The 57,205-nt window shown below is 69.5% G+C and carries 52 protein-coding genes and 1 pseudogene; 16 read left to right on the top strand and 37 right to left on the bottom strand.

What is annotated here, in order from left to right; translation table 11 throughout:
* Window positions 1–100: 100 nt before the first annotated feature.
* The 5 genes from serA to E1181_RS19375 all read right to left on the bottom strand — a co-directional run bounded on the left by serA (window position 101) and on the right by E1181_RS19375 (window position 6,119).
* Complete coding sequence (serA, locus tag E1181_RS19395; RefSeq protein WP_132676786.1) at window positions 101–1,696, bottom strand: phosphoglycerate dehydrogenase; 1,596 nt, start codon at window positions 1,694–1,696, stop codon at window positions 101–103.
* Between the two features lie 265 nt (window positions 1,697–1,961).
* Entirely contained in the window at window positions 1,962–2,207 is a 246-nt protein-coding gene (locus E1181_RS19390; RefSeq protein WP_132627456.1) for a DUF397 domain-containing protein, read from the bottom strand.
* A 173-nt stretch (window positions 2,208–2,380) separates the two neighbouring features.
* Window positions 2,381–3,376 (bottom strand): ketol-acid reductoisomerase, encoded by a 996-nt coding sequence (gene ilvC / locus E1181_RS19385; RefSeq protein WP_132676784.1) that lies wholly within the window; start codon window positions 3,374–3,376, stop codon window positions 2,381–2,383.
* Window positions 3,377–3,640: 264 nt separating this feature from the next.
* Window positions 3,641–4,147 carry an acetolactate synthase small subunit gene (gene ilvN, locus E1181_RS19380; protein WP_093413489.1) on the bottom strand — a complete coding sequence of 169 codons (507 nt, stop codon included), beginning with the start codon at window positions 4,145–4,147 and terminating at the stop codon, window positions 3,641–3,643.
* A gap of 139 nt (window positions 4,148–4,286) precedes the next feature.
* On the bottom strand, window positions 4,287–6,119 hold the full coding sequence (locus tag E1181_RS19375; RefSeq protein WP_132676782.1) for an acetolactate synthase large subunit: 1,833 nt from the start codon (window positions 6,117–6,119) through the stop codon (window positions 4,287–4,289).
* Window positions 6,120–6,506: 387 nt separating this feature from the next.
* Between E1181_RS19375 and E1181_RS19370 the strand changes: the two genes are divergently transcribed.
* Together E1181_RS19370 and ilvD are read left to right on the top strand one after the other, a co-directional pair.
* Window positions 6,507–6,980, top strand: coding sequence for a PH domain-containing protein (locus tag E1181_RS19370; RefSeq protein WP_132676780.1), 474 nt, complete (start codon window positions 6,507–6,509; stop codon window positions 6,978–6,980).
* Window positions 6,981–7,173: 193 nt separating this feature from the next.
* On the top strand, window positions 7,174–9,018 hold the full coding sequence (ilvD, locus tag E1181_RS19365; RefSeq protein WP_132676778.1) for a dihydroxy-acid dehydratase: 1,845 nt from the start codon (window positions 7,174–7,176) through the stop codon (window positions 9,016–9,018).
* Window positions 9,019–9,286: 268 nt separating this feature from the next.
* Here the strand turns inward: ilvD and E1181_RS19360 are convergent, their stop codons facing one another.
* Window positions 9,287–10,033, bottom strand: a complete 747-nt coding sequence (locus E1181_RS19360) for a DoxX family protein (RefSeq protein ID WP_132676776.1) — start codon at window positions 10,031–10,033, stop codon at window positions 9,287–9,289.
* 113 nt (window positions 10,034–10,146) lie between these two features.
* Here E1181_RS19360 and E1181_RS19355 point away from each other — a divergent pair, with 113 nt between their 5' ends.
* A complete protein-coding gene (locus tag E1181_RS19355; protein ID WP_132676774.1) occupies window positions 10,147–11,127 on the top strand; it encodes an alpha/beta fold hydrolase in 981 nt (326 codons plus the stop codon).
* Between the two features lie 74 nt (window positions 11,128–11,201).
* Window positions 11,202–12,353: a PQQ-dependent sugar dehydrogenase gene (locus tag E1181_RS19350; RefSeq protein WP_207922215.1), complete on the top strand. Its 1,152-nt coding sequence runs from the start codon at window positions 11,202–11,204 to the stop codon at window positions 12,351–12,353.
* A 90-nt stretch (window positions 12,354–12,443) separates the two neighbouring features.
* On the opposite strand, the gene E1181_RS19345 is transcribed toward E1181_RS19350, so the two are convergent.
* Complete coding sequence (locus E1181_RS19345) at window positions 12,444–13,031, bottom strand: TetR/AcrR family transcriptional regulator (protein ID WP_132676772.1); 588 nt, start codon at window positions 13,029–13,031, stop codon at window positions 12,444–12,446.
* A gap of 90 nt (window positions 13,032–13,121) precedes the next feature.
* Between E1181_RS19345 and E1181_RS19340 the strand changes: the two genes are divergently transcribed.
* On the top strand, window positions 13,122–14,537 hold the full coding sequence (locus E1181_RS19340; protein WP_132676770.1) for an FAD-dependent monooxygenase: 1,416 nt from the start codon (window positions 13,122–13,124) through the stop codon (window positions 14,535–14,537).
* A gap of 64 nt (window positions 14,538–14,601) precedes the next feature.
* Here E1181_RS19340 and gatB read toward each other — a convergent pair whose 3' ends face one another.
* From gatB to gatC, 4 genes are read right to left on the bottom strand one after another with little or no spacing between them, the layout of a single operon-like run.
* On the bottom strand, window positions 14,602–16,107 hold the full coding sequence (gatB, locus tag E1181_RS19335) for an Asp-tRNA(Asn)/Glu-tRNA(Gln) amidotransferase subunit GatB (protein WP_132676768.1): 1,506 nt from the start codon (window positions 16,105–16,107) through the stop codon (window positions 14,602–14,604).
* Window positions 16,104–16,301, bottom strand: coding sequence for a hypothetical protein (locus E1181_RS19330; protein WP_132676766.1), 198 nt, complete (start codon window positions 16,299–16,301; stop codon window positions 16,104–16,106). The genes gatB and E1181_RS19330 overlap by 4 nt, the downstream gene beginning before the upstream one ends.
* Before the next feature lie 35 nt (window positions 16,302–16,336).
* Window positions 16,337–17,848 carry an Asp-tRNA(Asn)/Glu-tRNA(Gln) amidotransferase subunit GatA gene (gene gatA, locus E1181_RS19325; protein WP_132676764.1) on the bottom strand — a complete coding sequence of 504 codons (1,512 nt, stop codon included), beginning with the start codon at window positions 17,846–17,848 and terminating at the stop codon, window positions 16,337–16,339.
* Window positions 17,848–18,147, bottom strand: coding sequence for an Asp-tRNA(Asn)/Glu-tRNA(Gln) amidotransferase subunit GatC (gatC, locus tag E1181_RS19320; RefSeq protein WP_093413507.1), 300 nt, complete (start codon window positions 18,145–18,147; stop codon window positions 17,848–17,850). Before gatC ends, gatA begins: the two co-directional genes overlap by 1 nt.
* Window positions 18,148–18,432: 285 nt before the next feature.
* On the opposite strand from gatC, the gene E1181_RS19315 reads away from it, so the two are divergent.
* The gene (locus E1181_RS19315) at window positions 18,433–19,086 is read left to right on the top strand and encodes an ACT domain-containing protein (protein WP_165943697.1); all 654 of its coding nucleotides are present in this window, start codon (window positions 18,433–18,435) and stop codon (window positions 19,084–19,086) included.
* A gap of 180 nt (window positions 19,087–19,266) precedes the next feature.
* Here the strand turns inward: E1181_RS19315 and E1181_RS19310 are convergent, their stop codons facing one another.
* From E1181_RS19310 to E1181_RS19280, 7 genes are all read right to left on the bottom strand, one after another.
* Window positions 19,267–19,752: a GNAT family N-acetyltransferase gene (locus E1181_RS19310; RefSeq protein WP_132676760.1), complete on the bottom strand. Its 486-nt coding sequence runs from the start codon at window positions 19,750–19,752 to the stop codon at window positions 19,267–19,269.
* A gap of 35 nt (window positions 19,753–19,787) precedes the next feature.
* Entirely contained in the window at window positions 19,788–21,959 is a 2,172-nt protein-coding gene (gene ligA / locus E1181_RS19305; RefSeq protein ID WP_132676758.1) for an NAD-dependent DNA ligase LigA, read from the bottom strand.
* 43 nt (window positions 21,960–22,002) lie between these two features.
* Window positions 22,003–22,668 carry a hypothetical protein gene (locus tag E1181_RS19300; protein ID WP_132676756.1) on the bottom strand — a complete coding sequence of 222 codons (666 nt, stop codon included), beginning with the start codon at window positions 22,666–22,668 and terminating at the stop codon, window positions 22,003–22,005.
* Window positions 22,669–22,718: 50 nt separating this feature from the next.
* Entirely contained in the window at window positions 22,719–23,708 is a 990-nt protein-coding gene (locus E1181_RS19295) for a DUF6461 domain-containing protein (protein WP_132676754.1), read from the bottom strand.
* 122 nt (window positions 23,709–23,830) lie between these two features.
* Window positions 23,831–27,682 carry a caspase, EACC1-associated type gene (locus tag E1181_RS19290; protein WP_132676752.1) on the bottom strand — a complete coding sequence of 1,284 codons (3,852 nt, stop codon included), beginning with the start codon at window positions 27,680–27,682 and terminating at the stop codon, window positions 23,831–23,833.
* A 2-nt stretch (window positions 27,683–27,684) separates the two neighbouring features.
* Entirely contained in the window at window positions 27,685–28,083 is a 399-nt protein-coding gene (locus tag E1181_RS19285; protein WP_132676750.1) for a hypothetical protein, read from the bottom strand.
* Between the two features lie 72 nt (window positions 28,084–28,155).
* Entirely contained in the window at window positions 28,156–29,187 is a 1,032-nt protein-coding gene (locus tag E1181_RS19280; RefSeq protein ID WP_132676748.1) for a uroporphyrinogen decarboxylase/cobalamine-independent methonine synthase family protein, read from the bottom strand.
* Between the two features lie 198 nt (window positions 29,188–29,385).
* Between E1181_RS19280 and E1181_RS19275 the strand changes: the two genes are divergently transcribed.
* On the top strand, window positions 29,386–29,736 hold the full coding sequence (locus tag E1181_RS19275) for a VOC family protein (RefSeq protein WP_132676746.1): 351 nt from the start codon (window positions 29,386–29,388) through the stop codon (window positions 29,734–29,736).
* Between the two features lie 6 nt (window positions 29,737–29,742).
* Here E1181_RS19275 and E1181_RS19270 read toward each other — a convergent pair whose 3' ends face one another.
* The 3 genes from E1181_RS19270 to E1181_RS19260 all read right to left on the bottom strand — a co-directional run bounded on the left by E1181_RS19270 (window position 29,743) and on the right by E1181_RS19260 (window position 32,517).
* Window positions 29,743–31,272 carry a fatty acyl-CoA synthetase gene (locus E1181_RS19270; RefSeq protein ID WP_132676744.1) on the bottom strand — a complete coding sequence of 510 codons (1,530 nt, stop codon included), beginning with the start codon at window positions 31,270–31,272 and terminating at the stop codon, window positions 29,743–29,745.
* Window positions 31,273–31,462: 190 nt separating this feature from the next.
* Window positions 31,463–31,663, bottom strand: coding sequence for a DUF397 domain-containing protein (locus E1181_RS19265; protein WP_207922214.1), 201 nt, complete (start codon window positions 31,661–31,663; stop codon window positions 31,463–31,465).
* Entirely contained in the window at window positions 31,660–32,517 is an 858-nt protein-coding gene (locus tag E1181_RS19260) for a helix-turn-helix domain-containing protein (protein ID WP_235876880.1), read from the bottom strand. Before E1181_RS19260 ends, E1181_RS19265 begins: the two co-directional genes overlap by 4 nt.
* A gap of 98 nt (window positions 32,518–32,615) precedes the next feature.
* Between E1181_RS19260 and E1181_RS19255 the strand changes: the two genes are divergently transcribed.
* Both E1181_RS19255 and E1181_RS19250 read left to right on the top strand, forming a co-directional pair.
* Entirely contained in the window at window positions 32,616–32,828 is a 213-nt protein-coding gene (locus E1181_RS19255; protein ID WP_132676742.1) for a zinc finger protein, read from the top strand.
* Window positions 32,825–33,070, top strand: coding sequence for a hypothetical protein (locus tag E1181_RS19250; RefSeq protein ID WP_132676740.1), 246 nt, complete (start codon window positions 32,825–32,827; stop codon window positions 33,068–33,070). Before E1181_RS19255 ends, E1181_RS19250 begins: the two co-directional genes overlap by 4 nt.
* On the opposite strand, the gene mnmA is transcribed toward E1181_RS19250, so the two are convergent.
* From mnmA to E1181_RS32195, 7 genes are all read right to left on the bottom strand, one after another.
* Complete coding sequence (gene mnmA / locus E1181_RS19245) at window positions 33,051–34,139, bottom strand: tRNA 2-thiouridine(34) synthase MnmA (RefSeq protein ID WP_132676738.1); 1,089 nt, start codon at window positions 34,137–34,139, stop codon at window positions 33,051–33,053. The two genes, E1181_RS19250 and mnmA, sit on opposite strands and share 20 nt — an antisense overlap.
* Before the next feature lie 3 nt (window positions 34,140–34,142).
* Window positions 34,143–35,369, bottom strand: coding sequence for a cysteine desulfurase family protein (locus E1181_RS19240; RefSeq protein ID WP_132676736.1), 1,227 nt, complete (start codon window positions 35,367–35,369; stop codon window positions 34,143–34,145).
* Window positions 35,370–35,431: 62 nt separating this feature from the next.
* Window positions 35,432–36,808 (bottom strand): MFS transporter, encoded by a 1,377-nt coding sequence (locus E1181_RS19235; protein ID WP_235876879.1) that lies wholly within the window; start codon window positions 36,806–36,808, stop codon window positions 35,432–35,434.
* A gap of 130 nt (window positions 36,809–36,938) precedes the next feature.
* Complete coding sequence (locus tag E1181_RS19230; protein WP_235876878.1) at window positions 36,939–37,763, bottom strand: lysophospholipid acyltransferase family protein; 825 nt, start codon at window positions 37,761–37,763, stop codon at window positions 36,939–36,941.
* A complete protein-coding gene (locus E1181_RS19225) occupies window positions 37,760–38,524 on the bottom strand; it encodes a GNAT family N-acetyltransferase (RefSeq protein ID WP_132676734.1) in 765 nt (254 codons plus the stop codon). Before E1181_RS19225 ends, E1181_RS19230 begins: the two co-directional genes overlap by 4 nt.
* An 86-nt stretch (window positions 38,525–38,610) precedes the next feature.
* Window positions 38,611–38,997 (bottom strand): glycosyltransferase, encoded by a 387-nt coding sequence (locus tag E1181_RS32205; protein WP_235876877.1) that lies wholly within the window; start codon window positions 38,995–38,997, stop codon window positions 38,611–38,613.
* Window positions 38,998–39,130: 133 nt separating this feature from the next.
* Window positions 39,131–39,322, bottom strand: a complete 192-nt coding sequence (locus E1181_RS32195) for a hypothetical protein (RefSeq protein ID WP_235876876.1) — start codon at window positions 39,320–39,322, stop codon at window positions 39,131–39,133.
* Between the two features lie 268 nt (window positions 39,323–39,590).
* Between E1181_RS32195 and rnhA the strand changes: the two genes are divergently transcribed.
* Complete coding sequence (gene rnhA, locus E1181_RS19215; RefSeq protein WP_132676732.1) at window positions 39,591–40,037, top strand: ribonuclease HI; 447 nt, start codon at window positions 39,591–39,593, stop codon at window positions 40,035–40,037.
* A gap of 61 nt (window positions 40,038–40,098) precedes the next feature.
* On the opposite strand, the gene E1181_RS19210 is transcribed toward rnhA, so the two are convergent.
* Both E1181_RS19210 and E1181_RS19205 read right to left on the bottom strand, forming a co-directional pair.
* Entirely contained in the window at window positions 40,099–41,049 is a 951-nt protein-coding gene (locus E1181_RS19210; protein WP_132676730.1) for an electron transfer flavoprotein subunit alpha/FixB family protein, read from the bottom strand.
* A gap of 32 nt (window positions 41,050–41,081) precedes the next feature.
* Entirely contained in the window at window positions 41,082–41,864 is a 783-nt protein-coding gene (locus E1181_RS19205) for an electron transfer flavoprotein subunit beta/FixA family protein (protein ID WP_132676728.1), read from the bottom strand.
* Between the two features lie 296 nt (window positions 41,865–42,160).
* Between E1181_RS19205 and E1181_RS19200 the strand changes: the two genes are divergently transcribed.
* On the top strand, window positions 42,161–43,009 hold the full coding sequence (locus E1181_RS19200; RefSeq protein WP_132676726.1) for a DegV family protein: 849 nt from the start codon (window positions 42,161–42,163) through the stop codon (window positions 43,007–43,009).
* A 280-nt stretch (window positions 43,010–43,289) separates the two neighbouring features.
* On the opposite strand, the gene hrpA is transcribed toward E1181_RS19200, so the two are convergent.
* The 4 genes from hrpA to E1181_RS19180 form a co-directional block, all read right to left on the bottom strand.
* Entirely contained in the window at window positions 43,290–47,198 is a 3,909-nt protein-coding gene (gene hrpA / locus E1181_RS19195; protein ID WP_235876875.1) for an ATP-dependent RNA helicase HrpA, read from the bottom strand.
* A 163-nt stretch (window positions 47,199–47,361) separates the two neighbouring features.
* Complete coding sequence (locus E1181_RS19190; RefSeq protein WP_132676722.1) at window positions 47,362–48,540, bottom strand: THUMP-like domain-containing protein; 1,179 nt, start codon at window positions 48,538–48,540, stop codon at window positions 47,362–47,364.
* 101 nt (window positions 48,541–48,641) lie between these two features.
* Complete coding sequence (locus E1181_RS19185) at window positions 48,642–49,424, bottom strand: enoyl-CoA hydratase/isomerase family protein (RefSeq protein ID WP_132676720.1); 783 nt, start codon at window positions 49,422–49,424, stop codon at window positions 48,642–48,644.
* Between the two features lie 119 nt (window positions 49,425–49,543).
* Complete coding sequence (locus E1181_RS19180; RefSeq protein ID WP_165944679.1) at window positions 49,544–50,311, bottom strand: ABC transporter ATP-binding protein; 768 nt, start codon at window positions 50,309–50,311, stop codon at window positions 49,544–49,546.
* A 481-nt stretch (window positions 50,312–50,792) separates the two neighbouring features.
* Here E1181_RS19180 and E1181_RS19175 point away from each other — a divergent pair, with 481 nt between their 5' ends.
* From E1181_RS19175 to E1181_RS19165, 3 genes are all read left to right on the top strand, one after another.
* Window positions 50,793–51,386 (top strand): cysteine dioxygenase, encoded by a 594-nt coding sequence (locus E1181_RS19175; protein WP_132676716.1) that lies wholly within the window; start codon window positions 50,793–50,795, stop codon window positions 51,384–51,386.
* Window positions 51,386–51,814: a rhodanese-like domain-containing protein gene (locus E1181_RS19170; protein WP_132676714.1), complete on the top strand. Its 429-nt coding sequence runs from the start codon at window positions 51,386–51,388 to the stop codon at window positions 51,812–51,814. The genes E1181_RS19175 and E1181_RS19170 overlap by 1 nt, the downstream gene beginning before the upstream one ends.
* A gap of 174 nt (window positions 51,815–51,988) precedes the next feature.
* Complete coding sequence (locus E1181_RS19165; RefSeq protein WP_132676712.1) at window positions 51,989–53,113, top strand: hypothetical protein; 1,125 nt, start codon at window positions 51,989–51,991, stop codon at window positions 53,111–53,113.
* Between the two features lie 68 nt (window positions 53,114–53,181).
* On the opposite strand, the gene E1181_RS19160 is transcribed toward E1181_RS19165, so the two are convergent.
* Window positions 53,182–54,126 (bottom strand): NADP-dependent oxidoreductase, encoded by a 945-nt coding sequence (locus E1181_RS19160; RefSeq protein ID WP_132676710.1) that lies wholly within the window; start codon window positions 54,124–54,126, stop codon window positions 53,182–53,184.
* 70 nt (window positions 54,127–54,196) lie between these two features.
* Here E1181_RS19160 and E1181_RS19155 point away from each other — a divergent pair, with 70 nt between their 5' ends.
* On the top strand, window positions 54,197–55,144 hold the full coding sequence (locus E1181_RS19155; protein WP_132676708.1) for a GlxA family transcriptional regulator: 948 nt from the start codon (window positions 54,197–54,199) through the stop codon (window positions 55,142–55,144).
* A 75-nt stretch (window positions 55,145–55,219) separates the two neighbouring features.
* Here E1181_RS19155 and E1181_RS19150 read toward each other — a convergent pair whose 3' ends face one another.
* On the bottom strand, window positions 55,220–55,792 hold the full coding sequence (locus E1181_RS19150) for a TetR family transcriptional regulator (RefSeq protein WP_132676706.1): 573 nt from the start codon (window positions 55,790–55,792) through the stop codon (window positions 55,220–55,222).
* 105 nt (window positions 55,793–55,897) lie between these two features.
* Between E1181_RS19150 and E1181_RS19145 the strand changes: the two genes are divergently transcribed.
* Window positions 55,898–57,070: an MFS transporter gene (locus E1181_RS19145; protein WP_132676704.1), complete on the top strand. Its 1,173-nt coding sequence runs from the start codon at window positions 55,898–55,900 to the stop codon at window positions 57,068–57,070.
* A 3-nt stretch (window positions 57,071–57,073) separates the two neighbouring features.
* Here E1181_RS19145 and E1181_RS19140 read toward each other — a convergent pair.
* A pseudogene (locus E1181_RS19140) lies at window positions 57,074–57,205 on the bottom strand (IS481 family transposase); the annotation flags it as partial.

Genomic DNA, 57,205 nt, shown 5'->3' with positions numbered 1-57,205 from the left:
GGCCGTCCCATTGAATGGAACGACCCCTTCTCACGCTTTCGAGCTATTCAGCGTGCGAGCCCGTCGTTGAGCACCTACTCAGCGACACCTCGTTGCGGAATCACTCAAAGCTGACGGTGCGCACGATGCGCGCGCCCACGGCAGCGCCGATCGGCTCCAGCACGCCCTGCTCGACCGGACGGTCCACGCGCAGCAGCATGATCGCCTCGGAGCGCTCGGTGGTCTGGCTGACCGTCGCGGCCTCGATGTTCACGCCGACCTCGCCCAGCAGCGTGCCGACCTTGCCCATCACGCCCGGGCGGTCCGGGTACTCCAGCAGCAGCACGTTGCCCTCGGCCCGCAGGTCGAAGTGCCGGCCGTTGACCTCGACCAGCTTCTCCACCTGGTTCGGGCCCGACAGCGCACCGGAGACCACCGAGGTGCTGCCGTCGGCCATGTGCGCGCGCAGCGACACGACGCTGCGGTGGTTCGGGCTCTCCGAGGTCGTCTTGACCTCGACCTGGACACCCAGCTCCTCGGCCAGCTGCGGGGCGTTGACGAAGGTCACCTGGCTCTCGACCGCACCGGCGAACACGCCGCGCAGCGCCGCGAGCTGCAGCACCGAGACGTCCTCGTCGGCCAGCTCGCCGCGGGCCTCGATGGTCACCGAGCTCGGGGTGCCGCCCTGCAGCGCGGCCAGCAGCTGGCCCAGCTTCTGGGTCAGCGACAGGTACGGGCGGACCTCCTCGCCGACCGCACCGCCCTGGACGTTGACCGCGTCCGGGACGAAGTCGCCGCGCAGCGCCAGCCGGACGGACTTGGCCACGTCGGTGCCGGCGCGGTCCTGGGCCTCGGTGGTGGAGGCGCCCAGGTGCGGGGTCACCACGACGTTGTCCAGGGAGAACAGCGGGCTGTCGGTGATCGGCTCGGACTTGAACACGTCGATGCCGGCGCCGGCGATGGTGCCGTTGCGCAGCGCGTCCGCCAGCGCGTCCTCGTCGACCAGACCACCACGAGCGGCGTTGATGATGACCAGGTTCGGCTTGGCCTTCTTGAGCTCCTCGGCACCGATCAGGCCCAGGGTCTCAGCGGTCTTGGGGAGGTGGATCGACAGCGCGTCAGCGCGGCTGAGCAGCTCCTCCAGCGAGACCAGCTCGATGCCCAGCTGCGCGGCGCGGGCCGGCGACACGTAGGGGTCGTAGGCGATGAGCTTGGTGCCGAAGGCGGCGACGCGGGCGGCGAACAGCTGCCCGATCTTGCCCAGGCCGACGACACCGACGGTCTTGCCGTTGAGCTCGACACCGCCGTAGGAGCTGCGCTTCCAGGCGCCGCCCTTCAGGCTCGCGTCGGCCTGCGGCACGTTGCGGACGACCGAGAGCAGCAGCGCCATGGCGTGCTCGGCGGCGGAGACGATGTTGGAGGTGGGGGCGTTGACCACCATCACGCCGCGCTCGGTGGCGGCGGGCACCTCGACGTTGTCGAGACCGACGCCCGCGCGGGCGACGACCTTGAGGTTCTTGGCCGCCGACAGGACTTCGGCATCGACCTTGGTGGCGGAACGGACCAGCAGCGCATCGGCGTCGGCGACAGCGTCGAGCAGCGCCGGACGGTCGGTGCCGTCCACGTTGCGGATCTCGACCTCTTCGCCGAGGGCGTCGATCACGGACGGGGCCAACTTCTCGGCGAGAAGAACGACAGGACGGCTTGCGTTGGTCACGGGCGAACTCCAAGCTGGAAGATCACGATCGGCACGACGATGTGCCCGGACGGGGGAAGTTTAACGGGAGATTGAGAAAGCATTCACAAGGGTGTAGCTCGGATCACCGCTGGATCGAACACGTCCACGAGACCCGCTCTTTCAGCATTATCGCAGATCACACCCCGTGCAAGGGGCATCCGTTCCAGAGTGCGGGAGAGATCGCCACCCGAACGGGCCCACGCCGCCCACGCCGACGACATCAGGCCCGAACGGCGGCCGGGCTTCACGGTTCGTCGAATTCGCCGTCCTTGGCGCCCGCGACGAACGCGTCCCATTCCTCGGGGGTGAAAACGAGAACGGGGCCTTCCGGATCCGCCCCGTTTCGCATCCCCACATAACCGTCGACGAACGCGATCTCGACGCCCGGTTCGTCCGGATCATCCGTGCTCGTGATCCACTCCGCGACGGAGAAGTCCAGTTTGTCGCGGACGTGCGCTTTGTCGTCGACGATCTCGTTCTCTGCACTCACGATGCGTACCGTATCCCTCACTCATAGCGATATCCCGTTGTGGGAGACCCGCCCGGCGGAAACCTACCCACCACCGCCGAAACACGCGAGGCCCGGTGAAACCTCGTTCGAGAGGTTCCACCGGGCCAGGCGGATCAACGCTGCCGAGGGCTCCGGAGAGCTCCGGGATCAGCTCACTTGTTGGTCCAGGACATCAGCGAGCGCAGCTTCTTGCCGACCTCTTCGATCTGGTGGGCGTTGCCCTCGGCCTGCAGCTTGGTGAAGTTCGGGCGACCGGCCTCGTCCTCGGCCACCCACTCCTTGGCGAAGGTGCCGTCCTGGATCTCACCGAGCACCTTGCGCATCGAGTCCTTGACGTGCGAGTCGATGACGCGCGGGCCACGGGTGAGGTCGCCGTACTCGGCGGTGTCCGAGCAGGAGTAGCGCTGACCGGCGATGCCGCCCTCCCACATCAGGTCCACGATCAGCTTGAGCTCGTGCAGGACCTCGAAGTAGGCGATCTCCGGCTGGTAACCGGCCTCGACCAGCACCTCGAAACCGTTCTGCACCAGCGCGGAGGCACCACCGCAGAGGACGGCCTGCTCACCGAACAGGTCGGTCTCGGTCTCCTCCTTGAAGGTGGTCTTGATGACGCCGGCGCGGGCACCGCCGATGGCGGCGGCGTAGGACAACGCCAGGGCCTGGCCGTTGCCCGAGGCGTCCTGCTCGATGGCGATCAGGCACGGCACGCCCTTGCCGTCGACGAACTGGCGGCGGACCAGGTGGCCCGGGCCCTTCGGGGCGACCATGGCGACGTCGACGTCGGCCGGCGGCTGGATCAGGCCGTAGCGGATGTTGAAGCCGTGGCCGAAGAACAGCGCGTCACCCTGCTTGAGGTTCGGGGCGACGTCGTTGGCGTAGATCTCGCGCTGCTTGGTGTCGGGCGCCAGGATCATGATCAGGTCGGCCTCGGCGGACGCCTCGGACGGGGTGAGGACCTTCAGGCCCTCCTCCTCGGCCTTGGCGCGGGACTTGGAACCCTCCGGCAGACCGATGCGCACGTCCACGCCCGAGTCCCGCAGGCTCAGCGCGTGGGCGTGGCCCTGGCTGCCGTAGCCGATGACGGCGACCTTGCGACCCTGCACGATGCCGAGGTCCGCGTCCGCGTCGTAGAAGATTTCAACTGCCATGGTGATTCAGCGTTTCCTTTCGGGACTTCATCGGTTGTCGGCCGTGGCTGGCAACCGCTAGGAGATGTTGGGTGCGGTGGTAGCCGCTGTTTCAGGTGTGGGACTCAACCGGCACCGCCGCGGGTTCTCAGCGGTTCTCCGGGGAGGACGCCGCGACGCCGTGTATTGGCATACATCAGGAGTGGCGCCCGGACCCGGAGGGCCGCTGAGGTTCCGCTACTCGCACCGCTAAGCACAGTGACCCGAAACCATTCCTTTAAGTTGTCAGCGGACTGCGGTGGCCGTGATGGAGCGGGGGCCTCGGCCGATCGCGATCGTTCCCGACTGCACCATCTCGCGGACGCCGTAGGGTTCCAGCATTCGCAGCAACGCGTCGAGCTTATCGGCGGTGCCGGTGGCCTCGATGGTCAGCGCCTCCGGCGAGACGTCCACCACCTTGGCGCGGAACAGCTGCACGGTCTCCAGGACCTGGCTGCGCACCGAGGAGTCGGCGCGGACCTTGACCAGCAGCAGCTCGCGCTGCACCGCGGCGTCGTCCTCCAGCTCCACGATCTTGATCACGTTCACCAGCTTGTTGAGCTGCTTGGTGACCTGCTCCAGCGGCTGGTCGCTGACGGCGACCACGATCGTCATCCGGGAGATCTCCGGGTGCTCGGTCGGGCCGACCGCGAGCGATTCGATGTTGAAGCTGCGGCGCGAGAACAGGCCGGAAACCCGGGCGAGAACACCAGGGACGTTCTCCACCAGAACGCTCAGCGTATGCCTGGTCATGCTTCCAGCACCGCCTCTCCGCGATTCATGGGACTGGTCGCGTTGCGCCCAATCGCTCGTTCCGAGGTTGATTGTGGCTGGTCTGCATCACGTTCCCCTGAGGTGCGGTTGAGCAGAACTGCTGTAGGCACAAAGCTGGTCACGCTTCGTCCTCCTCAAACAACGGGCGGATGCCGCGTGCCGCCATGATCTCGTCGTTGCCGGTGCCCGCCGCCACCATCGGCCACACCTGGGCGTCCTTGCCCACCACGAAGTCGATCACGACCGGTCGGTCGTTGATCTCCATAGCCCGCTGGATGACGCTGTCGACGTCCTCTTTGGACTCACACCGCAGGCCGGCGCACCCGTAGGCGTCGGCGAGCAGCTTGAAGTCCGGGATGCGGTGCTTGTGGGTGCCGAGGTCGCTGTGTGAGTAACGCTCGGCGTAAAACAGGTTCTGCCACTGCCGGACCATACCCAGGTTGCCGTTGTTGATGACGGCCACCTTGATGGGGATGTCCTCGATCGCGCAGGTCGCGAGCTCCTGGTTGGTCATCTGGAAGCAGCCGTCGCCGTCGATGGCCCACACGACCTTGTCCGGCACACCGGCCTTGGCGCCCATGGCCGCGGGAACCGCGTAGCCCATGGTCCCCAGGCCACCGGAGTTCAGCCAGGTGCGCGGGTTGTCGTAGCCGACGAACTGCGCGGCCCACATCTGGTGCTGACCCACGCCCGCCGCGTAGACCGCGTCGGTGCCGGCGATCTTGCCCAGCCGCTCGATGACGTACTCCGGCGACAGGCTGCCGTCGCTGGGCTCGGCGTAACCGAGCGGGAACCGGCCGCGGATGTCGTCCAGCATCGCCCACCAGGCCGTCAGGTCGGCGGTGCCGTCCTCGGCCTCGGTGGCCTCGAACGCCTCGGTCAGCTCGGCGATGACGTCCTTGCAGTCACCGACGATCGGGACGTCGGCGTGGCGGTTCTTGGAGATCTCGGCCGGGTCGATGTCGGCGTGCACGACCTTGGCGTCGGGCGCGAACGACGAGAGCTGGCCGGTGACCCGGTCGTCGAACCGGGTGCCCAGGGCGATCAGCAGGTCGGAGCGCTGCATCGCGGCGACCGCGGCGACCGTGCCGTGCATGCCCGGCATGCCGAGGTGCTGCGGGTGCGAGTCCGGGAACGCGCCGCGCGCCATCAGCGTGGTGACCACCGGGATGCCCGTGCGCTCGGCCAGCTGCCGCAGCTCGGCGTGCGCCTCGGCCTTGATGACACCGCCACCGACGTAGAGCACCGGCTGCTTGGCCTCGACCATGAGCTTCGCGGCCTCGCGGACCTGCTTGCCGTGCGGCTTGCTGGTCGGCTTGTAACCCGGCAGCTTCATCTCCGGCGGCCAGGAGAAGGACATGGTGGCCTGCTGGACGTCCTTGGGGATGTCGACCAGCACCGGGCCCGGGCGACCGCTGGCGGCGATGTAGAACGCCTCGGCGATGATCCGCGGGATGTCCTCGGCGTCGGTGACCAGGAAGTTGTGCTTGGTGATCGGCAGCGTGATGCCGCAGATGTCGGCTTCCTGGAAGGCGTCGGTGCCGATCAGGCCGGTGGACTGCTGGCCGGTGATCGCCACGACCGGGACGGAGTCCATGTGCGCGTCGGCGAGCGGGGTGACCAGGTTCGTCGCACCCGGGCCGGAGGTGGCCATGCACACCCCGACCTTGCCGGTGGCCTGCGCGTATCCGGTCGCCGCGTGCCCGCCGCCCTGCTCGTGGCGGACCAGCACGTGCCGGACCTTCTCGGAGTCGAGCAAGGGGTCGTAGGACGGGAGGATGGTGCCACCCGGAATCCCGAAGACGACCTCGCAACCCACGGACTCCAGCGAGCGGACGAGTGCCTGCGCACCCGTCATCTTCACCGGAGCACCGCTGGGCGGCGCGGGCTTGGGTCGGCGTCCTGGCGGGGGCGCCGGGACCGGATTCTGCCTGGTATTGGCGCTGGTCATCGGGTCAACCTCGGTGGTTGGGAGTGGGACCGGACACGAAAAAACCCCCGCAGGCCACAAAGAGGCCCCACGAGGGTTGGCGCGTCGACGCTGCGAACTTCCTTAGGCGTCGACGCGCCAGGGAAGTACGAGAATGTCGTGCAGTCGCAGCATGGCCAGGACGTTAATGGGACCGGTCACGCCACGTCAAACGATCCGGGACGATCGTCTCGCATGGTGGGCGCCCGTCCAGGCTGGCACGATCCGCCCGTTCGCGCTTTTCCCAGTTCAGCGATGCTGTCGCGGCGGGATTCGAGCCAGGTGTGATGCGCGCCGCTCCCCGGCTCCCGACCGGTGGGAGGTTCGGGCCCCGATCGGGCGAAGCCGACCAGGTGAGAACATCGAGGGGTGAGCGAGACACCCGAGGACGACGCCGCCGAACCGCAGAGCACCGAATCCGCGCCCGACGCGGAGCCGCGGAGCACCGAGATCCCGGAGTCGCTGAACTTCCGGGTCCCCCGCGTGTCGCTGCTGGCCGTGCTCGCCGTCGCCGCCTGCGCGGTACCGCTGGCCACCACCTCCGGTCCGGTGGGGCTGCTGGTCTTCCTGATCCCGCTCGCGCTGCTGTGGGCCGTGCTGCGGCCGGGCACCACCGTCGACGCCGAGCGGATCAAGACCCGCACCCTCGTCGGCGGGCGCACCCTGCGCTGGGAGTCGCTGAAGGGCCTGGCCATCACCAAGCAGTCCAAGGTCCGCGCCAGCACCACCGACGGCGCCGAGGTCACGCTGCCCACCGTGCGCCCGCGCGACCTCCCCGCCATCGCCCTGGTCAGCCGCGGACACCTCCCGGACCCCACCGCGCGGTCCACCGACGAGGACTGACACCGAAGATCCCGACCCGTAATCTGGCCGACATGCGTGCTCAAGCACGGTGTTCGCAGGGGTAGGGTCGTAGTCACCGCCACGCTTAGCGCCCACAAGGCGACGTCAGCGGTACGGGCCGTTCGCGTTGAAGCTCGCTGGCTCCGCACCCGGCCCCCTCCGCACAGAGCCTGGAATCGAAGAAGGTCCCCCAATGCCTCAGCTGCGTTCCCGAACCACGACTCACGGCCGGAATGCCGCCGGCGCCCGTTCGCTGTGGCGCGCCACCGGCATGACCGACGACGACTTCGGCAAGCCGATCGTCGCGATCGCCAACTCCTACACCCAGTTCGTGCCCGGTCACGTGCACCTGCGCGACCTCGGTGACGTCGTGGCCGAGACGGTCCGCGAGGCGGGCGGCGTGCCGCGCGAGTTCCACACCATCGCCGTCGACGACGGAATCGCCATGGGCCACAGCGGCATGCTCTACTCGCTGCCCTCGCGGGAGATCATCGCCGACTCGGTGGAGTACATGGTCAACGCGCACCAGGCCGACGCGCTGGTGTGCATCTCCAACTGCGACAAGATCACCCCGGGCATGCTCAACGCCGCGATGCGGCTGAACATCCCCGCGGTGTTCGTCTCCGGTGGCCCGATGGAGGCCGGCAAGGCCGTCGTGGTCGAGGGCGTCGCGCACGCGCCGACCGACCTGATCACCACCATCTCGGCCTCGGCGAACTCGGCGATCGACGACGAGGGCCTGTCCGAGGTGGAGCGCTCCGCGTGCCCGACCTGCGGTTCGTGCTCGGGCATGTTCACCGCGAACTCGATGAACTGCCTGACCGAGGCGCTGGGACTGGCGCTGCCGGGCAACGGTTCGACGCTGGCCACCCACGCCGCGCGCCGCGAGCTCTTCCAGGAGGCCGGCCGCACGGTCGTCAACATCGCCAAGCGCTACTACCAGTCCGACGACGAGAGCGTCCTGCCCCGCTCGATCGCCAACAAGCAGGCGTTCGAGAACGCGATGGCGCTGGACATGGCGATGGGCGGATCCACCAACACGGTGCTGCACACCCTCGCCGCCGCGCAGGAGGGCGAGATCGACTTCACCCTCGACGACATCGCCGAGATCAGCCGCAAGGTGCCGTGCCTGTCGAAGGTCGCGCCGAACTCCGACTACCACATGGAGGACGTGCACCGGGCCGGCGGCATCAGCGCGATCATGGGCGAGCTCGACCGCGCCGGTCTGCTGCACCGCGACGTCGCCTCGGTCCACAGCGAGAGCCTGACCGCGTGGCTGTCCACGTGGGACGTCCGCGGCGAATCGCCGTCGGAGAAGGCGCTGGAGATCTTCCACGCCGCGCCCGGCGGGGTGCGCACCACCAAGGCGTTCTCCACCGACAACCGCTGGTCGTCGCTGGACACCGACGCCGCCAACGGCTGCATCCGCGACGTCGAGCACGCCTACACCGTCGACGGCGGCCTGGCCGTGCTCAAAGGCAACCTCGCCGAGGAGGGCGCGGTCATCAAGGCGGCCGGCGTCGAGGAGGAGCTCTGGCACTTCCAGGGTCCGGCGCGGGTGCTGGAGAGCCAGGAGCAGGCGGTGTCGGCGATCCTGAACAAGGAGATCCAGCCCGGTGAGGTGCTGGTGATCCGCTACGAGGGCCCCGCAGGCGGCCCCGGCATGCAGGAGATGCTGCACCCGACCGCGTTCCTGAAGGGCTCCGGTCTGGGCAAGAAGTGCGCGCTGATCACCGACGGCCGGTTCTCCGGTGGCTCGTCGGGCCTGTCGGTCGGGCACATCTCGCCGGAGGCCGCGGGCGGTGGGCTCATCGGTCTGGTGGAGAACGGCGACCAGATCCTCATCGACGTCCACGAGCGCAAGCTGGAGCTGCTGGTCGACGAGCAGGTCCTCGCCGAGCGCCGCGCCAAGATGGAGGCCAGCGAGAACCCCTGGCAGCCCATCGGCCGCGAGCGCAAGGTCACCACAGCCCTCCGCGCCTACGCCAAGCTCGCGACGTCCGCCTCCTACGGAGCAGTGCGCGACGTGAACAAGTGAGGCTGATGTTCTGCGGGGCAAGCGGCGAAGCCGCTTTCTCGTTGCCCCACCTGAGCAACCGGCACCGCCGCGGGTTCTGAGCGGCTCTCTGGCGAGGACGGCCACTCCGCCGTGTATTGGACATACATCAGGAGTGGCACCCGCAGTCCAGAGAGCCGGTCAAGTTCCGCCACCCGCACCGCTCAGCAGAACGCCCACCTCCCCGAACACCAAAAAATCGGGCCCCGCTCCTGGGGTGGAGCGGGGCCCGATTTCGTCGGTGCACGTCTCAGGGGCGGTGGAAGAGGATCAGGATCGCCGCAGCCGCGCCAGCCGCGACGATCAGGCCGAAGAAGCCGAATCCCAACGGACGGCGGAACCACACTCGCCCGTAGTCCAAGGCCACCCGGCCGGGACCGGTGAACATCACGCCGAGACCGAGGGCACCGAGGATGGCATCCATCTCGAACCCGCCGTCGGCGTTGAAGAAACCGGCGCCCAGCTTGACGAACACCGCGCTGGCCATCAGGCCCACCACACCGGCCGCGGCGGCCGGCGTGAACAGGCCCAGGACCAGCAGCGCACCCGCACCGAGCTCGGTACCGCCGGTGACCAGCGAGAGCGCGGCGCTCTGCTGGAAGCCCATGCCGGAGAGCACCTCCGCGAAGCCCTCCGGGCCCGGGCCGCCGAACGCGCCGAACAGCTTCTGCGCACCGTGCAGGAGGAAGACCCCTCCCAGCGCCAGACGCAGGATCAGCAGGCCGAGGTCGGTTCCCGCGTTCCAGGCGAAGGGCTTGCGCTTCTTGCCGAGTTCCTCGGCGTAGCCGGAGTCCTCGCCGACGCCGCTCACCAGCGAGGTCGCTTCACCGTCGCTGTAGCCGTCGTCCTCGTCGTAGTAGTTGTGCTGGCGTGCGCCGAGGCTCTGCGTGCTCTTGGCCGAACCCTTCGCGCCGCGGGGCCGCTGGGCGTGCGCGCCGTAGCTGCGATCGTCGGGGGAGCCGCCCGCACCGCCGGGGCGATCGTCTTGGATGCTCACGCCGCAGGAGGCTAGGGCATCTTCACCTGAAAGTGCGACCCTTTGCGATAAAACCTTCCCCACACGTGACAGGTTCGATACCACAGGACTCGTTCCGGGTGGAAAATGTCCTGATGGAGGACCCAGAATTCCGCGCGCCGAGGTCGCACAAATCCGATGTCTCCGCAGGTGGTGCGCATTTCCTGGACATCGGCGAGTGCTGGTCGTCGCCTTCGTTCGCACCGAGAGCGGTGCTTATGCTCCCCGAACTCGTTTCGGCGGCGGAATTGCTTCCTCTCGATTGCGCGGCCCAGGTGCTGAATTGGTCACCGGAGCGCATTTCCTCCGGCACCACCGGTGAGCACGTGGCCGACGCCCTCGCGGTCCTCGACGACGCCGACGCGCCCGACTGCGTCGTCCTCGCCTGGTCGGGTGGCACTTCTCTGGCCGTGGAGCTCGCCGCCCGCCACCCCGACCGGGTACGCGGGCTCCTGCTGCTGGCGGGGCCGCCCACGGCGGGCGCGGAGATGCTGCTGTCCAACGTCGGCGTGCCCGACGCGATGCGCAGGCTCCTGGCCGCGGGCGGCTCTGCTTCGCTGCGCCTGACCGGTGACCTGCTGGAATCCATCACCGCCCAGCTGCCGGTCGGGGACTGGCCCGTTCGCCTGCTGCGCCGAGCCGGTCTGCTGCCCGACGACGGCGACCACGCCGGCATCACGGCCACGTTGCGCAACCTGGTGCAGCACGACTGGCGCAGGCACGTCGAACTGGCGCTGGCCTGGAGCGCGTCGGTCCGCGACGACCTGCCGCGCATCAGCTGCCCGGTCACACTGCTGGCCGGGCGCCTCGATCCCCTCGGCGAACCGCTGACCACGGCCCGGCAGGTCGGTTCCCTCCCGCAGGCCAGGGTGCGGCTGCTCGACGCGTCCCACTTCATCCCGCTGGAGGATCCGGACACCGTGCGGGAGGAGTTGGCGCTGCTGCTGCGCCGGGTCGAGGCCGTCGAATGCGCCCGACTCGGCATCGACCCGCCACCGCCGCCGGTCCGCCGGATCCGCCTCTCGCTCCCGGAACGCCGGCGACCCCGCCGCCGCGCCCTGCACCCCCCGTTCTGACCCGCCCCGGGGGAACGGCTGATCGCGGTGGCTCACCACGCGTTCACCCGGCGGCGGATAGGGTCGGAGGCGTGATGGGTCGGACTCGTGCGCTGGTGGGCGCCTTCGCGGTGCTCGGAATCGTGCTGAGCGGATGCGCCGAGTTCCCCGACGAGCACAACCGGCCGTTCGCCGAGCAGCCCTCGCTGGCGCCGCAGGCCGGTCCGCAACCCTCGTTCGAGAGCGAAGCACCGCCCTCGGAGGCACCGGGCGAGGCGAAACCGCAGCCGCCCGCGCAGCCGGTCGGCTGCGAGGACCCGGACCCGGCGGTGATCACCACGTGCCTGGACCCGGTCGGGGCGATCGCGGTGCTGCCGGACGGGCAGAGCGCGCTGGTCGGCGAGCGCTCCACGGGTCGCGTGCTGCGCGTGAAGAAGGGCGCGAAACCCGTTGAGCTGGCGCAGATCTCCGTCGACGCGAGCAACGGCGGCGGACTCACGGGCCTGGCCCTGTCGCCCACGTACCACGAGGACGAGCTCTTCTACGCCTACGTCACCACCGGATCCGACAACCGGGTCGTGCGGGTCGCCAGCGGCGACAGCCCGAAGCCGGTGCTGACGGGGATTCCCAAGGGCGCCACCGGCAACTCGGGTGCGCTGCTCGACGACGGCAAGGGCGCGTTGCTGGTGGCCACCGGCAACGCCGGCGACCCGGCCAGCGCCACCAACCCGTCGACGCTGTCCGGGAAGCTGCTGCGCGTCGACGGTTTCGGCAAGCCCGCCGAGGGGAACCCGCAGCGCGATTCGCCGGTGGTGACCTCCGGGCTGAACGAGCCGACCGGCATCTGCGGCACGGCCGCGCTGAGCATGTTCTGGGTGACCGACCGCAACGGCGGCAAGGACTCCCTCCACCAGGTGAAGTTCGGTGAGCCGCTGGGCAATCCGGCCTGGACCTGGTCGGACCGGCCCGGGGTGTCGGGGTGCGCGGCGGACCCGTCCACCGTGATCGTGGCGCTGCGCGACGCCTCGGCGCTCTACACGTTGCACCCGGCGCCGGACGGCAGCTTCACCGGGCAGCCCGCCAAGGTCCTGGAGAACCGCTACGGCCGCTTCGCCACGGCCGCGCTGGCTCCGGACGGCATGGTGTGGCTGGGCACCACCAACCGCGACGGCGGGCGCCCCGTCCCCAGCGACGACCGGGTCCTGCGCCTGGAGCCGCCGACCGGCGGCACGGCGGGCAAGGACTGAGGGCTGCACCAGGAACTGCTTGCTCGGCGGTGCGGGTAGCGGGTTCTGAGGCGGCCCTCCTGCTCCGGGCGCGCCGCGCCGGACGGGCTCTCAGCCGTTGATGCCGCGGTCGATCAGACCGGTGAGCATGTCGATCACGTCCTCGTCGGTGAGGGCGGCGAGCATCGGCTGCTCCTCGACGAGCTTGGCGTAGGCGAACTGCTGGCAGAGCCCGGTGATGGCGATCGCGGTCGCTTCCGGCCGTTCGGTGTGGACCAGGTGGCCCGCGAGGTGGTGCACGTCCGGTTCAAGGATTTCGGCGACGCGGTCGGCGAAGCGCTGGTCGACCAGCGCCGCTTGACGCAGCGCGATGAGCACGACCCGGTTGGCGCGGAAGAAGTCCCAGAACCGGGCGACGTGCCAGCGGATGGCGTCGCGTTCGCCGAAGTCCGATGAGTGCCGCTCGTCGGAGAGCACTGCCGCATCACCGGCCTCCAGCAGGTCCGCGAGCAGCGCTTCGAGGAGTTCTTCCTTGCTCTTGAAGTGGTTGTAGAAGGACCCCGCCGATCGGCCCGCTTCGGCGGTGATGTCGGTGATCTTGGTGTTGAGGTACCCGTGCCTGCCGAAGACCCGCACCGCGGCGGCCTTGAGTGCGGCCTCGGTCTCGGCCGCCTGCGCCTTGCGGGTGGTTCCCGGCATCGTCGCTCCTCCCTCGCCCTTGACGGGGAACCTATCAACCTGTTCACTGAATTAATATTCACTGAATCTGAATTCACTCAAGGAGGCGCGATGGACACCCGAGTGCTGATCGTCGGAGCAGGCCCCGCCGGACTGACGCTGGGCATCGAGCTGGCCAGGCGGGACGTTCCGTGCCGGATCGTCGACGCGAGCGAGCAGCCGCTGCCCGGCTCCCGAGGTGATGGGCTCCAACCGCGCACCCTGGAGGTCTTCGACGACCTCGGCGTCCTCGACGAGGTGCTGGCGGCAGGAATGTTCCCGCCCGCGTTCCGCACCTACTCCGGTGGTGAGCTCACCGGCGAACGCCGCATGGCGGAGCGGGCAGAACCGACCCCTCAGGTGCCGCATCCCAACGGGTGGATGGTTCCCCAGTGGCGCACCGAGGAGATCCTCCGCGACCGCCTCGCCGCACTCGGCGTGAAGGTCGAACGCGGCACGGCCCTGCTCCGGCTGCGCCAGGACGACGACGGCGTCACGGCCACGCTGACCAGCGGAGACATCCGCGCCGACTACGTGGTCGGCACCGACGGTGGCCGCAGCACGGTCCGCCGCGAACTCGGCGTCGACTTCCTCGGCGACACCGACGAGGACACGAAGCTGGTCCTCTTCGACGCCCGCGTCACCGGCCTCGACCACCCCGAGCTCGCCCACTGGTTCGCCTCGGCCACCGACCCCGGATGCGGCGTCAGCCTCACCCCGCTCGCGGGAACCGATGTGCTGCAGTGCGCGGCGAGGCCGCCCTCCACCCACGACATCCGGGCCGACGCCGACTACGTGCAAGGCCTGCTGGACGACTTCGGCGCACCGCACGTCAAGATCCGGGAGCTGACGTGGGCGACGGTGTGGCGGCCGAACTCCCGGCTGGCCGAGACCTTCCGCTCAGGCCGGGTGTTCCTGGCCGGCGACGCCGCGCACGTGCACCCGCCGACCGGCGGCCAAGGGCTGAACACGAGCGTGCAGGACGCCTACAACCTCGGCTGGAAGCTCGCCGACGGCTCACCCGAACTGCTCGACAGCTACGACGCCGAGCGCCGCCCCGTCGCGGCTGGCGTGCTCGGCATCAGCACCGACCTGCTCGGCAAGACCCTCCGGGGAAGCCCCGACGCGCTGCGCCGCGGCCCGGAGACCACCCAGCTCGGCGTCGGCTACCGCAACGGTCCCCTCACCACCGACCACCGCGCCCATCCCGGCCGCGTCCGGGCGGGAGACCGAGCGCCGGGTTCCCTCGTGCGCACCCCCGAAGGCGACGAGGTGAACCTCTTCGACCTGCTCCGGGACACCCGTTGGACGCTGCTGGCCTTCGACGCGGACGTTCCCGCCACCGAAGCGCACATCCGCCCCCTTCGCATCACCCGGGGATGCGAGGAAGGTTCCCTCACCGACGTCGACGCCTACGAGACCTACGACGTCACCCCGGGAACCGCGGTCCTCATCCGCCCGGACGGCTACATCGCCTCCATCCGCTGACACCGCCCGAGCAACGAAGAACGCCCCCGACCGCGCGGGTCGGGGGCGTTCTCGGTGTGCGTGATTACTGGCCGCAGGCCTTGAGGACGAGTTCGCGGACCCGCTTGGCGTCGGCCTGGCCCTTGGTGGCCTTCATGACCGAACCGACCACGGCTCCGGCAGCCTGGACCTTGCCGCCGCGGATCTTCTCCGCGATGTCCGGCTGCGCCGCCAGCGCTTCGTCGACCGCCTTCTGCAGCTCGGAGTCGTCGGAGACGACCTCCAGGCCGCGAGCCGCGACGACCTCGTCCGGCTCGCCCTCGCCGTCGAGCACGCCGTCGACGACCTGGCGGGCCAGCTTGTTGGTCAGCTTGCCCTCGCCGACCAGCGCCGCGACCCGCGCGACCTGCTTCGGCGTGATGTCCAGGTCGGCCAGCTCGACGCCGCGCGCGTTGGCCTGCTGCGACAGGTAGGCGACCCACCAGGAGCGGGCGTCGCCCGGAGCCGCACCGGCCTCGACCGTCTCGGCGATGAGCTCCAGGGCACCGGCGTTGACGAGGTCGCGGAGCTCCTCGTCGGACAGACCCCACTCCTCCTTGGCGCGCCGACGGCGCTCCCACGGGAGCTCCGGCAGGGTCTTGGACAGCTCCTCGACCCACTCGCGCGACGGCGCGATCGGCACCAGGTCGGGCTCCGGGAAGTACCGGTAGTCCTCCTGCGTCTCCTTCGGCCGGCCCGCCGAGGTGGACCCGGTGGACTCGTCGAAGTGCCGGGTCTCCTGCCGGATCGACCCGCCGGAGGTCAGCACCGCCGCGTGCCGCTGCATCTCGAAGCGCACCGCGCGCTCGACGCTCCGCAGCGAGTTGACGTTCTTGGTCTCGGTGCGCGTGCCGAACTCGTCGGCGCCCTTGGGCATCAGCGACACGTTCGCGTCGCAGCGCAGCGAACCCTGGTCCATCCGCACGTCGGAGACGTTCAGCGCGCGCAGCAGATCCCGCAGCGCGGTCACGTAGGCGCGGGCGACCTCGGGGGCGCGCTCACCGGCACCGGTGATCGGCTTGGTGACGATCTCGATCAGCGGCACGCCGGCCCGGTTGTAGTCCAGCAGCGAGTAGTCGGCGCCGTGGATGCGACCGGTGGCACCGCCCATGTGCAGCGACTTGCCGGTGTCCTCCTCCATGTGCGCCCGCTCGATGTCGACGCGGAACGTCTCGCCGTCGTCGAGCACCACGTCGAGGTGACCGTCGAAGACGATCGGCTCGTCGTACTGCGAGGTCTGGAAGTTCTTCGGCATGTCCGGGTAGAAGTAGTTCTTCCGGGCGAACCGGCACCACTCCGCGACCTGGCAGTTGAGCGCCAGGCCGATCCGGATCGCGGCCTCGACGGCCTTGCCGTTGACCGCGGGCAGCGCCCCCGGCAGGCCCAGGCACACCGGGCAGACCTGGGTGTTGGGCTCGGCGCCGAACGCGTTGGCGCAGCCGCAGAACATCTTGGTCTTGGTGGAGAGCTCGACGTGGACTTCCAGGCCCAGCACCGGGTCGAACCGGGCCAGCACCTCGTCGTAGTCCATGATCTCGGCGACCGCGGTCACTCCTCGTCACTCCCCTTGCGCAGCGCGCGCACCGCCAGCGCGGTACCGGTGATCAGGCCGAGCGTGGTGATGATGACGTCGGCCAGTTCGAGCTTGTCGTTCTTCTCGCGGGCGGCCTTGTAGCTCGCCTTCAGCCCGAAGGCCGCCGAGAGCACGGAAGCGAGCTGGAACGCTGCCTTCAACTTCGGGTTCACTTTGCGACCTCCTGCATCGGTGGCGTGGGAGCGGCTCATACGGCCGCCTCCAGCTTCGGGGCACGGTTAATCAGCGGACCGCCCTGCTCGGCGTCCCGGGCGGCCTCGTAGGCCGCGCCGACCCGGTAGAGCCGGTCGTCGGCCATGGCCGGAGCCATGATCTGCAGACCCACCGGGAGACCGTCCTCATCGGACAGTCCGCACGGGAGGCTCATGGCGGCGTTGCCCGCCAGGTTGGACGGGATCGTGCACAGGTCGGCGAGGTACATCGCCATCGGGTCGTCGACCCGCTCACCGATCTTGAACGCCGTGGTCGGGGTGGTCGGCGAGACCAGCACGTCGACCTGCTCGAACGCGGCGGTGAAGTCGCGGGTGATCAGCGTCCGCACCTTCTGCGCCTGGCCGTAGTAAGCGTCGTAGTAGCCCGAGGACAGCGCGTAGGTGCCGAGCATGATGCGCCGCTTGACCTCGGGGCCGAAACCGGCCTCGCGGGTCATCGACATGACCTGCTCGGCGCTGTTCTCGCCGTCGTCGCCGACGCGCAGGCCGTAGCGCATCGAGTCGAAGCGGGCCAGGTTCGACGAGCACTCGCTCGGCGCGATCAGGTAGTAGGCGCCCAGCGCGTAGTCGAAGTGCGGGCACGAGATCTCGACGACCTCGGCGCCCAGCTTCGACAGCTGCGCGACCGCGGCGTCGAAGGCGCGCTGCACGCCCGGCTGGTAGCCGTCACCGGAGAACTCGCGGACCACGCCGACCTTCACACCGGTCAGGTCACCGTTGGCACCCTGCTTGGCGGCCTCGACGACCTGCGGAACCGGCTGGTCGATCGAGGTGGAGTCCATCGGGTCGTGCCCGGCGATGACCTCGTGCAGCAGGGCCGCGTCCAGCACGGTCCGCGCGCACGGGCCCGGCTGGTCCAGCGACGAGGAGAACGCCACCAGGCCGTAGCGGGACACGCCGCCGTAGGTGGGCTTCACGCCGACGGTGCCGGTCACAGCGCCCGGCTGGCGGATGGAACCGCCGGTGTCGGTGCCGATGGCCAGCGGCGCCTCGAACGCGGCCAGCGCTGCCGAGGAGCCACCGCCGGAGCCGCCCGGGATGCGGTCGGTGTCCCACGGGTTGCGGGTCGGGCCGTAGGCGGAGTTCTCGGTGGAGGAGCCCATCGCGAACTCGTCCATGTTGGTCTTGCCCAGCACGACCACACCGGCCTCGCGCAGCTTGCGCGTCACCGTCGCGTCGTAGGGCGCCATCCACCCTTCGAGCATCTTCGACCCGACGGTGGTGGGCATGTCGGTGGTGGTCAGCACGTCCTTGAGCGCCAGCGGCACGCCGGCCAGCGGCGAGGCTGCCTTGCCGGCGGCCCGGTCCTCGTCGGCCTTGCGGGCCGCGGCGAGCGCGCCCTCGGCGTCGACGTGCAGGAACGCGTGCACCAGCGGGTCCACGGCGGCGATGCGGTCCAGGTGCGCCTGGGTCACCTCGACCGACGTGACCTCCCCTGCCGCCAGCTTGGCGGCCAGCTCGGACGCGGTCAGCCCGGTCAGGCTCATCAGGCCTCCTCAGTCAGAATGCGCGGAACGCGGAAGCGGTCCTCTTCAGCCGCGGGCGCCGCTGCGAGCGCCTGCTCGCGCGTCAGGCCCGGGCGGACCTCGTCCTCGCGGAAAACGTTGGTCACCGGCACGGCGTGCGACGTGGGTGGGATGTCGTCCGCAGCGACCTGCCCCACCTTCGCCACCGCATCGAGGATCTGGTCGAGCTGGCCTGCGAAGGTGTCGAGCTCGGCCTCGGTGACGGCCAGCCGCGCCAGGCCGGCGAGGTGTGCGACCTCGTCGCGGGAGATCTTGGACACTGCGAAGGCTCCCTGGTCATGTCCGGTTTACGAGTGCATCCCAGTCTATGGCGACCACGCTGCCAGACCTGGCAGGGGTCGTGCCTGGCGAGGCGCGCCCGGGAACTTTCGCGAATGGCCTGGTCGTTCTACTCCGTGGACGGCTGTAGCAAGATGACTACGCCGCGTCTGACACAATTTCCCCGCGGTGTTCCTCGCACGAGCGGCCGCGCAAGCGGACGAGCAGGCGGAGGAAAACGCGCGGCCGGCGAGGTGTCGTGCATGAAACTGGAGGCGTTGAGTCCGGTGTCCTTCCTCATCCGGGTGCAGATACCGGATCGACCCGGCAACCTCGGGTCGGTGGCGAGCGCGCTCGGCGAGATCGGTGCCGACATCCTCAGCGTCGACGTCGTCGAACGCATCGGCGGCGTGGCCATCGACGACCTCGTGGTGGAGCTGCCCTCCGGGCGCCCGCCGGACGTGCTGATCACCGCCGCCGAGTCCATCGACGGCGTCGAGGTCGACGCCGTCCGCCCCTACGCGGGCGTGCTGGACACCCACCGCGAGCTGGAGCTGGTCGAGGAGATCGCGGCCGAGCCGGCACGCGGACTGCAGATCTTCGCCGAAGGCGTCCCGAAGATCATCCGATCGGGTTGGGCGATCGTGTTCGGGCACCGCTCCGGCGGCGCCGAGCAACTGGCCGCCAGCACCTCCGCGCCGCAGGAGGGCTACCTGGAGCTGCCGTGGCTGCCGCTGCCGCGCGCCACGATCCTCGACGGCGACGAGACGTGGGTGCCGGAGACCTGGCAGGAGCTGGGCACCGAGCTGGCCGCCACCCCCATCGGCAAGCCCGACCGCGTCCTGCTGGCCGGGCGACCCGGCGGCCCGATGTTCCGCGCAGCGGAACTCGCCCGCCTCGCCCACCTCGCGGGCATCGTCTCGGTCGTCCTGGACGGCTGAAGATCCCCGTCGAACTCCGCGCGAAATTCAAAACTCCCAGGTCAGAGGAGCCGAAGGCTACGTCAAGCCCACCCCTCCGTCATACCTACGGGTGACGGCCTCGAATTTCGCGCGAGATTCGAGGCCGAACTTGGGGGGTCGAATTTCGCGCGAAGTTCGACGGCTGAAGGAACGTGCCCCTCACAGCTCCAGGAAGTACCCGAGCAACCGGATGTCACCGGTGGGGCTCCAGTCCCGCTCGGGCAACCGCCGGAACCCCATCCGCTCGTACAGTTCCCGGGGCCGCAGCGCCGTCTCCGACACGCACAGCACCACCCGCCCGGCACCCTCCGAGCGGGCCCGCTCCAGCACGGCCTCGACGAGCTCCCGGCCCACACCCCGCCCAGCGACGTCCGGCGAGACCGCGAGCATCCGGAACTCGACCTCCCCGGGCCGCGCGATCTCCGAATAGGAGTCCCCGGGACGCACCACGGTCACGGTGCCGACGGGACGATCCTCGTCGAGCGCCACCAGCAGTTCGGCGTTGACCGCCCGGTCCGCCGCGTCCCGCAGCACCGAGACGTAAGAACCGTCGGCCGGGAGGTTGCCCGCATCGGCGTAGGCCTTGGCCGCGATCTCCCCCACGACCTCGTACTCCGCCGGCAGGGCGGCTCGAATCGTTGCCATGCGGGCGATCCTGCCACCCCGCACCGACGGCTCCCTCACTCCTCGGGCGGCAACGCCCGCTCGGCAGCGGCCTCCGGGCCTTCCTGGAGCAGCACGGTGAAACCGTCCTCGTCGAGCACCGGCACCTTCAGCTGCATGGCCTTGTCGTACTTCGAACCCGGGGAGTCCCCGACCACGACGAACGCGGTCTTCTTCGACACCGAACCGGCCGCCCGGCCACCGCGGGCCATGATCGATTCCTTGGCCTCGTCCCGGGAGTACTGCTGCAACGTCCCGGTGACCACGATCGACATGCCTTCCAGCGTCCGGGGGATCGACTCGTCGCGCTCGTCGGCCATCCGCACACCGGCCTCGCGCCACTTGCGCACGATCTCGCGGTGCCACTCCACGGCGAACCACTCGCGCACGGCCGTGGCGATCGTCGGCCCGACGCCGTCGGTGTTGGCCAGCTCCTCCTCGGAGGCCTGCTCGATCCGCTCCAGCGTCACGAACTCCCGCGCCAGCGCCTGCCCCGCGGTCGGCCCGACGTGCCGGATCGACAGCCCGACCAGGACCCGCCACAGCGGTTTCTGCTTGGCCTCCTCCAGGTTCGCCAGCAGCTTGGCGCCGTTGGCCGAGAGGTTGCCCTCCTTCGTGGTGTACAGCGGCGTTTTGAGCAGCTTCGCCTCGTCGAGGTCGAACAGGTCGCCCTCGTCGCCGAGCACGCCCGCGTTGAGCAGCGCGGAGGCGCCCTCGTAACCCAGCGCGTCGATGTCGAGGACCTTGCGGCTGGCGAGGTAGAACAGCCGCTCCCGCTGCTGACCCGGGCAGCCCTGCGCGTTCGGGCAGCGCAGGTCGACGTCGCCCTCCTTCTGCTGCGCCAGCCGCGCCCCGCACTCCGGGCACGCCTCCGGCATCACGAACTCGCGCTCATCACCGGTGCGCACGTCGGCGACCGGCCCGAGGACCTCGGGGATGACGTCACCGGCCTTGCGGATCACCACGCGGTCGCCGATGAACACGCCCTTGCGCCGCACCTCGTCGGCGTTGTGCAGGGTGGCCATCGACACCGTCGACCCGGCGACCTTGACCGGCTCCATCACCGCGAACGGCGTGACCCGCCCGGTCCGGCCGACGTTGACCTGGATGTCGAGCAACCGAGTGGTGGCCTGCTCCGGCGGGTACTTGTAGGCGATCGCCCAGCGCGGCGCGCGCGAGGTGGCGCCGAGCCTGCGCTGCAGGGGGACCTCGTCGACCTTGATGACGATGCCGTCGATCTCGTGCTCGGCGGAGTCGCGGTTCTTGCCCCAGTGCTGGATGTGCCCCAGCAACTCGTCCACAGTGGAGAGAACCACCGTGTGGCGGGACACCGGCAGCCCCCACGCCTTGAGCGCCGCGTAGGACTCCGACTGACGCTCCGGTTCGAAGCCCTCGCGCCTGCCCAGGCCGTGGCAGATCAGCCGCAGCGGCCGGGAACGGCTCACCCGCGGGTCCTTCTGGCGCAGCGATCCGGCGGCGGCGTTGCGCGGGTTGGCGAAGGGCTCCTTGCCCGCGTCGACCAGCTTGGCGTTGAGCTCGGCGAACTCGTCGACGCGGAAGAAGATCTCGCCGCGCACCTCCACCAGCGCCGGAACCGGGTACTCGTCGGTCCCGGTGAGCTGCTCGGGCACGTCACCCATGGTGCGCACGTTGAGCGTGACGTCCTCGCCGGTGCGGCCGTCACCGCGGGTCAGCGCCCGCTCCAGGTGGCCGTCGCGGTAGAGCAGGTTGACCGCGAGGCCGTCGATCTTGAGCTCGCAGAGGTAGTGGGCGCCGCTGCCGACCTCGCGCTCCACGCGCTCGACCCACGCCGCCAGCTCCTCGGAGTCGAAGGCGTTGTCGAGGCTGAGCATGCGCTCCAGGTGCGCGACCGGGGTGAACGCGGTCGAGAAGGTGCCTCCGACCACCTGCGTGGGCGAGTCGGGAGCCTGCAGCGCGGGGTGCTCGGACTCCATCCGCTGGAGCCGGGTGAACAGCTCGTCGAACTCGCCGTCGGAGATCGTGGGCGAATCCAGCACGTAGTAGCGGAACTGGTGGCCGCGCACCTCCTCGGCGAGCTCCGCGTACTGTTCGCGCACGTCGGGCGGCACGTCCTCGACGCCTTCGGCCGCGCTCGCGGCGGCGGGGTCGGCGGGCACGCCCTCGGCGTCCTCGCTGGGATTGAGCTCGTGAACGTCCTTGCTGGTCACGCCCCGAGACTAACGAGCGACCCCGACACCGGCACGCAGCGGCTCACTGCGCGTTGCGGTCCAACTCGCGCACGAGCTCGCGCAGTTCGAGCAGTCCGATGGTGCCTTCGGGTTCTGCCTCGGCGGTTTCGACGCGCCCCAACCGGTCGGCGGCGAGCCGTTCCCCGAGGGTGGCGTCCAGCGGCAGGAAGGTCAGGGCCCGGCGCGCGTTGTCGTCGAGCGCGTGGAAACCCGGGTGGTACACGGCGACGTCGACCAGCCCTTCGCCCTCGTCGACCTGCGCCGCGATCCGGACCTGGTCGAGCGGGTACTTCTCGCCGCGCAGGTTCACCGTGACCTCCGTGGGGTCGGGCACCGCGGGGACCGAGTCGTGGTACTCCCACAGCGTGTCCGCGGCAGGCGCGGCGGCCATCCACGCATCGGTGTAGGGCCGCAGCTCCGGGTCGGCCTGGCTGCTGATGACCAGCGCGTACGCGGCGTCCTCTCCGTGCTCGATGCTGAAGGTCAGGTCCGGGTGGACGCCGGCGACGGCCTCGGCGACGAGGTTCTCGATGCGCTGCGGCTCGCTGTCGCCGAGCGCCGAAGCGATCTCGGGGAGGTTGTCGTCCCACCACTGCCAGAACGTCGTCGCGCGCTCCGCAGCCTCGGCGGGGACGTCGACCGGTTCAGCGGGCACTTCGGCGTCGCGGCGGCGCAGGAACCTGAACATGGGATGTATTGTGCCGTCCGCCGGAGCCCGCCGTGGCGGGACGAGGAATTTCAGCCCGGCAGCTCGTCGCGGACGATGGCGGTGATCGCCGCCGGTTCGGCACCGCGCACACCGGTGACGCCGGTGAGGACACCGGACAGGGCGCTGCGGGAGTCCTCGTGCATGACCTGCCGCAGCACCTGCATCGCGTGCAGCCGGTTGCGGCTGACCAGCGCGGGTCGCTCCCAGATCCCGCTCCACACCAGTTCGCGCAGGGTCTGGTCGACTTCGGCGCACTCCGGGCGGACACCGGCGAGGATGCGCTGCACGACGGGCAGGTCCATGCAGTCGGCGGTGGTGGCGACGTAGCGGGCGAGGGATCGCAGCACCCGCCTCTGGTCGTGCTCACCGGCGGCCCGCAGCGCGGTCAGCATCTCCGCGGGGTAGCCGTCGAGATCGCCCAGCGGCATCGAGACGAGGTCGTCGGGCCACGGCGCGACCGGGTAGGTGCGGAACTCCCCGCCGAGCCATCCCTCGGTGGGGGCCTCCCCCGTGACACGCCCGGCCAAGGCCAGCATCAGCGGCACCGGAGCCCCCTGCGACCAGGGGAGTTGTTCGCGGTGCTCCTCCAGGGCGTCCGGGCAGGCGCCTTCGCGGTACTCGGGGAGCACGGCTTCGAAGGACGTCTGGATCACGCCGTCGACGGCGTGCACGAACCGCGTGCGCACGTCCTCGTCCCAGTAGCAGGAGACGGCTTCAGGACGCGCCGCCCGGCGCAGCACTTCGGGGCGAACGCCCTGGCCACCGCTGTCCTCGACGACGAGCGTCCAGTCCCCGACGGAGCGCAGCCCGATCATCGGGTGCTTCTCCTGGTAGGCGTACGCCTCCTCGCAGAACTCGTCGATGTCCAACGACCGCCCGTGCGACGTGACGGCCCCGAACGACTCGGCCACCCGACCGAGGTCACTGTTCCGGACCAGGGTCAGGCACGCCGCGTCCCGGATCGTGCTGCGCTCGATCCAAGCGACGCGGTCAAGCTCACCGACGCAATGACTGCCCACGGGCCCTTCCTACCAGCGCAAAGGTCAGACCACGGCCATTTTCGCAAAACATTCGGACAACGAGACCACACCAACCGGTCCAAACGGACGCGATCCATCCCATTCCACAATGGACTTCGTGCTCAGCGGTCCGAGAAGCGTGCGATTTGAACAGGTTCGACGAACGAACCGCGCGCGAACAACCCTCGGCCGGCTGCTCGGCGCCCAGTGCGGATGCCTGGGAGCAATTCCCCGTCCCGCTCGTCGCCGCTGAGCACCAGCAAGGTGCTCCCGCATCGACGCAGCTCCCCGAGCAGACCCGTGTCCAGCGCGTCACCGACGTTGACCGAGTTGCGGGTGACGATCAGGTGCACGCCGACCGAGCCACCGCGCGCGAGCGCGGCCGCGTTCTTCCGCAGTGGATCGGTCATTCGACTCGACGACTCGATCAGTTCGTAGTCCTCGATGATCACGAACTGGTCCTTCAACTTCCGCGTCACGTTGCGATGAGCCCGGTCGAGGAGCATGTCGATGCGGGTCACCACCTCGCTGATCACCCGCTCGAAATCCTCGGCGAAGGCCGCGTAGCCAGCTCGCCGGGTCCCCATCTCGTCGAGCAGTCCGCGTTTGGGGTCGAGCACGCAGATCTCGACATCATCGGCTTCGTAGAGCCGGTCGAGCTCGGCGAGCACGACCCGCACCAGGTTGGTCTTGCCAGCCGACCGACTTCCCAAGCAGATCAGGTGCGGAGTCTCCCCGCGGTCGAATTCGGCCCACGATTCGAACCCGACGAGTCGGCCCAGCGTGATGCCGGGCCGCCCGGCCGCTGCCGCCTCCTCGTAGGAGATCTCGGCCGGCGGCAACGTGAGCCTCGGCGGCGCTGGGTGCGGCCAGGCCGTGGCGATGCGACGGGCCAGCGCTCGTGTGTGCTCGAAGCCGGAAGCGACATCCAGATCGGTCTCCAGCCAAGGCAACGCACCGCGAAAACCCCGTGCGCCGATCGTGCCCATCCCCTGGATCTCGGAACCGAGTTCAACCCGGACGGGGAACGCTTCGAGCAACTCATGATCGGAGTCCTCGATGTGCTCGCTGCTGATGACCACCTGAACGCCGTTGTCGGCGCGAGCGAGTTCCACCACCTCGGGGGCCAGCTGGGGGTGGGTTCTGGCGAAGGTCCTCCACTGCTCGACCACGAGCAGTGCGGCCGGATCGGCATCGCTCCCGCTCATCGCGCGGAGCCGCCGCAGGATCACACCGATCATCTCGTCCTGGCCGACCCTGGCTGAGGCCGCCACGTGGGGGAGGTCCGACAGGACACCAGCGCAGTTGTACCCGCCGCTACCGAGGAAGTAGCAACGCAGCTCTTCCGGTGTGCGGGTGAGGACCCGGGACAGGACGACCGCGCGGACGAGCGCGGACTTGCCCGTGTACGGGCCACCGCTCACCGCGATGTTCCCGCCGAGCAGCAAGGGCTCCACTCGTCCCTCCCCCGGCACCTCGACCATCCCGATCGGTGTGCCCGCACCGCCCGCGAAGTCGGGCGCCGAGAGCCCTCTCTCGTCCTCGACGACATCACCCAGCAGTTCGCCGAGGGTGATGGGCGTTGTCAACGGGTCGTTGAGCGCACCGGGGCGATCGGGGAACTCCTGGTTGATGCGCGCCACCACGTCGGCCCACGGCACCGAGCCCCCGCTCCAGGCTCGCAACTTGACCACAGGCCTGTCTGGCGTCCGCAGGTACTGCTGGCCGGGTTCCCGGTTCAGGTCCGCCGCAGCTCTCGATCCCAGCAGCACCTGGGAATCGTCCTCGTCGAGCGTTCGCAGCACCGACCGGAAGCCGATCAGCTCTTCGAGCTCGGGGAAGCGGGTGCGAGCGATGGTGTGCGCGAGCAGCAGGACGTGAACGCCCACCCCAGCACCGAGTTCCATGATCTCGCGCAACGGCTCGACCAGCTCGGGCTCGGCCAGCAGGACCTCGTTGAACCGCTGGAACGCCACGATCAAACGCGGCGCCGTCGTGCCCGCGTCTCGACGGCGGCGCGCGACCTCGTTCCGGAGGACGCGGAGCTCGCTGGGGCCGATCTCTCGCGTGCGGTGGTCGACGAACGGCGAGGTGCGCGCCACGACGTGCGGCATCGCGTCGAGCTCGCCGAGCGTTCCGTTGAGCAGCACGACCTGGAGGTCCGCTGGCGAATGCGTGAGCATCAGCAGAAACAGCATCGTCGACAACGTCTGCGTCGAACCGGCGCCCGGCGCGCCGACGATCAACCCGTGAGGGCCCGATCCGCCTTCCTCCGGCGTTCGCAGATCGAGGTGGACCAGGCGGTGGTACTCATCGAGACCCAACGGGATGCGAAGGTCATCGGCGGCGAGCAACGAGCGCGCCGAGGCGTTTTCCACCACGTCCACGCCGACCAGATGTTCGAGCTCGATCGCCCGCCCCTGGCGGCTGCGCTTGCGCCGCACCACCTCGTCGATCACGGTCGGCATCGGCTCGTTCACGGCCGCGTCGCCCGTCAGCTTCGGCGCAGCGACCGCGAAGGACTCGGCACCCGCGGTCACCTCCAACGGGCGGTGCGGGTCCGCCCGGCCGGTCAGCTCAACGCCGTCGTTCAGGTGGTGCGCCAGGCCTTCGGAGATCCGCGACCGAGCACGGGCGGCCACGACCACGTGCAGCCCGAAGCTGGTCCCGCGGTCGGCGATCCGCTCGACCTGCTGGACGAGCTCGGGGTTCTCGTCGGCGAACGCCTCCCAACGATCGATCACCAGGAAGACGTCAGGCGTGGGTTCGCCCCACGGCAGGTCCCGGTTCCGCCTGGCAACGCGAAAATCGGCCAGCGACTCGAACGGGTGAGCCCGAAACCTCGTTCGCCGCACCACGACGCGCCGATCGAGGTCGTCGAGCAGTGACTTGATCCGCTCGGACTCCTCCGGTCCGACCACTGCGGAGACGTTCGGCAACCGCTCGAAGGCGCCGAACCGGCTCTCCGAGTCGATGACGACGATCTCGACCTCATCCCGTTCCGCGTCCGCTGCCAGGCTGAGCAGCAACGTGCGCAGGAAGCGGCTCTTCCCGGACTGCGGCGGACCGAACACCGCCAGGTGGCCCTCCGGTTCGGCCAGGCTGAGCAGGTGAGGCCGTCCTCCGGTCACGCCGACCGGCACTTCGAGCTGCACCGCCGTCGGATCGCGCACGACGAGGTCGGGGTGCTCCGCAAGCGCGCCCAGCGTGATCGGCTGCGCCTGCTCGGGCGGCCGGATGGGCGTATGCCCACCGACCCGGGCAACGACCAGGTCGCCGGTCCACCGCCCGTCGTGCCACGGGGTCTGCTTGTCCTTGAGCTCTTCGTGCACGTAGCTGTAGAGCTCCTTCGCGGTGATCAGCCCGTCGCCATCCGCGTCCGCCGCGCCGGTGCGGATGCCGTTGAGCACGGCTTTGGTGAACAACGACTCCACCGGCCGGTCATCAACGCGCTGACGGTTCTCGAACGCGTACTCCAACGCGTTGGTCGCCGTGATCACGTAGGTGCCGCGACCTTTGAGCTGCAGGTGATCGACCCGGTTGACCGATTTGAAAACCATCCCGAGCGAGAAGGCACCGCTGTAGCAGCAGTCGAGCATCACGATCTTGGCGGCTGCCTGCGACCCGGCCAGCTGGCTGTGCAGGAACGTCGAGCTGACCGCGGTCGCCTCGACGCTGTCGAGATCGGTGTTGCAGGCGGCGAAGAACAACCTGCCGCTGTCGTTCTTGATCCCGTGGCACGAGAAGTAGAGCAGCACCTCATCGCGTGGTCCCGCTGCCCGGAGGACCCGCTCGATCGCCCCTTCAATACCGCTCTTGGACTCGTCCAGGAAAATCGCAGCCTCGTAGTCACCTTGGGTTTCGAGCACCTGCCTGAGTTCCGCCGCCTCCCCAGCCGGGGCTCGCAACTCCTGCAGTCCCTGATCGAGGTATCGGGACGTGGCGAACAACAGGGCTTTTCGTTTGCCGCTCATGGTCACCGCTGTTCCGCAGCGCCCTCTCCGCGCCGGGTTTCGCCGAGGTGCTCCGCGATCTTGGCGACCAGCGCGTGCTGATCGGCAGCCGAGATGCCGTCGATCTCGAACTTCTCGCCGTCCTTTTCGAGGGTCACCTTGCGGGCCTTCGCGCGGTCGAAACGGGCCACCATGACCTTGGCGAAGGCCGCTGCGGTCGCTGCTGAGAACACGCCGCTGATCGCGAGGCTCCCGATCTGAAGCGCGACGCCGGACTTGGCGCCCTCGGAGATGCTGCCTTCCACCCTGTCGACCCGAACCTCACCGAGCTCCCGCAGCTCGGTGAGCAGCATCCGAGTCAGTTCCTCAAGGCGCTCGGGGTCCTCGTCGAGGAGGTCGAACCCGATTAGCCAGCGTGCCATGGCACATCCCTCCGCCGGGTCGTCCAGCCCCACACCATATCGGAGCGATCACTGCGAAATGGCTGCTTCGAATCAGGATTCGGCTTCGTCTGCGAAGAGTTTGGCCAGGTCCTTGGTCAGGGACAGGGCTCGGCGCGACCAGGCCGGGGTTGCTCCGGCGAGGCCGCAGGTGGGGGTCGGCACGGCTCGTTCGGCGAGGGTCTTCTTGCCGAACCCGAGCCGGGTCGCCAGGTCGAACGCGGGCTGGGCGATGCCGCGCAGCTCAACCTGACCTGCGGGTTCGAGGCTGGGGGTCAGCCCGAGGAACAGGGCGGTCCCCTCTTCCCACGCCTCCCCGAGCTCGTCGGCGAACTTGCCGGTGACGTCCCCGAGACCGGAGGCGTCCAGCGAGATCGCACCGGCCCCGGCGCGGCGCAGCAGCTCGACGGGAGGGCGCTTCGCGCAGCAGTGCACGACGACGGGTGATCCCGTTGCTGCGGTGAGCTTTTCGATCACCTCGCCGAGCAGCCGCTGAACATCGGGCTCGGGCACGGCCGCCACGTTGCCGTAGCCCGACGGCGTGGGCAGCGAGCCCCTCAGCACGGCGGGCAGCGACGGTTCGTCCAGCTGCACCACGACCCGCGAGCCGGTGCGCGCGGTGACCTGCTCGGCGTGCGCGACCAGCCCTTCGGTGAGCGATTCGGTGAAGTCCCGCAGCGCTCCGCGGTCGGTGAGCACCCGATGCCCGCGCATCAGCTCGATCCCGGCGGTGATCGTCCACGGCCCGGCCGCCTGCACCTTCACGACCCGAGGCGCACCGGCTTCGGCGACGGCCTGCTCCAGCGCGTCGAGGTCCCAGCGCAGCAGGTCCACGGCCCGCCGGTGATCCATCCCTGGAGTTCCGGCCACGCGGTACCCGGACGGCACGACCTCCACCGCCAGGTCGACCAGCAGTCCGGCCGTCCGCCCGAGGATGTCGGCCCCGACCCCGCGTCCGGGCAGCTCGGGCACGGGCATCAGCTCCGGCAACTCGCCGACCACCGTCCGCGCGGCCTCCACCGGGTCGGTCCCCGGCAAAGACCCGACGGCAGTGGCCACACCCGGTCCCCAAGCAGATTCAGTCACCCACCCATTATCGACCGGACCAACGCCGGCTCCCGTGCGGGCGGGGTCGGCGTTTCGGTGTTCAGGCGAGTTCGTCGCGGAGGACTCCCTTGCGGAGGCCGGAGCAACCGCTTGAGGCACCGGGGACGCGATGAGTTTCGTCCGCGGTGGGGGTCGGTATTCGTGCACGGCTCTCGGAGTGGGAGGAAGGTTCCCATCATGGCGTTCAGCAGCGTTCTCGCGGTGGCTCCGGTGAAGGACATCGATGTTGCGGCGGCCTGGTACGAGCGGTTGTTCGGGAGGCAGGCCGACGCACGACCGATGGACGGGCTCGCCGACTGGCACATCGCACCGTCCGGTTGGGTGCAGGTCTTCCGATCGCCTGAACACGCCGGGTCGACCTTGCTCAACTTGGTGGTCGACGACCTCGACGAGGCGATCTCGGATCTCGCCGGCCGCGGCATCACGGCCGGCGAGATCCAGCCCGGCGGCCGGACCGTCCGGTTCTCGGCGGTGCACGACCCCGACGGCAACCGGGTCACCCTCATCGAGAACCCGGTGTCGTCGTAGGCGACGTCAGGCCAGCTCGTCGCGGAGGACGCGTTTGAGGAGCTTTCCCGAGCTGTTGCGGGGGAGGTCGTCGACGAAGCGGACCTGCTTCGGGACCTTGAACCCGGCGAGGGTGTTGCGCGCGTGGTCGATGAGCTCCTGCTCGGTGACCTCGTCCTTGGTGACGACGACGGCCGCGATCCGCTCGATCCACTTCGGGTCCGGCACCGCGATGACGGCGACCTCCGCCACTGCCGGGTGCGCGTAGAGGGCGTCCTCCACCTCGCGGGAGGCGACCAGCACACCACCTGTGTTGATCACGTCCTTGATCCGGTCGACGACGAAGCAGTAGCCGGCCTCGTCGCGTCGCACCAGGTCACCGGAGTGGAACCAGCCGCCGCGGAAGACCTCCTCGGTCTCCTCCGGCTTGTCCCAGTACCCGGTGCACAGCTGCGGGGAGCGGTAGACGATCTCTCCGAGCTCGCCAGGCGGGACCTCTTCTCCCTGGTCGTCGACGACCTTGGCTTCGACGAACAGCACCGGCCGACCGGCGGAGTCCGGCCGCTCGTCGTGTTCCTCCGGGCGCAGCACGGTCGCCAGCGGGGCGATCTCGGACTGCCCGAAGCAGTTGTAGAAACCCAGTTCGGGAAGCTGATCGCGGAGTCGCTGCAGCACCGGCCCGGGCATGATCGAGGCGCCGTAGTAGGCCTTGCGCAGCGCCTTGAGGTCGCGGGTGGCGAAGTCGGCGTGGTTGGCCAGCGCGACCCACACCGTGGGGGCGGCGAAGAAGGACGTGATCCGCTCGCTCTCGATGCGGCGCAGGATGTCGGCCGGATCCGGCACTTCGACGAGGAGGTTGCTCGCGCCGATCATCAGGTGCGGCAGCAGGAACACGTGCATCTGCGCCGAGTGGTACAGCGGCATCACGTGGAGCGGCAGGTCGTTCTCGCCGAAGTCCAGCGCCTGCAGGCAGGAGACGTACTCGTGCAGCAGCGCCCGGTGCGTCATCATCGCGCCCTTCGGCAGCGACGTGGTGCCGGAGGTGTAGAGCAGCTGCACGAGGTCGTCGTCCGCCACGGACACGTCCAGGTCCGGAACCTCGCCCTCAACGCTGCGTGACAGCAAGGAGTCCTTCTCGTCCCGCAACGCGATGACCTGCTGCAGGGACGTTTCGGCCCGCACCGCGTCGACGTTGCCCATCAAAGCGGGATCGACCAGCGCGAGAGAACTTCCCGACTGGGAGAGGAGATAGGAAAGTTCCCCTCCGGTCAGGTTGTAGTTGATCGGCACGTGCACGAGACCTGCCCGCGCGCAGGCCAGGAATCCGATCAGATATGCGTCGGAGTTCTTCCCGTAGGCCGCGATCCGATCACCTTTGACCGCCCCGGAAGCCAACAAGAACCCGGCGGCCCTGCTCACCGCGGCATCGAGCTCGGCGTAGCTCCACACCCGCTCCTGCCCAGCGGAGTCGACGAACCGCAACGCCTCCCGATCGCCCACGCGCGCCGCACTGCGCCGCAGCACATCCGCGACCGCACTCCCCCGAAGCTCCACCATCGGACCTCCCACTCCGTCGTGTGAGGCCAGACACTAGCCCGACAAACCGGGGAGCACTAGGCGCGAGAACCCGACCCCGCAGGTGTTCAGGGCGGTCACCACGGGACAGCCCTGGTCCGAACCGTCCATGATCGATGTCGCTTATGCCCGGTCAGTTCGGACGAGAACTGCCCGACACCCGCACGGACGCTCAGCGCTCGAACCTGCCGGCCTTCAGTGCGCCGACGAATAATCGCCACTGCCGGGAGGTCGTCGTGAAGTAACCGGCTTCGAGGTTCTTCGAATCGCGCACCGCAGCGCCAGATCCCACGGAGCCGACCTCGACGCAGCTCACCTGTTGCCCGGAGTGAGTCGACTTCCGCCAACCCGTTGGCACTGCCTTGATCTTCATTGGTCCTCCTCCAGCTCGGCACGTGCAGCGGCGATCAATTTCTTTGAGGTTTCCTCATCCATCGCCACTTCCCGGAGCGTATCCACAGCACCCCTGTAAGCAGCCACTTCTTTTGCGTTCAGGAATGCCCCCGACGCGAAGTGCTCCAGGTGCACGATCGGGTCGCTCTTCGGGAACTCGAAGAGGATGAACGCACCGGCGTGCGCTGGATGCCACCGTTCGGAGACGGTCGGCAGAACCAGGATCGTCACGTTCGGAAGCTCCGCCGCGCTGAGCAGGTGCTGGAGCTGGTCGGCCATCACCTCCGCACCACCGATCCGCTGTCGCAGCGCGATCTCCGAGACGATCGCGATGAGTTGCGGTGCGCCCTTGCGGTTGAGGACCGCCGCGCGCCCCACCCTCAACGCAACGCGGGCTTCGAGATCCGCGCCTGGCGCCTCGCTCATGATCGCTCGCGCGTAGTCGGACGTTTGCAGAAGCCCCGGGACGATGTTCATCTCGACGTCGACGATTCGCGTAGCGGTGCGCTCGAACTCGATGACCGTCATCAACTCACGCCGCAGCCCGTTCACCCCGGTTTCCAGCCAGTTCGGCTGCTCGGCTCCGCGGGCCATCTCAACGAGCTCGGAGTACCTGTCACCCGCCACTCCGAGAGTCGCGAGCAGTTGCGCCACATCCTCGGGCTGCGGCGAGCGCGTACCGGTTTCATACCGTGAAACCGAGACGTGGCTGACTCCGATCCGAGCGGCGAGCTCGTGCTGGGTCAGCCCAGCTGCGATGCGACATTCTCGAAGTTCCGCACCGAGCGCTCGGGCCTTTGGCGTGTGCTCTGATTTTCCGGGCATGAAAACCATGATTCGGTATATGACCTGCGGAAACTATCCCACCATCGGGTAATTGATCGATCGATTTACCAACGGGAAACTCTTACCGGTAAATCGAGAGGAGTCCGATGTATCCGTTCCACTGGGTGCCGTGCGAGGGGCGGCGGCACGCGAGTCTGGACGAGCACCCGCACGGGCGTTCCTACCCGACCGGCACCGAGGTCACGACCTTGTGCGGGCAGGAGCTCGTCGCCGAGAACAGCGAATTCGGCTGGTTCTGGGACACCTGCCCGACCTGCTACCAGGAAGCCCTTCGCCTGGCCGGGATTCCCGCGCGGTGACCGCGCAGTCCACGGTCCTCGCCGTGCGCCTCCGCCAAGCGCAGTGGCTCCTCGACGACCTCGCCTTCGACGCCGGCGCCGACCGCCTCGACGCCCAGCAGATCGCCGAAGCCATCGCCGTCCTGGCCGGACTCGGCACTCTGCTCGCGAGCATTCACACCACGATCTGCGGTGAGGTACCAGGCGAAGTTTCAGTTGAAACTGCCGCCCTCGACAGGTCGGTCAGCGAGTCGCGGAGATGATTCCGCTGCCCAGCACGAGGTCTCCAGCTTCGTCCGGGCGGTAGAGGACGACCGCCTGCCCTGGGGCGACGCCCTGGAGGGACTGGCGGAGCTGGATCGTGAAGTTCTCGCCGTCGAACTCGGCGACCGCGTCGGCCGTGCCGCCGTGGGCGCGGACCTGGATGACGCACTCGGTCGGGCCGTCGAGGGGCTGCTCGGACGGCCAGATCGGGCGCTTCGCGTCGATCTCGGTGACCGCGAGTCGCTCGCGGGAACCGACCTTCACCGTGCCCGAAACCGGTTCGAGGGACAGGACGTAGCGCGGCTTGCCGTCCGCGGCGGGGGCGTCGATGCCCAGCCCCTTGCGCTGGCCGATCGTGAAGCCGTGCACGCCGGTGTGCTCGCCGAGCACCGCGCCGGTCTCCTCGTCGACGAGCTGACCCGGGGCCTGGCCGAGCTTGTTCTCCAGGAAGCTCTTGGTGTCGCCGTCCGGGATGAAGCAGATGTCGTGGCTGTCGGGCTTCTTGGCGACCGCCAGGTCCTGCTCAGCGGCCTCCTCCCGGACCTCGGACTTCAGCGAACCGCCGAGCGGGAACATCGAGTGCCGCAGCTGCTCGGAGGTCAGCGACGCGAGCACGTAGGACTGGTCCTTGCCCTCGTCGCGGCTGCGCCGCAGCTCCGGAACACCGTCCACCATGGACAGGCGGGCGTAGTGGCCGGTGCAGACGGCGTCGAAGCCCAGCGCCATCGCCTTCTCCAGCAACGCCTCGAACTTGATCTTCTCGTTGCAGGTCAGGCACGGGTTCGGGGTGCGGCCGGCGGCGTACTCACCGACGAAGGTCTCGATGACCTCCTCGGTGAAGCGCTCGGCGAAGTCCCACACGTAGAACGGGATGCCCAGCAGGTCCGCGGCGCGGCGCGCATCGCGGGAATCCTCGATGGTGCAGCACCCCCGCGCACCGGTGCGCAGCGTCCCGGGCTTCGCCGACAGCGCCAGGTGCACTCCGACCACGTCGTGACCTGCGGCGACCGCCCGCGCCGCCGCGACCGCGGAGTCCACCCCACCGCTCATGGCTGCCAGCACTCGCACGACTCACACCTCCGTGGCGGCCGAAGCCGCCGAAGATCGGCGCAACCCGGCCAACCCGGCGCTACGCGCTCGTTGCACCACCGGTCCGATGACATCGGTGAGTGCCTTGACATCGGCCGCGGTCGAGCTGTGCCCCAGGGAGAAGCGCAGCGAGCCGCGCGCGGCCTTCGGATCGGCGCCCATCGCCAGCAGCACGTGGCTCGGCTCGGAAACCCCCGCCGTGCAGGCCGACCCGGTGGAGCATTCGATCCCCTTGGCGTCCAGCAGCATCAGCAGGCTGTCGCCCTCGCAGCCGGGGAAGGTGAAGTGCGCGTTGCCCGGCAGCCGGGACGGCCCACCGGCGATGACCTCGTCGCCGAGATCGCCGTTGAGCACCACGTCCGGCACCGCCGCGCGCACCCCGTCGATCATCTCGTCGCGCAGCTTCGCCAACTGCATCGCGTGGGACTCACGCACCTCAACGGCCTCGCGCACCGCCGCGGCCAGCCCCAGCACACCAGGGGTGTCGAGGGTCCCGGAACGCACCTCGCGCTCCTGGCCACCACCGTGCAGCACCGGCGTGCACTTGACGTCGCGCGACAGCAGCAGCGCACCGGCGCCGTAGGGACCACCGACCTTGTGGCCGGTCATGGTCAGCGCCGACGCACCGGACGCCGCGAAGTCCACCGGCAGCGTCTCGACCGCCTGCACCGCGTCGGTGTGCAGGGGAATCCCGTGCCGGTCGGCGATCGCGGAGAGCTCGGAGATCCGGTTGACGGTGCCGACCTCGTTGTTCGCCCACATCACCGTCGCCAGCGCCACATCATCCGCGCTGGTCAGCGCCTCTTGGAAGACCTCCGGCGTGATCCGGCCCGCCGCGTCGGCCTCCAGCCACGTGACCTCGGCGCCCTCGTGCTCGGCCAGCCACTCCACCGCGTCGAGCACCGCGTGGTGCTCGACGGTGGAGGCCAGGATCCGGCGACGGGCCGGATCGGCCGCGCGGCGCGCCCAGAAGATGCCCTTGACCGCGAGGTTGTCGCTCTCGGTCCCGCCTGCGGTGAACAGCACCTCCGAAGGCCGGGCACCCAGGGCGTCGGCGATGTCCTCGCGGGACTCCTCGACCTGCCGACGTGCTTTCCGACCCGAGGTGTGCAGGGACGAGGCGTTGCCGATCCGGGTCAACGCCTCGCTCATCGCGGACACCGCTGCGGGCCGCATCGGAGTCGTAGCGGCGTGGTCGAGGTAAGTCATCGCTCATCCAGGGTAATGCAAGCCGACCGCCGCCTCCCCTGCGGTCCGACGGAACGCGCAGGTCAGACCGGTTTGACCCGCCCTGCCCGGAGCAGCATCACAGCAGCGGACAGCACCACCACCAGCACCAGCAGATCCAGCGGCAGCACACCCCGGGTCGGCGCCCCGTCGCCGGCCAACGCGCTGACCACCACACCACCGGCCCCGACCAGCAGCGCCTGCCCGAGCATGTCGGAGATCTGCAGCGCCGAGGAGTTGAACCCGCGATCGGTCTCCGGCGACAGCGACAAGACCGCGACCGCCGTCGTCGCGACGGAAATTCCCATGCCCATCCCCGCGACGAACCAACCCCCGAACACCAGCCACGGCACACCCCAGACCGGCAGCGCCCACACCAGCGCGAACACCCCGACCCCCACCAGAACGAACCCGGCCGCGACGATCTGCTCCCGCCGCAACCGCCGCTGCCTGCTCTGCCAGAAAGCGCCCACCGACCAGCCCACCGATCCCACCGTCAGCGGGACCCCGGCCACCGAAGGGGAGAAACCGTGCACCACCGCCAGGCTCAGCGGGACGAAGGCCTGCGCCGTGAAGAACAGTCCCGCCAGCAGACCGCGCGAGAGCACCATCACCGGCAGCCCGGGACGAGCGCGAAGCGTCCCTCGCGGCAGCAGGTGCAGCAATGAGGGGACCAGCACGACCAATCCCACCACCGCGACCACGAGTGAGAGGAAGGAGACCTGCTGCGCAGCCCAGTTCAGCGCCACGACACCGGCAGCCGCACCCGCCGCGGCCAACGGCAACCCCGGCCGGGCCCCAGCGCGATCGGCACCGGGCGCGCCGAAGCGGCGCAGCGTGGGAACCAACAGCCCAGCGCCGAGGCAGACCAGCGGGGCGAGGCCGCCGAACACCCACCGCCAGCTCGCGTGCTCGGTCAGCAACCCGGCGATCAAGGGACCCATCAGCGCAGGCACCACCCACGCCGCCGACAACGCGCCGAACGCGGCCGGCCGGTGCCGCTCGGGGTAGACGCGGGCGATCATCACGTAGAGGGAAACGATGAGCACACCGCCGCTGAGGCCCTGCACGACCCGCGCGAGCAGCAGAACCCCCATGCCCGGCGCGACAGCGGCGATCACCAGTCCCACCGCGAACGACGGCAGCGCCACCAGCAGCGGCAGCGCCGGACCGCGGATGTCGGACAACCGCCCACCGATCACGGTTCCCACGGCGCTGGCGGCCAGGAACACGGTGAAGGGCCACGAATACCACTGCGATGCGTGGAAATCGGCCACGATCGTGGGCAGTGCTGTGCCCAGGCCCATCGCCTCGAACGCCACGAGCGTGATGACCAGGATCAGTCCCGCTGTGAAGGCGCGGCGCTGCGGATGCCACAGCGCGCTGTCGGAACGGTCGCTGCCTTCGTCGACGATGCCCACGACGCCAGCCTGCAACCTCCACCCCGGTGGAGGTCCAGTCCTTCCACCCGCCCGGCCCAGCCGATCATTCGTCCCCGGGACCGGATTTCCACTGAAATCGGGGACCAGATCATGGCGCCTCTGAGGCGGATCAGGCGGCGATGGCCTCCGCCGGCTCGCCGTGGCCCAGGTGTGCGCCGGTGGCTCCCGTGATCGCGGCCTGCGCCTCCCGGGCCAGCGCCTTGCGGTCGGTGCCGGTCAGTTCCGGCAGCACCACGACCTCCACCACGAGACCGCGCATGCGCGCCACCGACAACACCGAATCGGCCAGGCTCGCATCGCCCAGGAACGCCGCCCCGGTGGTCAGCCGACCGCGTCCGTCGCGGAAGCGCACCGCCACCGGCTGCATCCGGGCGCCCGCGTCCAACGCCGCCTGGAACACCGCGGGACGGAACGGACCACTCGCATTACCGCACCACGTGGTGCCCTCTGGGAACGTTCCGATCACCGAACCCGCCCGGAGCTCGTCAGCGATCGTGGCCACCGCCCCGGGCAACGCCGACAGCCGGTCGCGGTCGATGTAGACGGTCCCGACCCGCCCGGCCAGCGAACCCAGCACCGGCCACGATCGGACCTCGACCTTGGCCAGCATCTTCATCGGCGTGAGCACCTGAAGGGCAACGACGTCCAACCACGAGACGTGATTGCACACGATCAGCCCGCCACCGGGCGACAGCGTCCCGTCGACCTCCAACCGGATGCCCAACGCCCGCAACAACATCCGGAACCACTTCGGCACCGCCCTCTGCCGCAGCTGCGAGGGCAGCGCGAGCACCATCGCGCTGCCGATCAGCAGCAGCCCGACGGTGATCCCGATGCGCATGGCCAGCCGCAGCCGGCCGACCTCGGTGCCGGGGTCGCGCGGCGGCAGGCAATCCGGCCCGCACGGCGACTCCGGCATCCACGAGTGGTTCATGCCGATTCTCCGAGGAAGTACCGCATGTATCTCTGATCGGCGCGTTCCAGGTCGACCAGCACGAAGAAGTCCGCCACCCCGAAGTCCGGGTCGTGCGCGGGCTTGCCGCAGACCTCCGCACCCAGCCGCAGGTAACCGCGCAGCAGGGGCGGAATCGTCGAGCGCTCGTTGATGTCACCGGGCTCCCACGGCTGGTGAGGGTGCACCCGGCGCTCCTCCGGCGCGTAGTGCTTCTGCGACACCGTTCGCCACACGTGCGCGGCCTGCACCCCGCCGTCGTCCAGCGGCACCGAGGCGCAGCCGGCGAGCATGGTGTGCCCGTGCAGCAGCATGTAACGGGCGATTCCCGCCCACACCAGGCTCACCACGGCACCGTTGCGGTGATCGGGGTGCACGCACGAGCGGCCGGTCTCCACCAGCGACGGGCGCAGCGGGTCCAGAGCGGAGAGGTCGAATTCGGTTTCCGAGTAGAGCATTCCGGCGGACGAAGCGCGGTCGGGCGGCAGCATCCGGTAGGTGCCGACCACCTCGCCGCTGCGGTCTTCCCGCACGATCAGGTGGTCGCAGTGGTCGTCGAAGGAGTCCTGGTCGACGCCGTGCTCCCCGCCCTTGACCGTGGCGCCCATCTCCTCCGCGAACACCTTGTAGCGCAGGCGTTGTGCGGCGTGGACCTCGTCGGAATCACGGGCGACGAGCAGCGAGTAGTGGGCGTCGGCCGCCGCGTTCGGTGCGGCGCTGGCCAGCAGCTGCATCTCGGACATGTCCCAGGTGTATCGCCGCGCAGCGAACGCCCAACACACCAGCGGATGACACGGAGCCAGAACTTTCGGTGAATGCCAGGTGCGTACTACTCCGTCCGGGCCTTCGATACCGCCCGTTGCAGCACGTCAGAGGGGCTTACCTGCCCCGCCATCTCGTCCGCGACGGCCCGCGCGTTGACGACGAGTTCCGGCTCGTCCAGCAACCTGCGCACCATGTCCCGCACCCCGCCGACGGTGATCCTCGCCGGGTCGTGGGAGAGCCCGACCCCTCGCTCCACGACCCGCTGCGCGGACAGCGGGTTGTCGGCGAACGACGGCAGCACCAGCTGCGGCACGCCGTAGTGCAGCGGCGCGGCGGTCGTCCCGGATCCGCCGTGGTGCACCAGCAGCGAGGTCGTCGGCAGGAACGCCGACGGGCGGCAGGTAACCCGCCGGACGCACGTTGCCCGGCAACGGCTCGACCTCGATGTCACCGGCGAGCACCACCTCGACGTCCATGCCGCCGAGTGCGTCGAGGACGACCTCCGCGCTGCTGGTGCCGGAGATCAAGGGCACCACCGTGCCGAGGGTGACGCCGACGCGGGGACGTTCCGGTCGCGCGAGAGCTCACTGCGGGACCTCACCACCACCGTTGAAGGCAACGAACCGCATGGGCCACCACGGCACCGCGTCGAAGGCGTCCGGCTCGTCCGCGGTCAGTCCACCCATGCTCGGCGGTCGCGGGTCGATCCGTGCGATCACCTCCGGGCCGGCGTCGGAGGCTCGGCCCCGAGCCTGCCACTCCCCTCCACCGAGCACCGGCCTTTCCAGCGAGCAGGGGAACCTTTCTGTCAGCCACGCCCACGCCCCCGCCTGCACGAGCACGGGAACCTTCCTGCCACCGCTCGCGAAGCCGCCCTCCGGAGCGAGCAAGGGAACCTTCTGCTCATCACTCCCGACGACGCCCCCGAAGCGAGCAGGGGAACCTTTCGCTCACCCGCCCCGGGATCCTCAGCGGTGTGAGCGTGGGAACCTTCCGCGCACGCCGCTGCCCGGCCACCCGGCCGGTGGCGGCTAGATTCAGCACATGCAGATCGAGCGCGTCGACCTCTACACCGATGGCGCATGCAGCGGGAATCCCGGCCCGGGCGGCTGGGGCGTGGTGCTGCGCTACGGCGACCATGAGCGGGAGCTCTACGGCAAGGATCCGACCACGACCAACAACAAGATGGAGTTGATGGCCGTGATCGAGGGGTTGGCCGCTCTCACCCGGCCGATCCCGGTGGTGCGCGTCTACACCGACAGCACCTACGTGCTCAAGGGCATCACGGAGTGGATGCGCGGTTGGAAGCGCAACGGCTGGATGACCTCGGCGAAGAAACCGGTCAAGAACGCCGATCTGTGGCAGCGGCTGGACTCCGAATGCTCCCGTCACGGCGAGGTGCAGTGGGAGTGGGTCAAGGGCCACGCCGGTCACCCGGAGAACGAACGCGCGGACAAGCTCGCCTGCAAGGGGCGTGACGAGGCGCGTTGATGAAGACGACAAAGCGGGCCGTGCTCGGTGTGAGCACGGCCCGCTTTCGTCGCGTCAGGGATCAGCCCTTGCGCTTGGTGACCTCTTCGGTGAGCTGCGGGGCGACCTTGAACAGGTCACCCACGACGCCGTAGTCGGCGATCTCGAAGATCGGCGCCTCCGGGTCCTTGTTCACCGCGACGATCGTCTTGGACGTCTGCATGCCCGCCCGGTGCTGGATCGCGCCGGAGATGCCCAGCGCGACGTACAGCTGCGGCGAGACCGTCTTACCGGTCTGACCGACCTGGAACTGGTGCGGGTAGTAGCCGGAGTCCACCGCGGCACGCGAGGCACCGACAGCGGCACCCAGCGTGTCGGCGAGCTTCTCCACGACCTCGAACGACTCGGCCGAACCGACACCGCGACCACCGGAGACCACGATGCTGGCCTCGGTGAGCTCGGGACGGTCGCCGGCCTCGGCCGGCTGCCGACCGGTGATCTTGGCGCCGGACGCGGCCGGAACCTCGACCTGCTCGACCGCGGCGGCACCGGAGGCCTGCTCGGCCTCGATGGAGCCGGGCAGAACGGTGACCACCGGGGTGCCCTTGGTGACCTTCGCCTTGGCGTCGTAGGTGCCACCGAACAGCGAGTGCGACGCGACGCCCTCACCGTCGATGTCCACGACCTCCGACAGCAGACCGGTGTCCAGGCGGATCGCCAGGCGACCGGCGATCTCCTTGCCGTCGACCGACGCGGGGACCAGCACGGCCGCCGGGTTCGCCGAACCCGCCAGCGCGGCCAGCACGTCGACCTGCGGCGTCACCAGGTACTCGGCGGCCTCGGCGGACTCGGCCGCGTAGACCTTCGCCGCACCGTAGGAGCCCAGCGCCTCGGACAGCTTGCCCGCGGTGCCCGGCTCGCCGACGACGACCGCCGACGGCTCACCGATGCGACGGGCCGCGGTCAGCAGCTCGTACGTGACCTTCTTGACCTCGCCGTCCACGTGATCGACGAGGACCAGAACCTCAGCCATGAATCAATGCCTCCTCGAAAACCGTGAACGACTCAGAGCAGCTTCTCGCCGGCCAGGAAGTCGGCGACCTGCACGCCGCCCTCTCCCTCGTCGGTGACCTTCACACCGCCGGACTTCGGCGGCTTCGGAGCGGACTCGACGACCTGGGAGCCGGCGTTGGCCAGGCCCACCTCGGAGGCGTCGATCCCCGCGTCGGCCAGCGACAGCGCGCTCACCGGCTTCTTCTTCGCGGCCATGATGCCCTTGAACGACGGGTACCGCGGCTCGTTGATCTTCTCCGTGACCGACACCACGGCCGGCAGACCGGACTCGACGGTCAGGATGCCCGCGTCGGTCTCACGCTCGACCTTCACGCTGGAACCGTCGGTCTCGACCTTGCGCGCGAAGGTCAGCTGCGGCCAGCCCAGCACCTCGGCGATCATGGCCGGCACGGCACCGGAGCGACCGTCGGTCGCCTCGTTGCCCGCGATGACCAGGTCGACACCCTCAACGGTGCCGATGACCTTCGCCAGCGCCTTGGCGGTGGCGGGGGCGTCGGTGCCGTGCAACGCCTCGTCAGAGAGGTGCACCGCCTTGTCCGCACCCATCGACAGCGCCTTGCGGATGGCATCCGTGGCGCGATCCGGGCCCATGCACACGACGGTCACTTCGCCGCCCTGGGCCTCCTTGATCAACAGCGCCTCCTCCACCGCGCGCTCGTTGATCTCATCCAACACGGCATCCGCCGACTCGCGGTCCAACGTGTGATCCGCAGCAGACAGCTTCCGTTCGGAATACGTGTCGGGCACCTGCTTAACCAGGACGACGATGTTCATGGGCCCTCTTCGACCTCCTGCGGACTCAAATGACGCTCGCTGGTCCTCCAGCGGCTCTGCTTGTGGACCCGGCGCTTCTTCCGTCCGGGTTAGGTTGACCTTGCCATGCCCTCAGCTGGAAAGCACAGTGATGCCAACCACCGAGGATGTTACTTGCCAGTAGCCCGGGTGCAACCAGGTCCCACCCGTGACAGTACTCACCTTCGCTCAGCGGGGATGATCGGCCGCAGCAAAAGTGGGGACGGGTCATCCGGAAAGTATGTGAACGAACCTTACGTATTAGTAGCCTGACGGCTATGAGAAGACGCGTCGCCATCGTGACCGATTCGACGGCTTCCGTTCCGCTCGACGTGGCCGACCGGCTGGGAATCTCCATCGTGCAGTTGGAGCTGACCGTCGGCGATGAACAGAACGACGAGCGCCGGGTGCTGCATCCCCAGATGGCCGAGGCAATGCGGAACAACGTCCCGGTCGCCACCAACCCGCCCCCGCCGCCGGCCTTCTACTGGAATTACGCGGACGCCGCGGCTTCCGGCGTCGAGGCGATCATTTCGATCCACATCTCCGAAGGAATGTCCCAAACCTGCCAGTCCGCCCGGATCGCCGCGGCGGAGATCGGCGTGCCGGTCTACGTCGTCGATGCGCGGCTGACCGGGCTCAGCCTCGGCTTCCCGGTGATCGCCGCCGCTGAGGCCGCCGCCTCGGGCGCCACACCGCACGGCGTGATGAACGTCCTGGAGCACCGCCTTCGCAGCACCACGCAGCTGCTCTACGTCGACACCCTGGAGTACCTGCAGCGCGGCGGCCGGATCGGCCGAGCCCAGGCGTGGGTCGGCGAAGCGCTGTCGATCAAGCCGGTGCTGATCATGAAGGACGGCGTGATCGACCAGCTGCACAAGGCCATCGGCCCGGAGCGGGCGCTGCGCAAGGCCGTCGCGACCGCCGTGGAGCGCGCGGGCCGAGGTCCGGTCGACGTGGGCGTGGAGCACTTCGAGGCCGCCGATCGCGCCAAGCAGGTCCTCGACGCGCTGTGCTCGCAGCTGCCGCAGGTCCGCCGGGTCACCCTGGAGGAGACCAGCGCGATCATAGGAGCCCACACGGGCCCCGGGGCGCTCGGAATCGCCGTCTCGCCCGCCAGCTTCTGAGCGACTCCCTCCTCCGCGAAGTCCGGCTCGGGGACCGGACTCGCCGAGCGATCGGGACGACCGCCCTTTTCGCCGATCCCTTTCACGGGACCGCACTTCGCGGTTCTTGCTGATTTTTCCTCAGCCTTCCACCCTTTCGAGCGGTGCGAACGCGCGTTCGATGCCGGATACTCGTTGTTGTCCGGACCGAAAGACTTCACGCGGGCACGAATTCCGCACCATTCCTGGGGGAATCATGAGTGCGACCTGTCACCCGCGCTGCCGCGCGCGCGACAGGCTCTCAATCCTGGAGCTTGTCCATCGCGCGGTGCACGCGCTTGACCGAAACCGGCCGCGGAGTCCCCAAGGACTGCGCGAACAGGCTCACGCGCAGCTCCTCGATCATCCAACCCACGTCGAGCAGGGCATCGCTGGGCGAACGCCCCTGCGGCACCGCGGCCAGCAGATCCCGGTAGCGCTGCCTGACCTCGTCCACCTGGTGCATCCACTCCCGATCGCGCTGCGGCTGGTGCTGCGCCTTGTCCAGCCGCTGCTCGATCGCGCCCAGGTAGCGGACCAGGTCGCGGAGCCGGTCGAAGCCCGTCGCGGTGACGAATCCCGGGTGCAGCAGGCCTTCCAGCTGCCGGCGGATGTCGCCCAGCGACTCCGTCGACATGCCCTTGGGACGGTCGGCGAGCACCGTCTCGACCCGCTGGGCCGCGACCAGCACTCGCTCCACCTCCGCCAGCACCGCCACGGTGTACTCGCCCAGCCCGGCGCGGACCTTCGCCTCCAGCGAGGTGAAGGCGTCGCCGTCCCAGACGGGCCCGCCGTTGTCGGCCATCAGCTTGTCCACGGCGCAGCGCACGCAGTCGTCGAGGACCGAACCCAAGTCGCCGTACTGGCTCCCGCCCAGCACCAAGCGGCTGGTCGCGCTCATGCCGCGCTGGATGGACTTCGCCGGCGACGGCACGTTGAGCAGCAGCAACCGGCGCGTGCCGTTCCACAGCGCGCGCCGCTGCTCCTGCTCGGTGTCGAACATCCGCACCGCGACGCTCTCGCCCTCGTCCACCAACGCCGGGTACGCCTTCACGGCGTGCCCCGAACGCTGCTGGGAGAAGGTGCGCGGCAGCTCGCCGAAGCTCCAGGAACGCAGCCCGCCCTGCTCGATGTCGTCGGCCGCGGCCGAGATCTCCTCGCGCACCTTGGGTTTGAGCCGCAGCTTCAGCGATTCGAGGTCCTTGGACTCGGCGAGCTTGCGCCCGCGACGGCCCACCACGCGGAAGGTCATCTTCAGATGCTCGGGAACCCGCTCCGGATCCCACTCCGCGCGCGGCACCTCGACACCGGTCAGCTGCCGGAGGCTGCGCTGCAACGTCTCCAGCAGCGGCCCGTCGTCGGGTCCCACGCGGGAGAGCACGGCCTTGGCGAAGTCCGGGGCGGGCACGAAGTTGCGCCGGGTCTGCTTCGGCAGCGACTTGAGCAGCGTGGTCACCAGCTCTTCCCGCAGGCCGGGGATCTGCCAGTCGAAGCCCTCGGCGTCGATCTGGTTGAGCACCTGCAGCGGGATGTGCACGGTGACGCCGTCGGCGTCGGCGCCCGGCTCGAACTGGTAGGTCAGGTTCAGCCGGTGCTCACCGTAAACCCACTGGTCCGGGTAGTCCTGGTCGCTGACCTGCGCCGAGCGCTCGTTGATCAGCATCGACTTCTCGAAGTTCAGCAGGTCGGGCTGATCGCGGCGGGTCTTCTTCCACCACGTGTCGAAGTGCCTGCCGGAGACCACCTCGTCGCCGATGCGCTGGTCGTAGAACTCGAACAGCGTCTCGTCGTCGACCAGGATGTCGCGACGACGAGCGCGCTCTTCGAGGCCCTCGACCTCGTCGAGCAGCGCCCGGTTCTGGCGGAAGAACTCGTGCCGGGTGTCCCAATCGCCCTCGACCAACGCGTGCCGGATGAACAGCTCGCGGCTGACCTCGGGATCGATGCGCCCGTAGTTGACCTTGCGATCCACCACCAGCGGCACGCCGTAGAGCGTGACCCGCTCGGTGGCGACCACGGCGGCGCGGTCCTTCTCCCAGTGCGGTTCGCTGTAGTTGCGCTTGACCAGGTGCCCGGCCAGCTGCTCGATCCACTCCGGTTCGACGCGGGCGACGATGCGCGCCCACAGACGGGAGGTCTCCACGAGTTCCGCGGCCATCACCCAGCGCGGCGGCTTCTTGAACAACGACGACCCGGGGAACACCGCGAACCGCGCGTTGCGGGCTCCCTGGTACTCGTTGCCGCCTCGCCCGGGCGGGCCGGAACGCTGCGCGCCGTTGCGCTTCTCGACGTCTTTGAGGCCGACGTGCGAGAGCAGGCCGGCCAGCAGCGACTGGTGGACGCGGGTGGCGTCGGCGGGCTGATCCGCCAGCGTCATCCCCATCGACTTCACCATCTGGCGCAGCTGGCCGAACAGGTCCTGCCACTCGCGCACGCGCAGGTAGTTGAGGAAGTCGTTGCGGCAGAGCTTGCGGAACTGGTTGGAGGACAACTCCTTCTGCTGGGAGCGCAGGTGCTCCCACAGGCGCAGGTAGGAGAGGAAGTCGGATTCGGCTTCCTTGTCGACGAAGCGCGCGTGCTTCTGGTCGGCGGCCTGCTGGTGGTCAGCCGGGCGTTCCCGCGGGTCCTGGATCGACAGCGCGGACACGATGACCAGCACCTCGCGCACGCAGCCGTTGCGCTCGGCCTCCAGCACCATCCGCGCCAGGCGCGGGTCGATGGGCAGCTGGGCGAGACTGCGGCCGATCCGCGTGAGCTTGCGCTCGTCGGTGGACGTGCCGCTCTCCAGCGCGCCGAGTTCGTGAAGCAGGTTGACGCCGTCGGTGATCTGCCTGCGATCCGGCGGTTCCAGGAACGGGAAGGACTCGATCTCACCGAGCCCGAGGGAGGTCATCTGCAGGATCACCGACGCCAGGTGGGTGCGCAGGATCTCCGGGTCGGTGAACTCCGGCCGGGACTCGAAGTCCTCCTCCGAGTACAGCCTTACGCAGATGCCCTCGGAAACCCGGCCGCACCGGCCCTTCCGCTGGTTCGCCGAGGCCTGCGAGATCGGTTCGATCGGCAGCCGCTGCACCTTCGTGCGGAAGCTGTAGCGGGAGATGCGGGCCGTGCCCGGGTCGATGACGTACTTGATGCCGGGAACGGTCAGCGACGTCTCCGCGACGTTGGTGGACAGCACGATCCTGCGCCCGGAGTGGCGTTGGAACACCCGGTGCTGCTCCGCGGCGCTCAACCGCGCGAACAGCGGCACCACCTCGGTGTCGCGGAGCGCGAGCTGCGCCAGCGCGTCGGCGGCGTCGCGGATCTCCCGCTCACCGCTGAGGAACACGAGGATGTCACCGGGGCCTTCGGCGCACAGTTCGCGGACCGCGTCGCAGATGGCCTGCGGCTGGTCGCGGACGTCCGTCGACGGGTCCTCCTCGTCGTCGGAGTCCTCCAGCAGCGGCCGGTAGCGCACCTCGACCGGGTAGGTCCGGCCGGAGACCTCCACGACCGGAGCGTCGTCGAAGTGCCGGGAGAACCGCTCCGGGTCGATCGTCGCCGAGGTGATGATCACCTTGAGGTCGGGGCGGCGCGGCAGCAGCTGCTTGAGGTAACCGAGGATGAAGTCGATGTTGAGGCTGCGCTCGTGCGCCTCGTCGATGATCAGCGTGTCGTACCGGCGCAGCAGTCGGTCGTGCTGGATCTCGGCGAGCAGGATGCCGTCGGTCATCAGCTTGACCAGGGTGTCGTCGCCGGTGCGCTCGGTGAACCGCACCTGGTAGCCGATCGCACCGCCGATCTCGGTGCCCAGCTCCTCGGCGACCCGCTCGGCCACGGTTCGCGCCGCGAGCCTGCGCGGCTGCGTGTGGCCGATGACGCCCTTGATGCCGCGCCCGAGCTCCATGCACATCTTGGGCAGCTGCGTGGTCTTACCCGACCCGGTCTCACCTGCGACGATGACGACCTGGTTGTCCCGGATGGCGGCGAGCAGGTCGTCCCGCCGCTGGCTGACCGGCAAGCTGTCCGGATAGGTGATCTTGGGAGTGCCGTCGCGGCGTCGCTGCACCCGCAGCTCGGCGGTCTCGACGTCGCCGGTGATCTCCGCGGTGACCGACCGCAGCGCCTCGGGATCGCGGATCTTGCGGGCGCCTTCGATGCGTCGACGCAGCCGACGCTGGTCCTGCAGCATCAGCTCGGGCAAACGTTCCCGCAGATCAGCGAGCGGAGATTTCACAGACGACGTACCCATACTCCGCACAAGCATAGAGAAGGCACCTGCGGCGCTGCCTCCCGATTTCGCAGCACTCACAGCAGACGCCCGTTCCGTGACGCCGGTCACGGGTCGGAGGTGCTCAGGTGCGCTCGGCGCGGCACAGGTAGGCCATCCCCTGATCCCCGACCCGGGTGATCACGACGCTGGCTTCCTGCGTCCCCTTGGGTTTGAGCCGGCGCCGCAACGCGTCCGGGTCCACGTCCACACCGCGCACCAGGATCTCCAGCCGACCGACGTCGTGGGTGCGCAGCAGCGCGCGCAGCGCCTTCTCGTTGTACCGGCCGTGGTCGAGCACCCGGAAGGCCCGCACGCCGAGCGGCGGCGCGTCGCCGGTGAGGTAAGCGATGCGCGGATCGAGCTGGACGAGTCCATGACGGGCCGCGTAGTGGCGCACCAGCCCCGCTCGCACCACGGCCCCATCCGGATCGACGATCCATTCGCGCACGTCCTCCGCCGGGCAGTCGTCGGGCTCGGCGTCGGTGATGCTCCAGGCACCGCCATCGGGCCGCAGCACGCTCGCGCGGCGCCGCGCCGTCGGATCGGCCAGCGAGCCGAACCACAACGCGGCCTCCCGGACCTGCCCGCCCAGCGACACCACCTCGGCTTCGACGTCGTCGGGGATCGCGGCGAAGTCCAGGCCGGGAGCGCACTTGACGACCAGGTCGCGCCCGGCGTGGACGGCCATGAGCTCGTCCAGCGGCGGCACCAGGTCGGCGGGGTTCCAGCGGCGCCTGCCGCCTTCGTCCCGGCGCGCGGGGTCGGCGACCACGACGGTGTCCCGGGTGACCGGGCGCAGCGCATCGGCCTCCACCAGCAGCGCCTCGCGACCGGCGGCGGCCAGGTTGTGCTGCGCCATGAGCAACCGGACCCGGTCCAGATCGGAACCCACGCTGCGGTGGGCGACAGCGGCCACGGCGATCAGGTCGGCACCGATCGAGCAGGTCACGTCGTGCACGTCGCGGCCCGCCAGGCGCTGCGCGCGGTGCCGGGCGACGACGCTCGCGGTGGCCTGCTGCAACGCGGAATCGGTGAACAGCCAGTCCCCGCTGTCGTCCAGCTTGGACTCGGCTTTGCGCCGCAACACCGCGGTTTCCAGCGCAGCGGCGGCGAACCGGTCACCGACCTGCCGGCGTGCCGCGGCGACGTCGGTCAGCCGCGACTTGCCGGTCAGCGGCAGGCCGGAGAGCTCGGCGACGGCCTCGCGGCCCGCCGTCGAGCGCAGGAACAGGACGTCCTCGACGTCGAACGAGTACCCCACCCCCGCCCCCTAGGACGAGCCGACCGCGAACGGCCGGCGAGAACCGAGGACTGAGGGGCGGGGTGTGCTCGTCACTGCTGCTTCCGCTGATGAGTGCCGGGTCAGCGCCCGGTGAACTTCGCCTTGCCGGGGCCGTTCTCGATGAACGACTTCATGCCGATCTTCTGGTCCTCGGTCGCGAACGTCCCCGCGAACAGGTGAGTTTCGAGCTTCAGACCGTTGTCCAGGTCGACGTCCAGGCCACCGTCGATCGCGGCCTTCGCCGCCGCCAGGGCTCGCGCCGCACCACCGGTGAACTGCTCCGCCCAGCGCTTCGCCGTCGCGTAGACATCGGCGGACGGCACGATCTCGTCGACCATGCCCAGCGCGAGCGCCTCCTCGGCCTCGACGAACCGGCCGCTGTAGATGATGTCCTTGGCCTTGCTCGGGCCGATCAGCCGCGCCAGCCGCTGCGTGCCGCCGGCACCGGGGATGACGCCGAGCAGGATCTCCGGCTGGCCGACCTTGATGTCGTCCGCCGCGACCCGCCGGTCGCACGACAGCGCCAGCTCGAAACCGCCACCGAGGGCGTAGCCGGTCAGCGCCGCGACCGTGGGCTTCGGGATGGCCGCGACCTGGCTCATCGCGTCCGACAGACCGCGCTGCTCCTTGGCTGCCATGTCCGCGTAGGACATCTCGGCCATCTCCTTGATGTCCGCGCCTGCCGCGAAGACCTTCTCGCCGCCGTAGACGATCACCGCGCGGATGTCGTCGCGCTCAGCGGCCTCGATCGCCACTTCCCGCAGCTCGGTCTCGATCTGCCTGTTCAGCGCGTTCATCTTCGGTCGATCCAGCCGGATCGTGCCGATCGCGCCTTCGACCTCAAGCCTGACGAACTCGCCCACGCAGCAACCTCCTCGTCGAACCACCGCTCGTGCCGCAGGCGAGGCTATCGCGCCCCGCGCCACATCTGCTGTGTCACCGATCTCAACATCGCCGAAGACCTCACCGGCGGTGCAGCAGGTCAGGGCCGGCGGCGGGCGAAGTACCGGTCACCCGCGCGCTGCAGCTCGAGGTTCTGGTCGAAGGTCTTCGAGAGGTTGTCCTCGGTGAGCACGTCGTCGAGCAGCCCCTGGGCGACGATGCCGCCGTCGCGCAGCAGCAGGCAGTGCGTGAAGCCCGGCGGGATCTCCTCGACGTGGTGCGTGACCAGCACCGATGCGGGCGCGTCCGGGTCCATGGCGAGCGTCGACAGGCGGGCGACGAGGTCCTCGCGGCCACCGAGGTCGAGACCGGCTGCGGGCTCGTCGAACAGCAGCAGCTCCGGATCGGTCATCAGCGCGCGGGAGATCATGACCCGCTTGCGCTCGCCCTCCGACAGCGTGCCGAACTCGCGGTCGGCGAGGTGCGCGACGCCGAGCAGTTCGAGCAGCTCAACGGCGCGATCGGTGTCCAGGGCGTCGTACTCCTCGCGCCAGCGGCCGAACACCGAATACCCGGCGCTGACCACGACGTCGCGAACCAGCTCTTCGCCGGGGACGCGGTTGACCAGCGCGCCCGAGCACAGCCCGATCAAGGGCCGGATGTCGAACACGTTGGTCTTGCCGAGCCGCTCGCCGAGGACGTCGACGGTGCCGGTGCTCGGGTGCATCTCCGTGCTGGCCATCTTCAGCAGCGTGGTCTTGCCAGCGCCGTTGGGGCCCAGCACGACCCAGCGCTCGTCGAGCTCCACAGACCAGTTCACGTCGGCCAGCAGCGTCGTCTTGCCCCGCCGGACACCGACGCCATCCATCTGGATGACCAGGTCGTCCACGTCTACCTCCCAGCCGTGACTGACCGCGGCGGCGCCCCGGGCGCGCACTCGGCGTTCGTCTCCGTCCAGGACCGCCACAGGCTCCGGCCGGTCCCCTCTGAGCCCATTGTTCCCGCCGACGCCGCACCCCCTGCGGGCGGGATGCCACTGCCACGCGCCCGATGATCGACCCGCGCGCCTCACGCCGGTCCACATACCGGGAACCCCGCTCAACCACTGGCCCCGGCGACGATCCGGTGCCACGATCTGTGGCGTGTCCGATTCGTTGCTCACCCGCGATCGCGTGATCGACCTGTTCCGGGTCATCGCCTCCGCCTGTCGCTGAAAGCGGTCCGAGAGACCTCCCGCTTCACGCGACTTCATCGCGGCACGACGAATCATCCAGCCACCCCAGCACCTCTCGCAGCAGGGGTGCGCCGTGTCGTGCCGGTGCACACCGCAAGACACCTGGAGACACCGCATGAGCATCACGCAGCCGGAACGGCCGACCGCCCCGCAATCCGAATACACCCCGACCGCACCCGTGCCCGCGCCCGGCGAAGCCGAAGTGCACCCCGCCTTCGACCTGCCGCTGCTGCGGGACCTGATCCGACCCGACCACCTCAACTGGACCCCGCGCGAGCTCCGCGACCTCACCGGCCTGGTGACCAGCGAGCTGACCACGCAGCTGATGAACATCGTGCGCATCGACGAGCAGCAGCGGTGGTGGGCCAAGCTCGGCCTGACCGCGGGAGTCGAACTCTGGCTGCTGTCCTGGGCTCCCGGCCAGGGCACACCGGCCCACGACCACGGCGGTGCGTCGGGATCGTTCTCCGTCCTGTTCGGAGGGTTGCGCGAGGACTACCGCTACGCAGGCGGCCCGGTCCGCACCAAGCACCACGACCTCGGTGACGGCATCGGGTTCGGTGCCGGGCGCGCGCACCAGGTCACCAACGTCAGCTCGGTCAACTCCGCCAGCGTGCACGCCTACTCACCGCCGCTGCTGCCGGTCCGCTACTACGCCGACCTGGCCGAGATCCCCGCTGTTCCTCCGCAACGAAGCGAGGTCGTGTAATGGCGCACATCCCCGAGCCCCGCGAAGAGCCGATCGGTCACGGCCCCTACGGGATCGAGCACCTGCTGGCCGAATCCCGGGAGAAACTAGCCAGGGTCAGCCCGCAGGAAGCCTTCGAGCTCCAGCGCACCGGTGGCCTGATCATCGACATCCGACCGGAATCGGACCGCCTCACCCACGGCGAGATCCCCGGTGCCCTCACCGTGGAACGGATCGTCCTCGAGTGGCGTCTCGACCCGGCAGGCAGCCACCGGCTCGACGGCCTGCGCCCGGAACGCCCGATCGTCCTCGTCTGCAACGAGGGCTACGCCTCCAGCCTCGCCGCCGCCCAAGCCCAGGAACTCGGCCTGACCAAGGCCACCGATCTGGCAGGCGGATTCCGCGCGTGGAAGGAAGCGGGCCTTCCCACCACCGCCGCCGTCGCCTGATCTGCGCAAGGGAACCTTCCTGTCACCGCCCGCCCGGCACGTGACAGGAAGGTTCCCTTGCTCACGTCACGGCCCCGCCCGGCGACCAGGGCGAGCAAAGCGCCTCCTCGGCGGGTGCTGGTCCCGTAGGCTCCGGGCCTTGTGCGAGCGCAGAGCCTTTTGTTCCGCCCATGGGTGTTGGTCACCGTGGTGGGCGCGGTTGTCCTAGCGGCGGTCGAACTGGTCCTCGGCACCGGTTTCGCGGGTGTCGTGGCGGGTTGGTTCGGCGGTGTGGCGGGAGCGATCCTGCTGCCGGTGGCGACGCAGGTCGGCTTGCTGCTCGGGTCGGTGATCTTCGGGTTGCGCGTTCGGCAGGTCGTGTTCGGCGCGATGCGGGAGGTCGCGTCCTTCAAGCGCGGCAGCGTGACCTTCACGTTCCGGACCTTGCCGGTGACGTTGCGGGCGCAGATCGGGCCGTGGCGTTCGCCGGTGATCCTGCGCTGCTGGCTGGCCGGCCTGGTTTCGGCGCTGGTGGGCGTGGCCGCGGTGGCCGCGGCGTGGCTGTGGGTGCCGGGGGCGTTCGGGCGGGGTCTCGCGCTGGCGATGAGCGCGTTCATGCTGGTCAAACTGTGGCCCAAGCGGGTGCCCCTGACGACGTCGACCGGCTGGCTGCTGTTCTCGCTTCCCCGGATGACCGAGCCGGAACGCTCGGACTTCCTGGCCGCCCCGCTGGCGGCGCGCGCCTACGAGGCGTTGCGCGTCGGCGACCTCGACACGGCGCAGGCCCGCGCCGACGAACTCGCGGAGCGGTTTCCCGGCATCAACGCGACGGTGTCGTGCCAGATCGCGGTGCTGGAATCGCGCGGCCTCTACGCACCGGGCGTGCTGCTGCTGTTGAAGTTCCTGTCCGACAACGACGTTCCGCCGCGCAAGATGGCCTACCTGCTGGCGGGATTGGCGGGGCTGGGTTTCAAGGCGGTCGAGTCCGGCCAGATGCCGGCCGACAGCCTGCTCCCGACGGCGAAGAAGGCCCTTCAGGACGCCGTCCAGCTGGGCTATCCCGAGTCCGAGCTCAACGGCACCAACGGGCTGCTGGCCCTGATCGAGGGCGACGCCGACAACGCGGTCCGGTTGGCCACCAGCGGCGCGGACTACAACCACTCACCGCTCTCGCGCGCCGACGACCTCACCACCCTCGCCCGCGCGCACATGGCCCTCCACGACAACGCGTCGGCCCGAACCGCCTTGGCACGCGCCGAGGAACTGGCGCCGTGGTCCCCGCGGGTCACCGAAACCCGCCAGCGCCTGTCCGTGAACTAGGAGCAGGGGAACCTCCCTGCCACGCGAAGTGGCAGGGAGGTTCCCCTGCTGCGTTGTCGCGCGCTGCGTCAGTCGATGGTCAGCACGAGCTTGCCCTGGGTGCGCCCGGTCTCGCCCTGAGCGTGGGCCTTGGCCGCATCGGCCAGCGGGAACGTCCCGGCGATCTCGACGCGCAGCTTGCCCGCCTCGACCAGCTCGCGGACGGCCTGCATCCCGGCCTGGTCGGCTTCGACGAGCATCAGTTCGGCGCGCACGCCCAGCTCGTCGGCTTCCGCGACGAGTTCGTCCCGGTCGTAGGGCAGGATCGAGACGAGGATTCCGCCCTTGCGCAGCACGCGCAGCGAGCGGCTGCGGTAGTCGGCGGCGATCGGGTCGAGGACGACGTCGACATCGCTGACGACCTCGGTGAAGTCGGCCGAGGTGTAGTCGATGAGCTCGTCGACGCCCAGCCCGGTCAAGAACTCGTGCTTGCTCTTGCTCGCGGTGGCGATGACGTGGGCGCCCTTGGCCTTGGCGATCTGCACGGCGAGGTGCCCGACGCCGCCCGCGGCCGCGTGGATCAGGATTCGCTGGCCCGCCTGCAGATCGGCGGTGTCGTTCAGCGCCTGCCACGCGGTCAGCGCGGCGAGCGGGATGGCTCCCGCCTGCACGTGGTCGACCTCGGCCGGCTTGGGGACGAAGGCCCGCGCCGGACCGGTCACGTACTCGGCGTGGGAACCGAGCCCGAACGGATAGGGCAGCATGCCGAAGACCTCGTCGCCCGGCTTGTGCAGGGTCACGCCGGTTCCGATGGCCTCGACGACGCCGGAGACGTCCCAGCCGAGGATGCGCGGGGGCTCGGCGAGGAATCCCTGGCCGGCGCGGTGCTTCCAGTCGGTGGGGTTGACCCCGGCGGCGCGCACGCGGATCAGGACCTCGCTCGGTCCCGGCTGGGGCTTGTCCAGTTGTGCCTCGCGCAGCACCTCGGGACCGCCGTACACGTCCTGGGTGATGGCACGCATGGTTTCACTCATGCCCCCCACCCTGCCTCATCTGCACCTATCTCGAAATGGCAGAAATGACAACATTCGATAGGATCGTGCCATGCATCGCGTGGTCGTGCTGGCGCTGGACGGGGTCTACCCCTTCGAACTGGGCATCCCGCGGCGGGTTTTCGGCAGCTCCGATGGCCGCTACGAGGTCATGACCTGCACTGTCGACGGCGAGCCGGTGCGCAGCAACGCCGACTTCATGATCTCGGTCGAGCACGGGCAGGAGCTGCTGCCCACGGCCGACACCGTGATCATCCCGCCGTTCGACGTGGCTCTGATCTCGCCCGAAATCCCTGATCCGGTGATGCGCGCGCTGGAGGCGATCCGGCCCGGCACGCGGATCGTGTCGATCTGCACCGGCGCGTTCATGCTCGCCGCCGCCGGGCTCCTGGACGGCAGGCCCGCCACCACCCACTGGCTGCTCGCGGACGACTTCCGCCGCCTGTTCCCCGCGGTGAACCTGGATCCGGACGTGCTGTTCATCGAGGACGGGAACGTGCTCACCTCCGCGGGCGCGGCCTCCGGCATCGACGTCTGCCTGCACCTGGTGCGATCCGATCACGGCAGCGAGGTAGCCAACCAGGTGGCACGGCACTGCGTGGTCCCCCCGTTCCGCGACGGCGGCCAGGCCCAGTACATCGAGCAACCCGTGCCCGACCCGGCCGGCCAGGGCACGGCGGCGACCCGGGCATGGGCTCTGGAGTACCTGCACCGGCCGCTGACCGTCGCCGACCTCGCCGAGCACGCGCGGATGACTAACCGCACGTTCGCCCGTCGGTTCCGCGACGAGGTGGGTGCCAGCCCCGGCAAGTGGCTGACGCAGCAGCGTTTGGCCCGCGCGCGGCAGCTGCTGGAGACCACCGATCTGTCGATCGACCAGATCGCCAGCCAGGTCGGGTTCGCCACCGCCGCGTCGCTGCGCCAGCACCTGCACGCGGCGATCGGGGTCGCCCCTCTCGCATACCGGCGCACCTTCCGCGCCGGCGCGGCCGCGGGGTGAGCATGGGAACCTTCCTGCCACCACGAGCGCGGCGGAGTGGGCGAAAGGTTCCCTCGCTCGCGCGGGAGGCTCGGGTCAGTTCGGGTCGGTGAGGCGGCGGACAGCTTCGCGGGAAGCCGAGCGCAGGTCGTCGACCTCGGTCTCGCCGAGGATCAAGCGGCGCAGCTGGGGGACGGCCAGGGGCCAGCTGATCGTGCCGAGGGCCAGCAGGACGAGCATGCCGGGGCCGATGGCCCCGGTGACCTTGCCGTTGTCCTGGGCCCGGCGGACCGCGTCGACCTTGTCGCGGTAGTGCTCGGCGCGTTCGGACTCGGCGGCGACACCGCTGTCACCGCGTTCCAGCGATTCCCACATGAGCAGTCGCAGGACGTGCGGGTTGGCCGAGTGGTAGGCGGCGAGCCGGTCGACGTAGCCGGGGAGGTCCTCGCCGTCGATGGGCACCTCGGCCGCGAGTTCGGCCATCGCGGCTTCCAGGACTGCGGTGAACAGGGCGTCCTTGCTGCCGAAGTAGGCGTAGATCAGCTGCTTGTTGGCCTGGGCCTCCTTGGCGATGCGGTCGACGCGGGCGCCGGCGATGCCGTGTTCGGCGAACTCGGTCGTCGCGGCCTGGAAGATCCGGGCCTTGGTGGCTTCGGCGTTGCGGGACACAGCCGCACTGTACCGCTGTGACCAACCATTCGGTTGACACGAGTTACGGCCGCGGAGAGACTGTAACCAACCAGTTGGTTATACCGTTTCGCCTGCGGAGAGTGGATGACCACCGTCGCCCCCGACACCGGCCGCCTGAGCCGTGCACTGCTGTTCGCCGCTGCGTTGTGCGCCGGTGTCACCGTCGCCAACATCTACCTCGCGCAACCGATCATCGGCCCCGTCGCCGACACCTTCGGCACCTCTCCGCAGACCGCGGGCATCGTGGTGACCGCCGGGATGCTCGGCTACTCCGCCGGCCTGCTGTTCGTCATCCCCCTCGGCGACAGCAGGGATCGGCGCACGATGGTCGGCGCGCTCAGCGTCCTCACCGCGCTCCTGCTGGCGGGAAGTTCTCTCGCACCGTCGTTGCCGGTGCTCGCGGTCCTGACCGGGCTCGCGGCGGTGACGACCGTCGTGCCGCAGATCCTCATCCCGCTGGTCGTGCAACTGGCCGACCCGGCGCAGCGCGGCACCGCCATGTCCTGGGTGCAAGCCGGTTTGATCACCGGGATCATGGGCGCCCGGATCGTGTCCGGCCAGCTCGCCGGGCTGCTGGGCTGGCGCTGGGTCTTCGCCGCGTCAGCAGTGCTCACGCTGGTCGTGGGACTGTGGACGGTTCGCGTGCTGCCGAGCGACGGCGAGCGGAACCCGGTGAGCTACTGGGCGCTGCTGCGCTCGCTGCCCGGCTACCTGCGCCGCGAGCCGGGGCTGCGCCGAGCCTGCCTGCGCCAGGCGGGGAGCTTCGCCGCGTTCAACGCCGTCTGGACCACCCTCGCCCTCGTGCTCACCGCGCCGCCGCACGGCTTCACCGTCGCCGAGGCCGGACTCGTCGGCCTGCTCGGATTGCTCAGCGCCGCGCTGGCGCCCGTGGCCGGGAAGATGGTCGACCGCCGCGGCCCTCGGCTCGTCGGCGCGCTCGGGCTGACCGTGCTCGCCTTCGCCGCCCTCGTGCTGATCCTGGGCACGAACTCGCTGACCGCCCTGCTGCTGGGCACCGCCGCCGTGCCGATCGGCCTGCAGGTCGGCCAAGCCGCCAACCAGAACGCGGCGCTGTCGGTCGACCCCGCCGCCGGTGGGCGCCTGAACACCATCTTCATGCTCTCGACGTTCCTGGCCGGCGCGATCGGCTCGGCCGCGGGCAGCATCACCTACGGCCTCCACGGCTGGCCGGGCGCGTGCGTCACCGCCCTGGTGTTCCTGGCGCTCGGCGGGATCGGGCTGCGGCGGATCCGCTGACCACTAGCTGTACTGACCTGAGAGGTTGGTTACGCGGCTGGCGGGTGGGCCGCCGATGCTGGTGTGGTGGCGGTGATGGTTGTAGCCGTGTAGCCAGCCGGGCAAGGCGGCGCGCCGTTGGGTCTCGGTGCTGTA

Source organism: Saccharopolyspora terrae (genome assembly GCF_004348435.1).
In the GTDB taxonomy this organism is placed as follows: Bacteria; Actinomycetota; Actinomycetes; order Mycobacteriales; family Pseudonocardiaceae; genus Saccharopolyspora; species Saccharopolyspora endophytica.
This window is presented reverse-complemented; position numbering and strand designations above follow the sequence as displayed.

Excerpts from the sequence above, each read along its gene's own strand:
- ilvC (WP_132676784.1), bottom strand. The coding sequence starts at position 3,376 with ATGGCAGTTGAAATCTTCTACGACGCGGACGCGGACCTCGGCATCGTG.
- ilvN (WP_093413489.1), bottom strand. The coding sequence starts at position 4,147 with ATGACCAGGCATACGCTGAGCGTTCTGGTGGAGAACGTCCCTGGTGTT.
- E1181_RS19375 (WP_132676782.1), bottom strand. The coding sequence starts at position 6,119 with ATGACCAGCGCCAATACCAGGCAGAATCCGGTCCCGGCGCCCCCGCCA.
- ilvD (WP_132676778.1), top strand. The coding sequence starts at position 7,174 with ATGCCTCAGCTGCGTTCCCGAACCACGACTCACGGCCGGAATGCCGCC.
- E1181_RS19355 (WP_132676774.1), top strand. The coding sequence starts at position 10,147 with ATGGAGGACCCAGAATTCCGCGCGCCGAGGTCGCACAAATCCGATGTC.
- E1181_RS19350 (WP_207922215.1), top strand. The coding sequence starts at position 11,202 with ATGGGTCGGACTCGTGCGCTGGTGGGCGCCTTCGCGGTGCTCGGAATC.
- E1181_RS19345 (WP_132676772.1), bottom strand. The coding sequence starts at position 13,031 with ATGCCGGGAACCACCCGCAAGGCGCAGGCGGCCGAGACCGAGGCCGCA.
- E1181_RS19340 (WP_132676770.1), top strand. The coding sequence starts at position 13,122 with ATGGACACCCGAGTGCTGATCGTCGGAGCAGGCCCCGCCGGACTGACG.
- gatA (WP_132676764.1), bottom strand. The coding sequence starts at position 17,848 with ATGAGCCTGACCGGGCTGACCGCGTCCGAGCTGGCCGCCAAGCTGGCG.
- E1181_RS19310 (WP_132676760.1), bottom strand. The coding sequence starts at position 19,752 with ATGGCAACGATTCGAGCCGCCCTGCCGGCGGAGTACGAGGTCGTGGGG.
- E1181_RS19300 (WP_132676756.1), bottom strand. The coding sequence starts at position 22,668 with ATGTTCAGGTTCCTGCGCCGCCGCGACGCCGAAGTGCCCGCTGAACCG.
- E1181_RS19290 (WP_132676752.1), bottom strand. The coding sequence starts at position 27,682 with ATGAGCGGCAAACGAAAAGCCCTGTTGTTCGCCACGTCCCGATACCTC.
- E1181_RS19285 (WP_132676750.1), bottom strand. The coding sequence starts at position 28,083 with ATGGCACGCTGGCTAATCGGGTTCGACCTCCTCGACGAGGACCCCGAG.
- E1181_RS19275 (WP_132676746.1), top strand. The coding sequence starts at position 29,386 with ATGGCGTTCAGCAGCGTTCTCGCGGTGGCTCCGGTGAAGGACATCGAT.
- E1181_RS19270 (WP_132676744.1), bottom strand. The coding sequence starts at position 31,272 with ATGGTGGAGCTTCGGGGGAGTGCGGTCGCGGATGTGCTGCGGCGCAGT.
- E1181_RS19265 (WP_207922214.1), bottom strand. The coding sequence starts at position 31,663 with ATGAAGATCAAGGCAGTGCCAACGGGTTGGCGGAAGTCGACTCACTCC.
- E1181_RS19260 (WP_235876880.1), bottom strand. The coding sequence starts at position 32,517 with ATGGTTTTCATGCCCGGAAAATCAGAGCACACGCCAAAGGCCCGAGCG.
- E1181_RS19255 (WP_132676742.1), top strand. The coding sequence starts at position 32,616 with ATGTATCCGTTCCACTGGGTGCCGTGCGAGGGGCGGCGGCACGCGAGT.
- E1181_RS19240 (WP_132676736.1), bottom strand. The coding sequence starts at position 35,369 with ATGACTTACCTCGACCACGCCGCTACGACTCCGATGCGGCCCGCAGCG.
- E1181_RS19230 (WP_235876878.1), bottom strand. The coding sequence starts at position 37,763 with ATGAACCACTCGTGGATGCCGGAGTCGCCGTGCGGGCCGGATTGCCTG.
- E1181_RS19225 (WP_132676734.1), bottom strand. The coding sequence starts at position 38,524 with ATGTCCGAGATGCAGCTGCTGGCCAGCGCCGCACCGAACGCGGCGGCC.
- rnhA (WP_132676732.1), top strand. The coding sequence starts at position 39,591 with ATGCAGATCGAGCGCGTCGACCTCTACACCGATGGCGCATGCAGCGGG.
- E1181_RS19210 (WP_132676730.1), bottom strand. The coding sequence starts at position 41,049 with ATGGCTGAGGTTCTGGTCCTCGTCGATCACGTGGACGGCGAGGTCAAG.
- E1181_RS19205 (WP_132676728.1), bottom strand. The coding sequence starts at position 41,864 with ATGAACATCGTCGTCCTGGTTAAGCAGGTGCCCGACACGTATTCCGAA.
- E1181_RS19200 (WP_132676726.1), top strand. The coding sequence starts at position 42,161 with ATGAGAAGACGCGTCGCCATCGTGACCGATTCGACGGCTTCCGTTCCG.
- hrpA (WP_235876875.1), bottom strand. The coding sequence starts at position 47,198 with ATGCTGCAGGACCAGCGTCGGCTGCGTCGACGCATCGAAGGCGCCCGC.
- E1181_RS19180 (WP_165944679.1), bottom strand. The coding sequence starts at position 50,311 with ATGGATGGCGTCGGTGTCCGGCGGGGCAAGACGACGCTGCTGGCCGAC.
- E1181_RS19175 (WP_132676716.1), top strand. The coding sequence starts at position 50,793 with ATGAGCATCACGCAGCCGGAACGGCCGACCGCCCCGCAATCCGAATAC.
- E1181_RS19170 (WP_132676714.1), top strand. The coding sequence starts at position 51,386 with ATGGCGCACATCCCCGAGCCCCGCGAAGAGCCGATCGGTCACGGCCCC.
- E1181_RS19160 (WP_132676710.1), bottom strand. The coding sequence starts at position 54,126 with ATGAGTGAAACCATGCGTGCCATCACCCAGGACGTGTACGGCGGTCCC.
- E1181_RS19155 (WP_132676708.1), top strand. The coding sequence starts at position 54,197 with ATGCATCGCGTGGTCGTGCTGGCGCTGGACGGGGTCTACCCCTTCGAA.
- E1181_RS19145 (WP_132676704.1), top strand. The coding sequence starts at position 55,898 with ATGACCACCGTCGCCCCCGACACCGGCCGCCTGAGCCGTGCACTGCTG.